The sequence below is a fragment of the candidate division TA06 bacterium genome, assembly GCA_004376575.1.
Classification (GTDB): Bacteria; Hydrothermota; DG-26; order E44-bin18; family E44-bin18; genus E44-bin18.
The window spans coordinates 1-40,535 of the sequence record SOJN01000127.1; the positions used below are offsets into that span (position 1 = coordinate 1).

A 40,535-nucleotide genomic window follows, 5' to 3' on the forward strand; every position below is an offset into this window, starting at 1 on the left:
ATTTGTCTCCGATCTCTCTCTGGATATTCAAAGCTTCCTCATAGCATTTCAGTGCTTCCGTGTAGTCGCCTCGATTCACATGGATATTTCCGATGCTGATTAGACTTACTGCCACCCCTCTTCTATCGCCGATCTCTCTTTTTGTACTCAATGACTCCTCATGGCATTTCAGTGCTTGCTCATAGTCTCCTCGGCTCCAATGGACAACCCCAATGCTGTGTAGAGTCTGTGCCATACCTCGTTTGCCTCCGATCTCTCTCTGGATATTCAAAGCTTCCTCATAGCATTTCAGTGCCTTCCCATAATTGCCCCTGTTCGCATGAATGATCCCGATGTTGTGCAGACTCAGTGTTGAGCCTGGCGTGTCTCCAATCTCTCTCTGGATCTTCAAGGCTTTTTCATAGCATCTCAACGCATCGTCATAATCCCCGTGGTTCCAGTGTATGATTCCGATGCTGTTCAGACTCATTGCCACATGCCGTCTGTTTCCGATCTCTCTCTGGATCTTGAGGGCTTCCCCCAAGCATTTCAATGCTTTTCCATAATTCCCGCGGTCCGAGTGTATCCTCCCAATATTGAACAAAGTTCCTGCTATTCCAGATCTGTCTCCGATTTCTCTTCGGATGGCTAAGGTGTCCTCATAATACTCCAACGCCTTCGCGTACTTCCCTTGGTCTGCAAAGACATTCCCGATGCTGTTCAAACTCGACCCCACGTCCCGTTTGTTTCCAATTTCCTTTTGGATATTCAAAGACCTCTTGTAGTAGTCCAGCGCTTCCGCATAATCACCCCGGTTGACGTGAACGATCCCGATGCTGCGGAGACTCAACGCCGCCCCTCTTTTTTCGCCGATCTCCTCCCGGATCTTCAGGGACTTCTTATAACACTCTAATGCCTCGTCGTAATCACCACGGTTCATGTGAACACTTCCGATGCTATGTAAGCTCTCCGCGAGTCCCTTTTGATCACGCGTTTTCCGGTAGATCCCATAGGACTTTTCCGCGTAGGCCATCATCTCATCGAAATTGTCCTGAAGATCATAAATCTTGCTTATTGTGGACAGCGCATCAGCTTCTTTCTTCTCTTCTCCCTTTGCTCGGGCCGAATCCTCCACAAACCGATACTCCTCCAGGGCTTTTTCATAGTCCCCCGTAATCTGATAGACATCTCCTAATCCTTCAGCGATGGCAATCCTCTCCTCCTCGGACTCCCGGTTCAACCTGGGCAGTATCTCTCTCGCCTTCCTATACAAGTGGATAGCTTCCTGGTTCGCATAGTCGTTCTTCGCCTGCCTGGCCGACCTGAGGGCGCTGTTCAGTCCCTTCTCCCACTTCTCCCCTCGCTCAAAGTGATACACTAGCCGGCCGTTTAGCTGTTGGAGCCTTCCAGCATATATGTTTTCCAGGGCTTCGCCCGCCTGCCCGTGCCACAACCGGCGCCTTACTTTCCCAATCCCTGAATATAGAACGTCGGCCATAAGGGCGTGGATGAAACGATACCGCTCTTCTCCTCTCTCGAAACTCTCGCGCACAATATGTGTCTTGACTCCTGCTTCGACTGCGTCAAGGATCTCTCTTTGCGACCGGTCCTGAATTGTCTGTAAGACTTCAAACTCGAACTCCTCCCCGATAAGAGCACCGCAAGCAAGTATTTCCTTGGTGCCCGGGTCGAGAGAATCAATCCGCCTCTGAAGTACTGCGTGAACCGATTGGGGAACCTCCTGGATCTTCGGCAAACCCTCTCTCACTTCTTCCTCAGTCAGGAATTTCAGCAGTTCCTCTGCAAAGAAAGGATTCCCCTCGGTCTTTTGATAAAGAAAATCCTGTAACTCTCGAGAGACCTTTATTCCGGGATAGAGCAGGCGAACCATGGCAGAAATGCTCTCAGCAGAAAGAGGTTCAAGGGCAATTTCTTCTGAGAGCCCCTCCCGCTGCAGAGAACCTGCAAATCGAAGGAGCCTGGATCCTTCTTGGCCGACAGCCTCCTCGGTTCGATAGGTACCGCATAGGAGGACCCCTGTTTTTTTCAGATTGCGGGCAAGGTACTGGAGAAGATCGAGGCTTGCTCCATCGGACCAATGGAGGTCCTCCACGATGAAGAGAAGGGAGTCTTTTGCTTGCTTGGTGAGGGTTACGAACAGTAACCGGACGGCCTCAAACAGGCGGAATGGGTCCGGAGCCCGATCCAGCTCGGAAGGCTGCAGCTCTGTCAGTCCCGGAAGAATGCGGGCAAGCTCCCTTTGGGAATAGCCAGGCAGGTTCTTAAGCAGCAAGGATCGCTCCTCTTTCTTCTCACTGAAGAAGCGGCTGAAGGCCTCCCGAAATGGGTAATAGTGGATGGCGCGGGTCTCCTCGTGACAACCGCCGACAAGTGCGGTTCCTCCTCTTCTTTCCAGAATCTGCTGCAGCTCCTTGACCAGTCTTGTCTTGCCTACCCCGGCTTCCCCGTGAATCAGAACCAACCTCCCTTTCTCCTGATGTGCCTCTTGAAGAAGGGACCGCAGCCGTGCTGATTCGCTGTCTCGACCGACGATGTACGGGGTTGAGACCAGAGGGCGTCCGATGGACTTTTTAGGAATGTCCTTCTCTCCACAGTGTCCGTTGCCGCCTCGTCGCTTCACGGTATAGAGGGCCTGGTCCGCCCAGCCCACGAGTGCTTCGAGATCTCTCCCCTTTTCTGCATAGAAGGTATAGCCCAAACTGCAGGTCACAGGCTGGATGGGTTCTCCCTTTTCGTCTGTCCAGGATGCTTGAGCGAGATTCTCTTTAATCCTCTCGGCCACGCGGATCACATCATCCTCTCTGATCTCAGGGAAGATCATCACAAATTCGTCTCCTGCGTAGCGACACAAGATATCAGAAGGTCGAATGGTCTTTTCGAGCAACGCCGCGACCTGGGAGAGAACTTGGTCTCCGGTAAGATGGCCATAGAAGTCATTAATAGGCTTGAAGTTGTCCAGGTCGATCATGGCTAAAGCGAAAGAGGAACCCTTTTTGTCTGCTCTTCGCTTCTCCTCGAGAAGTTTTTCACGGAAGTAGCGCCTGTTGTGGAGACCGGTCAGATCATCGACGTATTCGAGTCGTTCTTTTTGTTTGGGTCTTGCCATGGTCTCATCCAGAGAGTAAGAACCTCACAAGGCTCTTAGTTTCCAGTACGACGTCGACACGATGGCCACTTCTTTGGGGTTGAGAGAGCATTTTGCCCTGGAAATCAATCACCTAGATTACTACGAAATAGGATACATATCAAGACAAAAATGGGCCGTCCCTCATATCTGAGACCGTTGATCTGAGATCGAAGAACTTGCTAAGCTTTCGCCAGGATGTTATGGATATCGTTTTTCTTTTGACAACGTACCTCGTTTTTGCTAGCTTCTAAGCGAGCATTTGACCGGGATGAGGTTCCCGAGTCTCGCCGACCTATTGGGCTGGTTACCCGGAATAGAAAGGAGGTGTTCATCATGGCATACTTCGGCAATCCGGCTGACAAGATTGTCCATATCAATCAACCGTCAGACCAACGATGTGACAAGGCCAACGAGATAATAGAGAACAACGACCCACGAATAGACTTCGACAAGCTTTACAAAGCCAAAGGGTATAAGATATGCGAGCTCTGTAACATGGCACCCGCTAGCGTACCAGGTACCCCAAACTAGGACACAGAGGGTCGGCTCAGGCGACACGAGACGCATCAGGCCAACAGAGACCCTTGAATTCTTGAGCATGGTTGTTGCGTGTCCTTGTCTGGCGAGATCGCAGATGGAAAGTCGTAGGGGCGCAGCCTGCCCTTCGAAGCTTCAGCGAAGGAGGGTTTCCGCGCCCTAGATAAATCCTAAATCCGAAGCTCTAAGCACTTCACCCCGTTAGATAGATCTAATAAGAGGTGGGAGTAGTGTAGCAAACGGATATCTTGCACAGTGTATGAACTCGTTCTATGAAATCGCAGCTCATTATCTAACGGGGTAAACAATATCCAATAACCCAAATCCAAATGACCTAAACGTCCGTTTTGAGCATTTGGTATTTGAATTTTGGATTTGTTTGGGATTTGGATATTGGGATTTCGGATTTGTCCCAGTATAGGGGGTGGTTACCGGGTTTGGGGCGCAAGTTCTGCGTGGGATTCTGCTTCTTCTTCCCTCAGGCGCACGGAGACCACCTTCGTAACACCTGGCTCTTCCATGGTTATTCCATAGAGCGAGTTCGCAGCTTCCATGGTCCTCTTATTGTGCGTTATTAGCGCTATCTGGCTCTTGCGGCTCATTTTCGTCAATAACTTGATGAACCTGGATATGTTTACGTCATCCAGAGGCGCGTCTATCTCATCCAGAATATAGAAGGGTGACGGCCTGACGAGAAATATGGCAAACAGAAGGGAGATTGCAACAAGGGCCCTCTCTCCTGAGGAGAGGAGATCGATTCTTGTCAGTCTCTTACCCCCAGGGCTTGCTACGATTTGAATCTCAGATCGTAGGGGGTCTGAGTCTCCCTCCAGACAAAGGTCGGCCTGGCCGCCATCAAAAACTTCCGAGAAGATCTGTTTGAAGTGGCCTTGCACCTTCTGGTATGTATCCATAAACTTCGATCTCGCCATCTGGTCCATCTTCCTGAGGGTTTTCTTAAGCGAGTCCTTGGCCTCGGTAAGGTCGGCTTTCTGTGAAACAAGGTGTTTGAGTCTTGCATCTGCTTCTTCGAATTCCTTGAAGGCGAGCATGTTCACCGGCTCCAGAGCAGCTATCTTTGTACGGAGTGTCTCCAGCTGGTCTTCGTCCACCTGGACCTTTTCTGATTCGCGGACCTCGTCCAGGTCCAGGCCAAGTTCCTCTGAAGCCCTTTCCTTCAGGTTCTCTCCCCTTGTTTCGACCTCCATGAGGCGTATTCTGAGGTCTTGTATCTTCTCCTGATGACTTTTCAACTCCAGGGAGATTAGCTCTGTCTCGTTTTCGCTCTTCTCTATCCTTTTTTGCCGCTCTCTCTTCCTCGATTCAAGCTCAGAAATCTCAGATTGGAGCGCGGCCTTGTTCACATTTATTGCGGTGTTCAGGTTCTCGTTTTCGCCAAGCAGACTCTCCGTGTTTTCTATCTCTACAGCAATCTGTGATTTCTCTTCCTCGCGCTTTTTCAGTTGTTCCCGTAACATGCCCACAGAGCTTTCTTCTCTAGCTAAGTCATCCCTCAGCCTATCGTGCTGCATTCTCAGCTTGAGGAGTTCCATTCTCTCACTCTCCACCTCAGAGGAGGTCTTCCGGACGGCTTCCCGTTTTGAACTGAGTTCCTCTTCGATAGAAGATAGGTTCAGCTGGATAGACTCTCGCTCAGAAGTGATTCCTTCTATCTCCTTCTCAACCTCCCCTTTGCGCTTACCTGTTCTCTGGAGTTCGCGGTCACCATGTCGCCTTTCTTGATCCAGTTTTGCCAGGCTCTCTTCCAGATTCTTTATGGCATACTTTGTGGTGGACACCCATGAGTCGAGCTCAACCCTTTTTCTTATCTCCTTCTGATAGGCCTCGTCCAATCTGGCAAATTCGGCCTGCAGTTTTTGTGTGTGCACTTCTTTCTTGAGCAATTCGTGTTCCACATTGTTTCTGTACTTCTCCAGGGCCACCACATTTTTTTCGAGAGACTGGATGCGCCTCTTCCTGCCAAGGAGGGGTTGCTGGGAGGGGCTTCCTCCCCGGACAATTCCATTCGGTTCTATCACCTCGCCGGATTTGGTCAACAGGTAATACTCGGAGTATGCTCCGCTTTTGAATAGCTCGAATGCTGTGCGGAGATCCCTGCAGAGCAAGAAATTGTCCAGAAGAGCTTTTATGACCGGTTCATATGGCCTCTTACACTTGACAAAGTTTGACGCAAGCCCGATTACCGAGTTACTTGCAGGCATTTGTGAAGTGGACGTAGATCTCAGCAATGAAAGTGGAGCAAATACTGCCCTCCCCTTCTTGTTTTTCATCAAGAATTCAATAGAGTTGATGACGTCTGTCTCATCTTCAGTAATCAGTGTGGAGAGGCCTATTCCCAGCGCTCCCTCTATAGCCTGCACATACTCATCAGGCACCTCAATGCAGTCGGCAACTGTCGTTCTTATGCTGGTCTGTTTCTTCCTGCCCAGAATGGCTCTGGCACTTCTCTCATGGCCTTCCATTCGTTCCTCAAATACTTTGAGCAGGTCTAGTTCGCTTCTGGCGGTGAGCGCTTTCTGCCGGAGTTCGCGCTCCCTTTGTGCCAGAGCACCGCTTGAACTCTTCCAGTCCTCAATGGATCGTTTGAGCTGACCAAGTCTGGCCTCATAGGATTTCAAATTCTTGGAGAACCAGTCTACCTGGCTTATCCCCTGGTAAAGGTGCCAGGACAGCAGTCTCAATTCGTTCGCGAGGTCTCTTGATTCAGACGAAAGAGCGTCTGCTTTGCCAATGTGAACCTCTCTTTGAGCCTCCAGTACCAGGTATATCTTTCTTTTGTCATTCTCCGCTGCAAGCATCTTCGTGACCTTGTCCGCCAGGTCATCTCTTTTTAGAAGCATGGAGGAGACTTCTTTCTCTCCTACCCTCAAGGATTCGTCTTTTTGCTTCAGTTTCGTTTCAACCTCTCCAATGGTCCTGGCCAATTGTTGCAGTTCACGGACGGCAGCTTCGATTTGCTCTTCCACACCAGGGATTTGCTTTTCTATTTCGGACCTGTCTTTGCCCAGTCTATCGAGATTTTCCTCCAGGCTTTTCTTTCTCTCCCTGAACATAGCCAGGTCTCTTTCTATTCCTGTTGCCTCATCTCTTGTTTTGTCCAATCGTGACAGGAGAGCAGAATATACTGTCTCCTTTTCTTTCAGTTCTTCCTTTCTTCTCTGGAAATCCTCCTGGCGGGTTGCAAGGTCTTCCATTTTGTAGTCTCGCTCCCGTTCCAGTTTCACCTTCTGTGCTTCCAGGGATTCTCTCGCCTTTCTAAGCTCGTCGAATTTGGTCAGGAGATAGAACGTTTCCACCTCTTTCAGTTCCTGCTTCAGACGCTGATAACTTCTCGCCTTTCCTGCTTGCCTCTTCAGACTGCGGGAGGTTCTCTCGATCTCCAGGATTATGTCGTTCACTCTTAGTAGGTCATCCTCAGTTGCGGACAGTTTCCTTAAGGTGAGATTTCTTCTTGCCCGGTACTTCGCAATTCCAGCAGCCTCTTCAAAGAAGTTCCTTCGCAATTGCGGGTCGCTATCCAGTATTCTGTCCACCATGTCAATTGTGATAAGGGAGTAGGCCCTGCTGGACAGTCCGGTGTTCAGGAACAGGTCTACGATATCCTTGTGTCTACATGGTGTCCTGTTCAGTAAGTATTCGCTCTCTCCTGATCTGCTTGAGCGTCTAGTCACCTCAACTTCTTCAAAATCTAAGGGGAACTTTCCATCGTTCACGAAGGTGAGAGTCACTTCGGCAAGGCCAAGAGCTTTCCTGGTCTGGGTGCCTCCAAAGATTATCTCATCCATTCTATCGCAACGGAGCATATTCGGTCTCTGTTCACCCAAAGCCCACCTGATTGCGTCAACAATGTTCGTCTTTCCACACCCGTTGGGCCCTACAAGGGCGGTTATTCCCGTGTCAAGTCGTATACCCGTCTTCTTGGGAAAGGATTTGAAGCCGAACATTTCAACAGATTTTAGAAACACCTGGCCTCCTGGTTGCAGAGCTCAGCCTAGAGGTCTGTCCTGCTACGATTCGACAAAAGCAAAAGCTTCTATGATGTCTTCTGCCTGGACATGAAATAGAGTCCGATGGCGATGGCAAAGAATAGCATCGTATCTGTGAATCTCAGGAGTGCATTCGGCGTAATGTCAAGAGCTGCGTACCGCCCCGCGACCCTTAGTATCATTCCCGCAATGAGGGAAAGGGCGGCGATAATCATGAAGACTGGCATAAACTTCACCATATACCTCCCTGCTAGTTCTTGATAACCTCGGCACCCACCGGAATATTGAGTTGAAACTCCGAACTCTCGATTTTTGCGTTTAAGTTCTGTTCCTCGTACACCATTTCCAGACCGTTGCCGGTCTCTTCCTCGTGAATTTTCACAACGTAGGGTCTGGACCACCCTTTCAATGACTTGAACCTACGGTAGTAACATGTCAACAGGATCTTGCCGGCATCGTCGTAGATTTCTCTCTCCAGTATGGCATTGGTCCGGGGATTGACAATGAGTTTGTTTGTGTATCCAGACTTGCTGAAGATGACTGTTGCCACCTTGTCTTTGAAATCGCATTTGATTTCTTCGGCCCCAGGGCCTTCGGGGAGACTCACAGTTGCAGTAACCAGTTCCTTGAATTGATCTGCAGTCACGACATCTCCTAACCCTCCCACTCCAGGCATCGAAAGATGCGAGATAAACGCTAAGTTTGCACTCGGCAAAAGCGCCAAGACGCTATCGTCGAAGACTGACACGGACAAAAGCTGCAGACCGAATGGCCCGTAGATATCGATCTTCAGTTTTCCTGGATTCTTGTACCGAAGGGAGAAATTGCCGGAGTAGGTTTTCTTACCCGTGGATACTGCTACCCTCCCCCTTCCCCTCAAACTCTCCAACCGTTCATGGGAACGGCTAATCCCTTGAAGCAGATCCTCCTTTCTTCTCTTGATGGAAGGCGCAACCCGCGGCCCCCTCACACATCCCAAGAAAGCCAAGAGAAGAAAGGCGAGCGCAATCCTCTTCACCAAAACCCCAGCCCCCCTGGCTCGTCCTAATGTATAAAACTCAGATAGAAAATTTTAGTGCAGAAGTCTATAAGTGTCAAGGAGAAAAGTCTTTTTTCTCAAGTTAATTGGAAGTAAATTTCTTGACACGGAGCGTGCTCCACGGTAAGGTCTTTCGATTGGTCTTGACCCATCCTGCGAATTTAGAGGGAGGCGCTTTGAATGCCTCCAGGGAGAAGGCGGCTGCGCTGGCACTGCGCACAGCGAATGTTTGTCTGGCGGCCTTCGTCTTCTCCTCGACTGTCTCCATCACGTTCGAGCAGGCGAGCATCGTGCTGGCGTTTCTCGCCTGGACCCTCGCCCTTCTCCTCGGATACAGGCCTCACTATAAGAAGGGGATGCTGGAGCTGGCATTTCTCCTTTTGCTAGGGTCCCAGCTCATATCCTCACTCTTCTCCTCACACATATTAGAGAGTCTTCTGGGCGTGAGAGACCTTTTCTTTGTCTGTATCGTCTATCTTTTTGCGACCGTCACCAGGACTGAGAGGAGGATGAGAGAGTTTGTCTACCTCTTCATCTTTTCTGCGAGCCTCATGTCGCTTTATGGCCTTATTCAGAGTGCCATGGGGGTGTATAGAATAACGGCAGCCCAGTCGACGCCTCTCACCTTTAGTGGGATTCTCACAATCGCTTTTTCAGTGGGGTTCTCTTTTGTTCTGTTTGGTGCCAGTCGCAAAGAGAGAATAATCTTCGGTCCACTGCTTGCTCTCATATTCGCCGCACTGACCCTTTCCTACACGCGTAGCTCATGGATTGCAGTTTTCTGCGCCATTCTATTCATCGGAATACTGAGAAGCAAGTGGCTGGTTGTCGGCCTTCTTCTGTTCACCGCAATTGCCTTCCTCCTGGCTCCCCACCCTCTGAAGTCGAGGGCGATGTCGATCTTTGACCCGCGTAGGCCTTCCGCCCACATGAGAATAATCCTTCTCAAAACGAGTCCACAGGTAGTAAAAGACCATCCCATAATTGGTGTGGGTATGATGGACCTCTTGCCCATATATGACAAATACGTGTACCCACGTCTCCCAGAGAACCTCAAAAAGGAGCGACACGGCCATTTCCACAACAATTTCGCGCAGGTTGCGGTGCAAACGGGAATTTTAGGCTTGACAATCTATCTTTTTCTGATGTTTAATGTGGTAAGATCTGAATGGGGAGGGTATAGGGCGGCTGGGGATCGCTTCATGAAATCCATCTCACTGGGAAGCCTCGCCGCGTTTATTGGATTTTTCATCTTTGGTATGTTTGAGTACAATTTTGGTGACTCGGAAGTGATCATGTTACTCTGGTTCACTCTCGGCCTCAGCCTTGCGTGCAGGAGGTTGTCAGATTGTGCATAGTCCGGTGTTCCATAGCTGTCTTATGCCTGGGTACCTCACTCTTTGCAGCCGGAGCAGTACCTTTTTCTGTTGGTGAGAAGCTCATTTTTTCTGTGGAATACGGCCCCATTTCTGCAGGCACGGCTACCATGGAGGTTTTGGAAATCGTCGAGGTGAACGGGAGGGCTTGTTATCACATTGTTTCTACGGAGAAGACAAACGACTTCTTTTCAAGGTTCTTCAAGATTAGAGACAGGTATGACTCATACATCGACACTTTGACCCTGGCAACTGTGAAGTTTGAAAAACAAATAGAGGAGGGGAAGTACAAGGCGGAAGCACATGTGACCATCGACCTGGACAGCTTGGTGGCAATCTACTCGGATGGAGATACTGTAGAAGTGATTTCTGAAGCAAAGGATGCGATTGCTACCGTCTACTACGTGAGAACGCTTGACATAAGTGTTGGCGATACTTTTTACGTGAACAACCACACTGACAAAGAGAACTATGTGCTTGAGATTACAGTGCCCAGGGCTCTAAAGGTATATACAGCTCTGGGAACCTTTGACTGCATTGAGGTGCAGCCCAAATTGGAAGGGACCAAAGTATTTGAGGGGCGTAAGGGACTTACCGTCTGGCTCACGGATGATGAGTGGAAGATTCCTGTACTCATCAGGAGCAAGCTGATGATAGGCTCAATCCAGGCCATCATCAAAGACATTGAGTTCGGGAGCTAGCCTTGCTCGATTTCTCAAAAATAAAGACATATCCGATTTCGAAAAGAAAGAGTAAAGTGACTGTATCTCAGTTTGGCTCACCTTGCCAGCCTGATGTGGCCATGGGGGAGTTCTTCTCCTCGCTTCCTGACATACTCGCCGGCAACGACTTCAAGGCTGTTGTGTCTTCAATTGTGACTGCCAGGAAAGAAAAAAAGCTGGTTATGTTCATGCTGGGCGCTCATGTTATCAAGTGCGGTCTCTCCCCGATACTGATTGACCTTTTGAAAAGGGGAATAGTTGGCGGGTTTGCTATCAATGGGGGATGTTCGATACATGATTTTGAAATCGCAATGTGGGGCAAGACATCTGAAGACGTTGAAGCTGGATTGTCAGACGGCACCTTCGGTATGGCTGATGAGACAGGCAGGTTGATGAACGAGGCCTATGAGGAGGGTGCCGACCAAGGGTTGGGCATGGGGGAGGCGCTTGGGAGGAAACTGCTCTTTCTGAAGGCTCCCCATCGCGACCTGAGCATTCTGGCCGTCTGCGCAGATCTCAAGGCCCCTATCACCGTTCACGTTTGTCTTGGCGCAGACATAGTGCACCAGCATCCCACTGCAAATGGCGCTGCCATTGGCGAGACTACATACTATGACTTCAAGAAGTTCACCTCTTTGGTTGCAGGACTGGAAGGTGGCGTCATATGTAACTTCGGCTCATCGGTCGTTCTGCCCGAGGTCTTCCTGAAAGCTCTGACCATTGCCAGAAATCTTGGCCATTCCGCAAAGAACTTCACAGCTGCGAACTTCGATATGACCGAACAATACAGGCCGAGGATGAATGTTGTTTTGAGACCCACTGGTGGAGTAGGTGGATATTCCATAACTGGAAGGCACGAGATTATGATTCCCTTACTGGCTGCTGCGGTAAGGAGTCAGCTCCAGGATGGAGGCTAGGTGGTCTACGCTGTCATACTTGCCGGAGGGAGGGGAGAGCGCTTCTGGCCCATGAGCAGAAGAAGCAGGCCAAAGCAGCTCTTGCCAATAGTGGGCGAAAAGACCATGCTGGAAGAGACTGTTCACAGAATATCTCCTCTTGTACACAAGGAGAGAACGATCGTTGTTGCCACACGAGCACTCAGACAGAGCATAATTGACCTGCTTCCGAATTTGCCGAAGGCGAATCTCCTGTGTGAGCCAACGGCCAGAAACACTGCCTTAGCGATAGGCTACACAGCCGTGTTCTTGTCGAGAGAGCATCCAAAGGCAAAGATGGTTGTGTTGCCCGCAGACCATTATATAGAAGACAGAAGCAAGTTTCTGGAGGCGGTGAGGGTTGCACTTGAGGTTGCACAGAGCAAACTTCTGGTCAGTTTTGGAATTGTCCCTGATAGGCCGGAGACGGAGTATGGGTACATAAAGCTGGGTAAGAAGATTCACAGAAAGAGTGGGGTGGAGGTCTTTGCGGCGAGAGCGTTCACTGAGAAGCCAAATCGCAAAAGGGCCAGAGTTTTTCTGAACTCCGGCGATTTTCTCTGGAACAGTGGAATGTTTGTGTGGAGGGTGGATACAATCCTTGAGGCTATTGGAGAGCACATGCCGGAGCTTCATAAAAACCTGATGGACTATTCTCGTTCCTTGGGCAAGTCAGATGGTGCTGCAGCTCTCAGGCGTCTCTACAAACAGTCCGAAAACATTTCAATAGACTACGGCGTGATGGAAAGAGCTTTCAATGTTGCAGTCGTCAAGGCCTATTTCAAGTGGGATGATGTGGGTTCCTGGGCTGCTCTGTATAGGCTAATAGACAAGGACGAATCCGGGAATGTGGTGGTTGGTAACCATCTAGGTACTGATACGAAGGGGTCGATAATCGTATGTGACTCTGGACTGGTCGGCACTATAGGTGTATCTGACTTGATCATAATCAAAAGCTATGATGTGATTATGGTCGCAAGAAGGAGCAGGTATGCAGATGTGCGAAGATTGGTGGACGGCCTACACGAGAAGGCGGAGTTGAAGAAATATGCTTGATCTAACAAAGAAAGGGGGGATGTGAGGAAGATCTGACGCAAAGATAGCAAAGGGTCAACCAATGGGAGGTAGAAGATGAATCCGAAGCATCTTGTTCTGCTGATCATTTTTGTCATTGGCGCCTTGATGGTCACATCATGCGCCAAAAAACCGGAGGTTGGTGAACCCACGGAAGAGCTTCCGGTTCTGGTGGAAGAGGAACCCGTAGAGGAGTTCCCTGAATCGTTTGTTGTAGAGGAGGTTCCTCCGGAGGAGATTGAAGCCCCGACCGTGCCTGCGGAGACGTATGGATACAGGGTTCAGATCGGTGCGTTCATGTCACAGTCGAATGCAGAGTTGTTTGCGGCAGCGGCCAGAACAAATCTCACCGGAAATGTCTATGTGGAGCAGATTCCTCCATGGCACAAGGTGAGGGTTGGGGATTTGCTCAGCCGGGAAGAGGCTGAAATGTTGAAGGCAAAAGTCCTTCAGCTTGGCTACCCCGGTTCGTTCATAGTGGAGACGATGGTAAAGCTCGGCTTGTGACGCTTGTACTGGCAACGAGAAATACGGACAAGATCCGCGAAATAAGTTTCATCTTACGCGATCTACAGGTTGAACTTCGTTGCCTGGATGACTTTCCGGGAGCGCCTCAAGTCGAAGAGAACGGCGCTACATTTGAAGAAAACGCAGCGAAGAAGGCACGCTCGGCTTGTGCTCATAGTCAAGAGGCAGCCCTTGCCGAAGATTCAGGTCTCCGCGTTGATTGGTTGAAAGGCGCACCCGGCCTCCTCTCCTCCAGATTTGCGGGAGAGGATGTCAGCTATCAGGAAAACAATGCAAAGCTGCTGTCCGCCCTTGAAGGAGTGGCTCTAGAAAAGAGGACAGCAGCTTTTGTCTGTGTAGTTGCTGTATGCCTGCCCGGACGCCGCGTGAAAACTTTCAGGGGGACCTGCAAAGGGGTAATATCTCTGGAACCGAGGGGGTCTTCCGGATTCGGATATGATCCCCTCTTTCTGGTTCCCGAGTATGGCAAGACCTTTGCTGAGATCGGCGAAGCGATCAAGAACAGAATCAGCCACAGGGCAATAGCCCTCAATAAGGCAAAGGTCTACTTCACGAGACTTCTTGCCTCAGAGCCGTAAGAGAGTTTCTCGCTTTTTTGCGGCGACGTCTCTCACCAGGGGAGAAAGCTCCAACTTCCAGAGGTCTCGGCGCTTCGGCCCGGGATACTGACAGCTTGATTGCCGCCCGTAGGGGCTCATAGACCCCTGCTCCGTCCAGCGCAGAGGTGGCGAAATACGGTGCATCACCGATGATGAGTATTTCTGCCAACCTGGCTGGCTCGACGACTTCGGAAAGGTCAATCTTGTTGAACTGGTAGACGACTGGCAGTGGGGCCTCAGAGCCGTCAATTGTGCCCTGTTCATCTGCTCTAAAGCTGTAAAGAGAGGCCAGATTTGAACTCAGTCTTTCTATCAGACAGTCCGCCACAAATATGACGCAGTCTGCGCCCCTCAGTATGACACGTCTGACTTTGTCCGCATCTTTGCAGCCTGGAGCTGTACAGACCTGAATCCTCGTGTTAAATGCACGGACCCGGCCAATTCGAAGAGTGAAGAAGTCCATGGCAACGCCGGGGGCAAACTTGGTAGAGAGACGCCTTAGAGGTCCTCTCATGTCCGCCTTTGTCATCCGGTGGATTGCCTGTACTGTTGTTTTCTTTCCACTCCCTTCTGGGCCAACATAAACTATTTTGTGTACTATTTCTGCGTTTGTTACGCTAACAACTGGCATCTTATCCTTTGTAAAAGGTTCCTTCGGAAACTGTCTGTTACACCTTCCCTTGTGGGTGCAACGCAAGATGCATGCCCCGGGTGGCCAAATGAAGTAAAGGATTGGGATATGGTGGGTTATGGGTCCCGTCAGTGCAACAGTCTAGGGCTTAGAAATGGCACGGCTCAGGACATGTGGCACCCAAAGATGACAGATGCACGGCTGATAAACATGTGAAGAAAGCTAAAGGGAGCGTGAACCAGACTTGTAATGAAGTGAGCAGTGCGTGGAAGGACAAGCCCGGCTCAGCTCCCACTTCGTCATAGTATGGTTAGGGACAGGACCATGGACAATAGGGTGTTCACCCCATTTTGGTATGCCCACTACCTTACCGCCTTCAGTTTGAGCCCGGTTTCTCTATGAGACCTGTGGCGATAGCGTACTTGGTCAGGCCGGCCGCGCTGTGTATGTCCAACTTCTCCATTATGTTGGTCCTGTGGGCCTGCACCGTCTTAAGGCTGATGTTCAGTTTGGCGGCAATCCGCTTGTTAGTGTACTCTTCTGCGATGAGCTGGAGTATCTGTTTTTCCCTGGGCGTCAAGGGGTCAGGCTTAAGAGCCTGCTGCGCATCCTCGCCCGTCCTGATGTAGTCTCTGAGGAGATGGTCTTGAATTGTCGGGCTGAAAAAGGAGTTTCCCTTGGCCACGACGTTGATAGCGACAAGGAGATCCTCCACGATGTCATCTTTCAGCACGTAACCCCGCGCACCCGCCCTCAGTGCGGGGAAGATGTACTGTTGCTCCTTGTGTACCGAGAGGACAACCACCTTGGTTTTCGGACTGGTCTTGATTATTTGCCTTGTGGCTTCAACGCCGTTCATGTCGGGCATGGATATGTCCATGAGTACGACGTCAGGTTTCAACACTTCGCACTGAGATACTGTTTCGAAGCCGGTACTTGCTTCGCCAACTACTTCAATTCCGGCCTCCTTCTCGAGAAGAGCGCGGATCGCTTTCCTCACTATGGTGTGGTCTTCTGCCAGAAATGTTCTAACCTTTTTCATTTGGTTCCTCCAGTGGAATTTGAACCTCAAGGGAGGTTCCTTTGCCAGGGCCCGATTCGAGTTTGAATTCTCCTCCCAACCATCGTACTCTCTGTCTGAGCGTTCGGAGCCCCAGTCCTGCCGGGTTCTTATATTCCTTTGCAAGATCGAAGCCGATTCCGTCATCTCTAATGGCCATCTTGACATTGGAATCTGACACAGAAAGAGCTACCGTTGCTTTGGATGCCCGTGAGTGGCGTGCAAGATTATTGAGTGCCTCTTGCGCAATTCTAAAGAGTGGGGTCTCGATAGAGGCCGGAAGCCTCTTCTTAAAGCCTTTCACCCTAAGCCTGACATCGATACCCGACAGTTGGCTGGTCTTACGGGCAAGCCACCTTACTGCACTCACAAAGCCCAACTCGTCGAGTAAGGATGGGTGCAGTCCATGAGAGATATTTCGAACCTCATCCAGTGTACGCGACAGGAGTGCAACGGTCTCTTCAAGGACCTCGCCTGTCTCAGGTTGTGATTGGGCAACCTGTTCGGTGATCAGTTCGAGTTTCATCTTTGCGGTAGCCAGAAGCTGTCCTGTGCTGTCATGCAGTTCAGCCGATATTCTTTTTCTCTCATCCTCCTCAGCAGACGTGAGTTTCTTAGAAAGTTCGACAAGTTCATTCTGTCTTGTGGCGATCTCGCGATGCAACATGGCTTTGAGCAGTGCAGAACTGACAATTCCGGCTAAGGACATTCCGAGGTCGAGGTCAGATTTCTTGAACTGCTTTAGCTGCCTGGAAGCCATTTCAAATACACCGAAGACTGTGCCCTTGAATAGGAGCGGAAGGCTCATGAAAGACAGATAGCCGGCACGGAGTGTCTCAGGATAAGGGGGAAATTTCCCTTTCAGTTTCCTGAGGTCTTCTACTACAACTGGCTTGCCAGTGCTTATTACCCTGGCAGTCAGGCTCTCCCCCAGTTTCCGTTTATTCAACCTGGCAACCAGTTCAGTTTCCATCCCCCTGTGGGCCAACAGGTGGAGATAGCCCGTATTCTTGTCCAAGCTGGCTGTCAAACCTGCGTCTGCGCCAAAGGCTTTCATCGTTCTTTCGAGTGCTTCGGAGAGGATTTCCCCAAGTTCGAGGGTCTTCCCCAGCGAGGCGCTCAGGTCAAGAAGAAGTCTAAGCTCATTCTCCGCCTTGATTCTCTCTGTCATGTCTCTGCCGACACTGACGATTCCGAATGTGTTTCCCTGTTTATCTCTCAGGGCAGTACTCTTCCACTCCACCTCCTTCCTTTCGCCCTTCTTGGTTGGCATAGTTCGCTGCAACTTGCGTGAGCCGTGGGAGTCGATCACCTTCCTTCGATATGCCTCGACGTCCTTCCTCTCACTGGGCGATAACGTGGCGTAGGGATAACCTTTGGTCAGAATCTCTCTTCGAGAGTACCCGCTCAGTTTTTCGCATGCCTTGTTGACTAAAACCAACCGCCCCTGCTTGTCGGTCATGACCACCGGGTCGTCTATTGTGTCTATGATAGTCTTGAAGATTGCCTGCGACTCTTTGACCTTCTGTTCGGCCTGTCTCAATTCTGTGATATCGGCTGCCACACCAAGGGCACCACAGTAGCTGCCGTCATCTGAATACTGCGCGGTCAAAGAGAGTAGAGCGTTGAATTCCGATCCATCTTTCCTCACGCCAGTCACCTCTCCCGTCCATGCCCCACGCTTCTTGAGAATCCGTCTGATTGCTGCGGCATCAACATCCGATCGCCCCTTGGTCATGTTGTCCATAAGTTGACCCACTGCTTCTTTCCTCGATAAGCCTGTGAGCTTCTCCGCTCCCTTGTTGAAGTAGACTATCTTTCCATCTGCATCGGCACGGATGATGGCATCGTTGCAGTTTTCGATGACCTGCGCGAGTTCTTCTGCCCTTTTTTTTGCTCTCCTCGTTTCTGTCATGTCAAAAGCAATGGCTGCTGTTCCGAGGAAGTGGCCTGCGTCATCTGTAATTCTCGATACCGATCCTGTGACCGCAAGCTGCCTCTTTTTGTAACTCGTGCTGCTTTTCTTGGCCAGCTTTGAAAATGCCTTGGACAGGGCATCCTCTGAAATGGGAGCGGTTTCAGAGTCCTTCAGTGCCAGAACACCAGGAAGTCTTTCGCCGATGGCTTTTTTTCTGCTGATTCCGCTCATGTTTTCAGCACCCTTGCTCCAGAGCACTATCTTTCCCTTGGCCTCCGCAGCGAAGATAGCGACACTCGGGTTTTGAAGGATACCTTCATGAAACGATATTCTACGCACAAGTTCTTCAGTTGCGGAGGTCTGTCTCAACTGCGAATCCAGCGCCAGGTTGTTGAGATAGTCAAAGGCCTGAATCGTTCTTGCAACTCCGACTTCGAGGGCTCTCTGGTCAAGGTGCGGAGACCTCACCAGGACACCCGTGATCTCTTTTATCACTGAGCTAAGAAAAGCAAGACCAGACCTGAGGGGCGTGCCTTTCCTGCCGGCATTCTTGAGTTGAACCATGGCCATGTCTTTCAGATGGCTCACCCTGCCGGTCCTGAGGAAATCTGAGAAGGATTGAAGAAGTTCGTCGCTTACACGTCGGGCTTCCTTACGTGTCCATCTGCTTTTGGGGAATAGGTTGGCTATCTTTCGGACGAGTTCCGTTCTCTGTTTTTCTATGGCGTCCGCCGCAGACAAACTTCTTCGTCTGGTTTTCCTTTTCTTAGTAGGCATAGAGTCTCCCGTAGGGCCTTGTAGAATAGGGAAAGAGTTTTGTGAATTTTTTGGACAGGACAGTGTCCAAGTCGTATCCAAAATGAAAACAGAATTCTTTCAAGGTGTCAAGCAGGTTATTCATCTCGTCAGGCCCGGGTTCATCAACACCTGCCTCTTTCCCGATCTTGTTTCTGTCCACCTCTCCCCTTATGTAGATGACACCTCCGTGAATTCCCGTGGCGCAGTAGTCGCCGACGATGGGCCCATCTTCTATCCCAAGGCCCAGAAGAATAAGCGTGCCGCCAGCCATGTACTCGCCGAAGAAATCGCCGGCATATCCTCCTGCAACAACTATGGGTATCTTGCCTTCATAACTCTTCATGTGTATGCCGGTTCTGTATCCTACATTTGACTTTATGAAGATCTTTCCACCGCGCATGCCGTAGCCCACTATATCTCCGGCCTCGCCATGTATTATGATTTTGCCAGAGTTCATTGTGTTTCCTACACCATCTTGCGTATTGCCCTTTACTATGAGTGTTGGTCCGTCCATGAATACTGCCAGATCGTTGCCAGGTGTACCGTGTATGGTGATGGTCGCCTCGCCTCTCAAGCCGTCTCCAATGTATCTCTGCCCGTTAACCCCGAAGATATCGACCTCTTTTGCGCCGTTAGAAACGGCTTCTCTTATCATTTCGTTCAGTTTTCTGTAGTGGACTCTGCTAGCCTCTATTCTCATAGTAATCACCCATGCCTATGCCTGCGGGTTTTACGCCCAACACCTCGAGGATAGTGCGGTCGAGGCCAATGCCTCTCAGCCTCTCTTTGTTCCCCCTGAGGGATTCCACCGCATTTATTCCCAACGCACCCAGAACCTCTTTTATCTCTGTGGCCCACGCCTCAAGAAGATTACATATCCTTTCTGCACCCCACTCCGGATCGAGCCTCCCGACAAGCTCTGGTTTCTGTGTAGCTATTCCCCAGGAGCAGTTTCCAGTATAACACTTTTGACAGACATGGCAACCCAATGCGATCAGAGCTGCAGTACCAATGGCACAGGCATCTGCTCCGAGGGCAATCGCTTTGCATACATCTGCTGCGCACCTTATGCTCCCCGCGGCCACAATTGAGGCCTTGTTTCTTATCCCTTCCTCTCTCAGCCTTTCGTCAACCACTGCAATAGCGACCTCTATTGGTATGCCCACGTGGTCACGCACAATGTTTGGTGCAGCCCCAGTTCCGCCTCTGAACCCATCAAGATACACGAGGTCCGCACCCGCTCTCACTATGCCGGATGCTATTGCGGCTACGTTATGAACTGCGGCAATCTTGACACAGACAGGTTTATATCCAGTCGCCTCTTTGAGGGCATAGATGAGCATGCGCAAGTCCTCAATGGAGTAGATGTCGTGCTGGGGAGCAGGGGAGAGGGCATCTGTTCCCACGGGTATCATTCTCGTCTGTGATATATTCTCAGGTATTTTCTCCCCGGGAAGGTGACCACCGATCCCGGGTTTCGCTCCCTGTCCTATTTTGATCTGCGTTCCTATTCCCACATTCAGGTACTCGGGTGAGACGCCGAAGCGTCCGGAAGCGCACTGGAGTATTATGTGATCGCCGTAAGGATAGAGATCCCTCGGCAGACCTCCCTCTCCGGTGTACATCAGGGTATTCAACTTGGCTGCTGACATGCATATTGCCTTCATTGTATTGAAACTTATTGAGCCGTAGGACATAGGAGCGAATACAATGGGCAATTCTATCTTGATGTTCTTCTCGATATTGGTCTTGAGAAGATCAGTACCTTGCTCGTTCCTTTTTATTTCCAGAACATCCGGTTTTCTTCCTAAATAGGTTCTCAGTTCCATTGGCTCCCTGAGGGGGTCTATTGAGGGGTTCGTCACCTGGCATGCGTCAAGAACAAGGTGGTCAAAAAGTATCCTGTATGGGAGGTCGTTACCCATACCGGTCAACAACATTCCTCCCGTCTCAGACTGTTTGAACACATCTCTTATGTGTCTGGGTGTCCAGTTGGCATGGTTCCTGAAGCTCAGGGGATTTTCTACCACAGTTATGGCCAATTCGGGACAGAAGGTGACGCACCGGTGGCAGGCGACGCATTTGGAGTGATTGGGAAGTATCTTGTCATTAGCAAAAGAAAACGTGCCAAACCCGCAGTATTCCAGACATCTTTTGCACTGGTCACATCTGTCTTCATCTATCCTAACGAGGAATTCGGGCTGTAGGACTGTGCCGTTCAATTCTCCTCCAGCTCACCCACCACAAGCTCGCCAGCTCTCGGGTGCCACACGTTCTGTACACTGGGAGAGATTTCTCTGATACCTGCCTCTTCACTTGAAATGTAGAGCCAGTCTCCGTCTCTTGCAGCGACCATTGGCCTCAGTTTTACTCGATCAGACAAACCCATCAGGCCACCGTTATGTCCTATTATCACCGCGAAAGGGCCGTTCACAAGAGCGCTTCCGTAGACCATTCTGAGAGCGGTTCTTATCTGCCTCTGATCTTCTTCTTCCAGATCGATGTTTTTCCAAAATGGTGAGGCCAGTACGTCTGAAACATATTCTAGTGGGATACGGTGCCTTCTTATGAGAAGGTCAAAAAGGTATGCCACCACCTCAGAATCAGTTTGCATGGTGCAATTGTACCCGTGCATTTTCAAGTACCGTTTGTTTATGCCATAGGATGATATCTCGCCATTGTGAACAACTGCCCAGTCCAGGATGGTGAACGGGTGCGCACCTCCCCACCAGCCGGGGGTGTTCGTGGGAAATCGGGAATGCCCTATCCACGTGTGTGCCTTGTACTCTTCTATTTTGAAGAATTCGCTGATATCCTCGGGATAACCTATTCCCTTGAATACTCCCATATCCTTCCCTGAGGAGACGACGAATGCTCCCTCAATGCCTGTATTGATGTGCATCACCTTTTTTATTACGAAATCCTCTTCGGAGTCGCCGTCGGTGGGGAGGAACTTCTCTTGGGGTAGAACGAAGTATCGCCAGAAGACGGGTGGATCTATGATTGATTCTGTTTTTCTGGTTGGAATCGGTTCCTTCGAAGAGATATGGAAGTAATCGTTTATGTAGTCTTCAGTGTTTTTCTTTGCGTCTTTGCTGTCATACATGAGATGAAGTGCGAAATAGTCCTTTCGGTCAGGGTATATCCCATATGCTGCAAAGCCTGCTCCCAGCCCGTTTCCCCTCTCTCTCAAGTTGCGCATGGACTTTGTTATGGCCTGACCATCTACCTTAACCCTTTTCTTGTTCATCATGCTGGATAGGCCACACCCTGAAACATTTCTTTCATCCAGGTCCATCATCTTTGCTTTCCTCGAGTTCCTTTATCAGTTGAAGAAGCTCCTTGTTTCCGCTTTTCCTGGAGGGGGGAAGTCCAAGCCGTTTTCTGGATATCTCCACGATCTCCGCCAGCGCTCCTTCTTTCTTGAATGAATCTTGCGCGGCTCTTATTCCTCGTGGGCCAAGGCCCTTTGAGATGGCAAGTTCTTTCAGTTTACTGAAGATCTGGACCATCCCAATCTTATGGGGGCAAAGTTCATAACAGGTGTGGCACTCCAGACAGCGCCAGATGTCCCTGGAACGGAGCACCTCGTCAAGCCTCCCCTCAAGCACCTCCCCGATTATTCTATTCGGATCATAGGAGTCAAGGGCCTTTGCACTAGGGCAGTCTTCAACGCAGGCCTTGCACTCGTAGCACTTCTCCAAGAACCAGACGTCGAAATGCTTGGCAGCTGACTCCAGTGCCTTATTCTTGGCCTCCCACTCTTCGAGGAACCTTGTAGGTTTGACCGCATGTTTCTTTACGCCGACCTCCTCGGGAGACATTCCAAAAGCCAGGCAGAGGAGTTCTGTGTAGTATAAGATGGGGATGTCAAAGTGATCTCCAGAGGCCTTGAGCAAGGTTTGTCTTGCATCGTATTGTATGAAGCACGAGGGACAGCATACACACATGGCATCCACATTCAGATCTCGAAGCTCAGCGAGCTTCTTCTTTGCCGCAAGCAAAGCCTCCTTCTCATCGCTCATCTCACTCAGCATCCCCCCGCAGCACATCATCTTTGTCTCGTAGTCGATCGATTGTGCACCGGTGGCCTCAATCAGGCTATCAAATTTTGTGGGACGGATAGGGTCATCGAACCTTATCTGTGTGCTCGGCCTCAAAAGGTCGCATCCGTAGTGTACCGCCAATCTCATCCGGGAAAACGGTTTCTTGACCTTCCTATTGATCGCATCCGGCGTAACCTCATCGAATAGCACTTCAATTATGTGTTTTGCTTTGGTCGTTCCGTTGTAGCTGAGATTGAACCTGGCAAGCTTCTCATTCATCTCTTTTCTTAGACTGGTGTTGGAGGCCATGATTGAGGAGGCTCTTCTTAGAGTGGAGTAACAGCCGTTGCAGCCGGTGAGGATATCAAAGCCATTCTTCTCAGCAACGGCGAGGTTCCGAACGGCTGTGGTCAACCAGATTCTGTTTCCCAGGCTTTCTATTGCTATGCTGGGCGGGCAGCATGTAAAACCGTCAATATCGTGATAGCGCACTTCCAGGCTGTCCAGGGCCAGCCTCATGGACTTCTCCAGAAATGGGAAACGGGCTGGAATCTGGCAGCCCCAAAAAAAAGCGTAATCGGGCAATTTCCTCCTCTGACTGCGTAGAACGCAAAAGACTATTATACAAAGGTTTGGGCCCTTGTCAACTATCCACAAAAAACGACTGTACCAACCACTGAAACCACAAGATTACACGAGATTCTGAAACCCGAAATTCGAAAATAGAAAATCGAAAACGAAATAGGGCCACGCCATCGGAGAGGGCGTGAGGTATATTTCGTCCTGAGCGAAGTCCGAAGGACGGAGTCGAAGGATCTACCCCAAAGCACTGAGAACCGAATCAGATGCTAAATCTTGTGATAATCTGTGGTTCAGAGTTCTTGGGTGTTAGGAGCTGAGAGCTGAGGGTTGATGGCTACTAAAATGGAAATGGACGCTTGCCCTTGGGAAGTTCCTTCACCATCTTTCTGAAGGCGTCAACCTGCTTCAGGAGCGTGTTTACATCCTCCACGCGCACACCAGCTCCCATTGCTATCCTTCTTCTTCTGCTGCCGTTCAACAGCTTTGGGCTGTTTCTCTCCTCTTTGGTCATGGAGTTAATGATCGCCTCAGCTCTACCTATGGCCTTTTCGTCCACTGGTAGTGTCTTCATGTGGGAGAAGCCTGGGACCATCTCAAGAATCTGTTCGAGGGATCCCATTTTCTTGATTTGACTTAGGCTGGCAAGAAAATCGTCCAGAGTGAACCCTTCTGTCAGTCTCTTCTCGAGTTCCTTTGCTTCTTCCTCGCTTATTGCAGCGTGGGCCTTTTCCAAGAGAGATTCTAAGTCACCTGCGCCAAGTATCCTTGATGCGAACCTTTCCGGGTGGAATTCTTCAATATCCTGAAACCTTTCACCAACCCCCACGAAACTCAACCCTACCCCTGTGGCAGACCTTATGGACAAGGCAGCACCTCCTCTGGCGTCGCCGTCCATCTTGGTCAGGACCACGCTGTCAATCCCAAGTTTTGAAGAGAACTCTTTAGCGACGTTTACCGCATCGGCTCCCATCATCCCATCTGCCACGAGAATCGTCTCGCTCGGAGAGACCGCCTTTTTTATGTCCTTCAGTTCTCCCATCATGGGTTCGTCTATGTGAAGCCGCCCGGCAGTGTCAAGTATGACTGTGTCATGGGAAGATGTGAGGGCAAATTTGTGGGCAGAGGTGCAAATGGCCACAGGTGTTTCTTCCTGTGATTGGAAGAAATCAACCTTCGCAGATTTGGCCATAGACTTCAATTGCTCTATCGCAGCAGGCCTCTTCACATCGCAGCCCACCAGCAGTGGATTCCTCCCTTTCTTCTTGAGTCTGTCTGCGAGCTTCACTGCGGTGGTAGTCTTTCCCGACCCTTGAAGGCCAACCAGCATTATGAAGGATGGGGCGGGTCCGAACTTCAGCTCCTTCCTCTTCTTTCCCAGAAGGTTGACCATCTCTTCGTACACGATCTTCATCACCTGTTCACCTGGCGTAAGGCTCTTCAGGACAGTTTCTCCAAGAGCTTTCTCCTCTACTCTCTTTATGAAGTCTTTTGCCACCTTATAGTTGACATCGGCTTCGAGAAGAGCTCTCCTTATCTCCCTGGCTGACTCTTTCACCTGTTTCTCAGAAAGCCTTCCGTATCCTCGTAGCTTTCTGAATATCGTTTCTAGCGCTCCAGTGAGATTTTCGAACATTTTCAGCTCCAGACTCTACTCGCCGGGTTCCTTTTCTGGCTCATCACTTTCACTGTCTGAAGATTTTGTTCTCCTTCTTGCAGTGAATGAGACCAGAATGCTGATGACGTAGAGAAGCATCAAAGGTACGGAGAGGAAGAGTTGACTGACAACGTCGACAGAAGGGGTTACCACAGCGGAGGCAACAAAGATGCCAAGGATCGCCTCCCGCCACCTCCTTATGAGTGTTCCATGGGTGAGTAGCCCCAGTTTGGTGAGAAAAAATATGATTACGGGCATCTCAAACACTATGCCGCATGCAACCAGAAGCCATATGACGAATGTGAAGTACTTCTGGACTCCTATCATGTCTTTCAGCGCTGGCCCACCAAAAGAGAGAAGGACCTTCAGGCCAACCGGCATGACTACGAAGTAGGCGAACGCTACGCCACCGAGAAAGAGAATTGTAGAGAATATGACAGTGGGTACGGTGTATCCCTTTTCGGTCCTGGTTAGAGCAGGAACCACAAAAGCCCAGATTTGATAGATGACTACAGGAGAAGCCATTCCAACACCGATGGCCAGCGCAAGCTTCATTCTTACGATGAGCGCCTCAGTGGGGCCGAAGAAGTAGAGCATACCCACAGGCTTGGAAAGGAGTTGAAGCACGAGGGGTCCAAGAACCCATCCCGCAATGGAACAGACGATTACTGCAATTCCGCATTTTATTATGCGGCCCCTCAGTTCATCCAGATGCTGCAGGAGAGGCATCCGCCCCTCTTCTATTTTCTGTTCCACCGTAGATACCTCGGCGCTTTACATTTTGACAAGGCCGGAGAACCCGAAAAAGGCAAGGGAAAGTAGGCCGGCGACGATAAGAGCTATGGGGACGCCCTTTAAGCACCTGGGTACGTCTGCGAAGACGAGTCGCTGTCTTATCCCTGCCATCAGGAGGAGGGCGAGAGTGAACCCCAGACCAGCACCCAGTCCGAATATGATCGCTCTTAAGAGATCATAACTCTTTAAGACGTTCAAGAGTGCCAATCCGAGTATGGCACAGTTTGTGGTTATGAGCGGCAGGTATATCCCTAAGCCCTTATACAGGGTTGGAACGGCTTTCTGGAGAACGGTCTCCACAAGCTGCACTAAAGATGCGATGATGAGTATGAAGGCGATAAGTTGAAGAAACTCCAGACCGAGCGGTACCAGCACAAAGGTGTAGACAATGTTGGTTCCCACTGAAGCAAGAGTCATTACAAAGATGACCGACATGCCCATGCCGAAAGCAGTCTCCAATCTCTTGGAGACACCAAGGAAGGGGCAGATACCAAGGAATCTAGCCAGTACGAAGTTGTTTACAAGAGCTGCTCCAACGAATATGATGAAAAGCTCCATGCGGCCTAGCTTTCCTCCTGCTTCGTCAGTTTGTTCATTACGCCCAGCATCAACCCCAAAGCGATAAATGCGCCGGGCGGGAGAAGCATGATTATTGCGACCTCATACGATGAAGGAAGAATCTGGAATCCGAATATTGTGCCCACGCCGAGAAGCTCCCTGATAGCACCCAGGGCAACAAGAGAGATGGTGAATCCCAAGCCCATTCCCAGTCCATCCACGAAGGACTTGAGAACACTGTTTCTGGATGCGAAAGCTTCAGCCCTGCCCAGTATGATGCAGTTAACCACGATGAGTGGCACGAACAGGCCGAGAACCTTATGGATAGGATGAAAGAAGCCAGCCATGCCCAGATCAATCATAGTCACGAAGCTTGCGATAACCACGATGAAGACAGGAATTCTGACTTTCCTGGGAATCACCTTTCTTATTGATGATATGACCAAGTTTGAACCGACTAAGACAAATGTGGTGGCAAGTCCCATGGCCACGCCATTCATGGCTGCCGTAGTCACTGCCAGCGTAGGGCAGAGGCCCAGGACTAGTCGGAAGAGCGGGTTTTCCTTGACAAATCCTTTTGTGAATTCCTTCCACAGGCTCATCATTCCGCTCCTGCCAGGATCTCGCTCCTGTGTTCTTCAAGAATCTTCAGGCCTCGACTCACTGCTATTGTGATCGCTCTGGGGGATATGGTGGCTCCGGTTATGGCCTGTATGTCGCCCCCATCGTTGACTACGGCAAGGTTTCCGGCCATCAGCTTGGAATTTCCCAGGGACTTACCCCTGAACTGCGTCTTGAATGAATCTTTTTCTATCAGTGCCCCCAGCCCTGGTGTCTCGGCATGTTCCAGAACTTCTATCCCGGATATCTCGGAGTCCAAACTTGTGCCAAGCATCACATGAATGAAGCTCTGGAATCCCACGGCGACTACGACGAAGGCGACACCCGTTATGTCCTGGCCCATCTTAGCGTAGTAAAATGTAAACTCCTCGGTCTTACCATTGTCCAGGGTAAGGCTTAGACTTTTGGCGGTGGTAGCCGGGTCGTTATCATACTGAGGCAGAGTTGTTTGCAGAGCTCTCAAAAGCTCGAGCCTTTTCTGTTCTGCTATGGGTTCCTTTGTCACCATGTAGACTGAACCGAGGGCGATCGCAGCGACCAGACATGTAATGGACAGAGTGGCGATCAGTTTGACCAGTGAAATATCCATGAATCTAATTCCTCTGCTTTGCAGATCCGAACTTTTTGGGCGAGGTCCAGTGGTCGATGAGCGGAGTGGTCGCGTTCATCAAGAGTATCGAATAGGAGACACCCTCAGGGTATCCACCAAATGCTCTTATGATCACTGTGATGATCCCGCATCCGACGCCAAAAAAGAGACGCCCCCTCCGAGTTACGGGAGAGGTTACCATATCTGTTGCCATGTAGAATGCACCCAGGATCAACCCTCCGGCCATCACCTGAAAAAGAACATTCCCGGTGAAAAAACCTTTTGCTCCTCCGAATATCCATCCAAGTACAGCCACTGTTCCAACATAGGTAATGGGAATTCTCCAGTCGATAATCTTCTTCGCAAAGAGTAAGATAGCACCAAGCAGAAGGAGAGCAACTGATACTTCACCAATGCACCCTCCTACGTTTCCCCAGAACAGGTTTGCCAAGCCCTGAGAGCTGTACAGTTGGGAAACGCCAAGTTTCACCTGGGCAATCTGCTGAGGAAGTGAGGTGGGATCTGCAAAAACCCTGTGCGCCTCCTTGAGCACACTCAAAGGGGTTGCGGAACTCACCGCGTCAATGCCTGAAAGCGTTCCAAATTTCGGCGCCAGCCACTTTGTGGTCATGTGAACTGGCCATGATGCCATGATGACGGCTCTGCCCAGAAGCGCGGGGTTCCAGATGTTGTATCCCAATCCACCAAAGATCTGTTTTACGCCTATGGCGCTGGCCGATCCGACCACCACAAGCCAGTAGGGGACCCCCGGAGGCACATTGTAGGCCAGCAGTATTCCGGTGATTATTGCACTGCCATCGTATACGGTTATTGGCCTTCCCCGCACTTTCTGAAAGAGAGCCTCAACCAGGACGGCTGTAAGAATGCTGGTGAGCGTAAGCCAGAGTGTCCTGATCCCAAAGACATAAACTGACCAGATCATCGCCGGGACAAGCGCCACAACCACCCAGTACATCACCACCTGCACGTCCGTCTGGCTTCTTATGTGTGGGGAAACGGACAGAAGAAGTTTTGGGGCCGCTTCCACGGTGCTGGTTGATTTTTCAGTCTCTTTGTTCATGCGCTCTTCTTCTTTCTTCGCTCTTCAAAGATTCTGGCTTTTCCGCTCTTCATGTAGTGCACAAGGTTTCTTCTGGAGGGGCAGACATATGAGCACGTGCCGCACTCCTTGCAGTCCATAATGCCAGTTCTCTCTGCGTCCTCAAGCATTCCTAATCTGGCGAAGTCCCCGATTGTTGTTGGCAGGAGCTTCATAGGGCAAGCATCTACACATCTGGCACATCTGATGCACGGCTCTTCTACGAACTGTTTCGCGTCCTTCTCATCCAGCACCACTATTCCCGACGTTCCTTTCACTACAGGAACCTGGTCCGTGAAGACAGCAATCCCCATCATGGGCCCTCCCATGATGATCTTCCGTGGGACAGTCTTCAGGCCGCCGCAGGCTTCAAAAAGAGTGGAGAAAGGCGTTCCTATTCTAGCGAGCACATTCTTGGGCTCTCCTATTGCGGAGCCTGTGACTGTTACCACCCTTTGAATCAGCGGCCTCCCAAATCTGATCGCCTCGAATATGGCCAGGGCAGTTCCAACGTTCTGGACCAGGACTCCTATGTCCATAGGCAGTCCTCCTGAAGGGATCTCCCTGTGGACTATAGCGTCTATTATGTAGTGCTCCTGGCCCTGAGGGTATTTGACTTCGAGAGGGGCCACCTCGAACGGGTTCTCGGATTTGGGTATGGACTCAAACGCACTGACAGCGTCAGGTTTGTTGGCTTCAATACCTATGAATCCCCGCTTACAGCCCAGAGCCTTGAGTATTAACTTGCCCCCTTCAACAATGTCTTTTGTCCTCTCCAACATGAGCCTGTGGTCGGAAGTCAGATAGGGTTCGCACTCTGCACCATTCAGTATGCACGTGTCAATCGGCTTCTCCTTGGGTGGTGAAAGTTTAACATGGGTGGGAAACGCCGCTCCTCCGAGCCCGACTATTCCCGCCTCTTTCACCATTTCAACGAGCTGTTGAGGTTCATGGTCGCGGTAGCTGTCCGTGGATTTCACCGACTCATCCCAGGCGTCCTCGCCATCTCCTTCTATGATCACTGCTTGTGCATAGGCACCGGTGACGGGGTGGATGCATTCGCCCACCTCCTTGACTTTCCCGGATATTGAAGAGTGGATAGTTGCTGAAATGAACCCCCTCGCCTCACCAATCTTGGTTCCCACCTTGACAGGATCGCCCTTTTTGACCAACGGTTCTGAAGGGGCTCCGGTGTGCTGATGGAGAGGTATGGTAACCAGATCTGGCGGAGGGAGCACTTCTATCTTCTTGTTTTCCGTATACTTACATTCTGGAGGGTGGGTGCCTCCACTGAATGTCCGCTTCCGCATCTAGACTCCGTGGGACTGAGAAGATGAAAATTTGCAAGGATTATATAGGCCACAACGGTTCTGTCAACCAAAAACAACTTGCGGTTGGTACCCCCGTCAAACGGGGGCTCGTGAAACGAGCCGGGCAGGCCCCGTGTATCTCACTTCGCGAGAAACGGGGCAAGCAGGTGTTACATTTTGGGGGTTGGTGCCAGGCGTGACAGTTTGACATCTTGACCAAAAGCACACGGGGTTCAGATCCGAAAGCCTGTACCGTCAGGGGAAGGGTTGGAAATTTGGCTTTTGCAATTTAGAATTCACAATCATTTCTTGGTAGCGAGTACGACCATTCTCGGCGTATCTATCCAGTAGTCCCGTCCATCTATGTGGCCGTAGACTGATTTTAGCATCATACGCGACTTTTCAATCATCTTACCCAGCTCGGTCAGAGTGTAGAATCTCATGGAGTGACTTCTCTCTATCCTCTGCTTGCCGCCAAGTATGACAGTCTTTACTGAGATTCTGCTGGTCAATGGATCGAAACTCCTTAGATCGAGGGCGAACTGGTGGCTACCCACCTTTTCCCAGCCTTTTTCTCGGAATGAAGCTATTACCCGTTCCCTGTTTATGGTGTCTATAAGAAATTTGCCACCGGGCCTGAGGGATGCATGTACACCATCAAGGACCTTCTGGTCTTCCGACTCTGTTTCAAAATATCCAAAGGCAGTGAACATATTGATTACCGCATCAAATTCAGACTCAAATGGAATCTCCCGCATGTCTCCTATGACCAAATTAACGTTCACCTTTTCCCTTTCACAGTCTCTCCTTGCCCTTTCCAGTAGGACAGCCGACAGGTCGTAGCCAGTCACATCGAATCCTCTTTTCATCAGGCCTATGGAATGCCTCCCATACCCGCAGCAGAGATCGAGAACTTTTGAGCCTTTTCTGAGTTTGAGGATTTTGATTATGCCTTCGACCTCAGCTGCAGTCTTCTTGGCATCTACAGGCCCGTAGATGTCCACATAGTCTTTGTCGAAAAAGTCACGCCACCATTCAGACATGGTCTCCTCCCGAGGACATAAGCAGCCAGCAATATAGCAGAATTGGGAGAAATGTCAAAAGCTGAAATAAGGTCTGGCTGGAGTGAAGGAGAGTGGAGACCCCATCGTTACAGGCCGGGGTCTTCTAATCGACGCACAACGCTCTGGTCATCAGATCCAGATGGTCGGACAACAGCCTGGTTATGAGGAAATTCTTCCTCACATGCTCCCTTCCTTTTTCTCCTACCTCCCTGCCCAACTCAGGATTCCGCAATATGTTCACGATGCTATCTGCAAAACCCTCTGTGTCGTGAGGATCAACCAGGAATCCATTCTCCTTATTCACCTGAAGAGGTATGCCTCCCACATTTGAGGCCACAACTGGTGTCCTTTTCCAGAGGGCCTCAGTTACTGTCAGACCAAACCCCTCTCTTATCGATTTTTGCACGATGACTGAAGAGGTTCGCTGCAACGCATTTACAAGAATGTTGTTTTCAGAGGTTATGAGAATCACATCCCCTGTGTCTACCAGGCGGTTTGCCCTCTTCTTCACTTTCTCAAAAATGGCAGGTGCCTCAGGATCGTCCGTGGCCACGCTTCCGCACAGCACCAATCTGCAATCAACCTTTTCCTTCACGCGTTTGAATACCTTCACCACGCCTTCAGGGTCTTTCCACTTGTCGAACCTTGATATCTGGGTTATGAGCGGCTTGTCTCTACTTATGCCAAATTTCTTGAGGTATTTAGAGATGTCTTTTTCAGAAAGCTCAATGTTCTTTGGAGAAAGGGGGTCAATCACAGGGTAGATGATTCTCTGCTCGACTGGAAGGTCTTTTCTTAGATATTTTTTGTTGGATACGACAGCCATATCATAACTCAGGATAAATGTCTTAAGGAACTGCCAGATCTCCTCATCGGGGTTTGATATGTCTACGTGACACCTCCAGATCCATGGTTGACCTTTTCGGTAGAATCTTATGAGAGGAAGGGGCTGGGGATCGTGTATGATTATGCATGAATGGTCTATGTGTGTGTATGAAGAAAAATCCTCATTTGCCTGAATGTACAGGCGCTTCTTTATTCTGCTCAGGTTAATCTTCTCTCCTTGAAGCCCATTGTGGAACTTCTTGGTTATGGTGAAGAAATCGGGATTGCCGTGGAGTATTCTCCAACCGGCCCATACCCCTATGTCGTTTAGAAGTGGCACAAGGCTGTTCAAGATCTCTGCTACGCCGCCGCCAGTATAGGTAGAATTGATGTGCAGGATGTGTTTCCCGAGCAGCTTTCTCGCTTTCCTGCGTATTTCGCTGGTCACTTCATCTCCCACGATATCCCTGTAATCGTGCAGATGTCGCATTATCTAGACGCCCCGACTGATCTGCTCAAGCAATTGCTGAGGTTAGCCGCCATAGAGTCCTCCTGTTTAGAGTTATCTGCAATTTCTGTACCCAATTCTACAGAATTTTGTACATGACACTGGAGCTTGACCAACAACATCTTTTGCCAGGGATTGTTGCGGATCCTACCGGAAGGATGGGGGTAGAACATGTATCGGATTGTATGGGCTAACTGAGCCTCCCATCGAGCGAGAATGCGGGTTAAGTCTCAGGTGGTCCGTCGGTTATCAATTCTCCCAGCAGCAGCAAGACGTCACCTGGGGAGTCCAGGTTGTATTTAGCGACAGAAGGGGTGAAGCCAACTTTGATGGAATAGGCATCATCTGGCAAGGCAGCGAAAATGTCCTCATCTGTCAAATCGTCGCCAATTGCCATAATGAACTCCCACTCCTCCTTGGGAATCCACTGTGATGCGGCTCGCTCCTTACTTATGCCTGCGGTTTTGATGTCGACCACCTTGTTCCCTCTCAGAATCTGAAGATTGAGATTTTTGGTCAAGCTTAGAAGATTGTCTATCAGTTCTCCCGCTCTTGTTTCCCCTATTCCTGGATCGGCTCTCCGATAGTGCCAGGCGATAGAAAACTCCTTCTCCTCAATAAAAGCGCCAGGAGTCCTATCCACGTGCAGCTCAAGGAGCGGGCGTATTTTTTCTTTCCATTCATCGGTCAAAGGCTCTATCGTTTTCCACCCTTCCTTTTTTTTCTTAACCCAGGCGCCGTGTTCAGAAACCAATCCAAGATCCAGCGTTCCGAACCAATTCTGTAAGGATGCTCTATCACGACCGCTTATGATGACCACTTCATTTTTTTCGTCCTCGGCAAGTTTTTCCAGCAACGCCAGGAGGCCGTGGTCAGGCGCTGCTTCTTCGGGTCTCTCCCGAAAAGGAATGAGGGTTCCGTCATAATCCAACAGGAGAAGACGTCTCTTGCTTCTTTGGTAGTCGCTTCTCAACTTGGCCGTCATCACAACAGACAGTCTCCTGGCTTGCAGCTCTTTCTGAAGCTCTTTGGTGTCAACCAATCTGCCCAAAAAGTCCTTTGCCCACCGTACAATGTTGTAACGCTGAAGCCTTTCCTGCATTATCCTGTTCCGATCTGTCTGTTCCGACTCAGGCATAGTTAAGGCCTGTTCTAACGCGCCAGCGATTTCTACCTCGTTGTTGGCATTTATTATGATTGCCTCTCCCAACTCTTTTGACGCACCAGCCATTTCACTAAGAATCAGGACACCTTTTCCATCCCTCCTGGTCGCTACATACTCTTTTGCTATCAGGTTCATCCCATCTCTCAACGGTGTTACCAGACAGACATCGGCAATACTGTACAGAGAGGCAAGGCTGGCGAAAGGCAAAGAGCGGTACATGTACCAGATCGGAGTCCAATCAATAGTCCCATATTCACCATTGATTCTGCCCACGAGTTCGTCAACCTGCTTTTTCAGCTGTTTGTATGTGTCTACCTGTGTTCGAGATGGGACCGCAACAAGAACCAGTGTTATCTTACCCCTGTAGTCCGGGTTTCTTCCAAGAAAGACACTGAAGGCTTCCAGACGCTGAGTGATTCCTTTGGTGTAGTCCAGCCGGTCAATGGAAAGGATTACTCTCTGCTTTCCCAGTCTTTTGAGGTACTTGGCCATTTCTCTCTTCACATTTCGATCCTGGAAGGCCTTTGAGAACCGAGCATAGTCAATTCCCATGGGGAATGAGTCTACCCTGACTGTGCGTTCACCGACTGAAATCTGACCGTAGCTGTGTTCGTAGCCTGAGAGACGGCGCACACTGCTGAGAAAATGGTTTACATAGTCATAGGTGTGGAAGCCTATCAAATCTGCCCCGAGGAGGCCATCAAGGATTTCCTTCCGCTGTGGAAGCAGACGGAATAACTCAGATGAAGGAAAGGGTATGTGGAAGAAGACGCCTATTGTGGCATCAGGGATTCTTTCCCTCAGCAGTCTGGGGAGTAACATCAGATGGTAGTCGTGTACCCAGATAATATCACCCTTCTCCTGAACCTCTGCAACCGCATCGCAGAAGACCTTGTTCGCTTCCTCGTACTCTTCCCATAGACTTTTGTCGTAGATTGCGTGCTGGGTAAAATAGTGAAAGAGAGGCCAGATGGTCCTGTTGCTGTAGCCACGGTAGTACTTCTCGATAGTGCTATGGTTGAGGAAGACTGGATAGCAGTTATACTGAGATATGAGTTTGTTTTCTATGCTCTTTCTTTCTTCTTTTATCTTTTCGGCGGGTATCCCCGGCCAGCCCACCCAGATACTGTGGTGTGATTTGTGGAATGTGGAGAGGCCGGTAGCAACCCCGCCAACACTATCGTTGTACTGGACTATACCCTTCCTCTTCTCCACACTGACTGGCAGTCTGTTCGAAACAATCAGCAATCTTTGCATGGTATGCGGCCCGTGTTTTTTGTTACGAACTGAAGCTCAGTATCCAGAGTCGGAAGGGTGTGCTCTAATGGTCTGCCATCAGGGTAGAGCAAAAACCCTAGACTGTCAAGAAGAAACCTCCGCACGGAAGTGTCGGTACTATCACGCCTTATCTCCTGGCACATCGATCTCCCCCGGGATTATCCCACGTGCGACAAGTCGCTTCCTTCCGCCGAAAAAGGGGAACATTGTGGAGCCGTATTCGTCCTAAGAAAAGGGCGGCAGCAGATGTTCCCCGTAAGACCCTTGCCAGAGCATCTGGCAAGTAATGAAGATAAGCTGCCGCTCTTCTTTGGGAGAAAAAAACGTGCGGACACTTCTCAGATCAAAGCAACATCCGACGAGGCGAGCCAACAGGTTTATTATAGGGCCGCTGGAGGTGGTTTTGATCGGCCAGAACCTCGAAGAACTGCGGCTAGCGGCACTTTATCCCACCAAGAGACCGGCAAGGGTTTCCTCAAAGCATCCTCAGCCGAATCCCAATTACAAGTAGGATCGGAGTTGTAACTTCAGGATTCTTTAGCCCTTTTGGGGAGAAGTCTTACCAGGCTGAACCTGCGTGAATCATATCGCATTATCTGTACTAACATAAGGAGCCAGATGATGTCTCTTATAAGAATCCCAAGACCTACTTTTTCACCACCTTCAGACCTGAAGCATCCGCATGAGATATCTATTCCCCGGACAAGTGCCTGGGTTATCGCAACTATGAATATGGCCAGCATCACGGCTATCAGGAAGGAGTTGCTTCTTGAGAACACTCCCAATATAAGCATGGTCCCGGTGAACAACTCGAGCCAGGGCATGATAATGGCCATTATGTTGACGAGCTCAATTGGCAAAGCCTTGTAGTAAGAAATGGATTTTGCAAAAAGCTCGGGCTCCGCAATCTTGTAGATACTTGCGTATATGAATACCACCCCCACAATAAGTCTGAACAGGAGTGCTGTGATGTCACTTTTGATCAGTGTGGCGATCGGTCTCACTCTTCCTCCTGCTCTGGAGGCCCTTCTTCTGTGGGATAGCCTGCATTCTTCCATTCGGGCCAGCCACCCAGGAAAATATCCACTCGTTTGTAGCCCATCTCTAGGAGCCTCTGGGACACGATCATGCTCTCATCGCAGTCTTCGCCCTGACAGTACACAATCAGGTGCATTTCAGGACTGAGCAGTTCAGAAATGGAGAAGTAGACCTCGTCGAATCCGAACTCCGGAAGACTGAAAGCACCGCTGATGTGCCCCTTCTCATATTCGGACCTGGGTCGCGCGTCCAGAAAGAATGCCTCTCCGGATTCATAGGCTCTGAATGTTTCCTCCAGTCCCAGAACTTTTGACGCGACATGGGTGTCTGAGGGCTGCTGCGCAGGCTGTATGACAAGCGTATCCCCAACTCTCACCTTGTGGCGTATGAGGGGAATTCCCTTGGGATACACTGAGTTGTAGATGAATCCCACCAGGGCGCTGAAGAGGAATATGGCTACTGCGATTACAAAACTCTTTCTATCCATGCATCCTATATTAAACTGCTAGAGGCGCAAAATCAAGTCCTACCGGCAGAAATGGTGACCCCGCGAAACGGGGGACGTGATACGCCCCGGACAGGCCCCGTGTGTCTCGCTTCGCGAGAAACGGGGCACGCAGAATGACATCAGCTCTTTGTCATCCTGAACGATAGTGAGGGATCTGCTTGTGCCAGATTGCTTCGCGCCCATCGGGCGCTCGCAATGAAATCTTTTTTGTCGCTCGTGGTTTTCTCAGCGAAGGAGGAGGAGTTTCTTGGCGGCTGTGTAATCTCCCGGTTTAAGCATGTAAAAGTAGACTCCGCTGGGCACCGGGCTTCCGTTGCCGTCTCTGCCGTCCCAGCGGGCCACGTGGTTGCCAGCCTCCATCGAACCGTCTACTAGAGTCCTAACAAGGCTCCCAGAAGTATCGTAGATTCTCAGTGTCGTGTGGGCGGGTTCCGTCAATTGGTAATTGATGATTGTGAATTCCCGGCAGGGGTTAGGTCTGCTTTGAAGAAGCACGGTTGTAGACCTGGACCTTGTTTCCTCCATCATCTGGTTCTGTTTCTTGTGCTTCTTCATGGCTTTCTGCGCATGCTGCCAGGCGTGTTTGTAGTGGTCGATGGCCTTGTCGTACTTCGCCTTGTCCTTGTCCTTTTCAGCCTTGGCCATCTCTTTCTCAGCTTTTTCTATCTCTTTCTCCTTGCCGCCGGCTTCTTTCGCATCCTCGATTGCCACTCTGGCCAAAATGCTGTCTGCTTCAACGAGCATCCCTATCAACCTCTCACAGAGCTCACCAGGAAACGCGCCTCCGCCGTAACTTATCTTGTCCACATCCTTGACCTCGAAATCTCCAAACACCATACCTTCATCAAGAGGCCTGGAGCAGGAGGTGTGTATCTCTTGATTCAGGAAATCGTCAACCCAGATCTCTGTATTTGCACCGAGCTTCTCGTCAGCTGCATCGATTTCGAATGTATCCCCTGGTGACACTAGCTCAGGACCAAAGCATGTTCTCTTTTTGCTTATGGCTTCAACCAGAACTTCGTTTATGCCATGGTAAATAAGAGAGAACGAAGCTACCCCTTTGCACTTGTCTCCTTTGCACAGCTTCTTCATGTACTTTACCGCTTTCTTCTCTTCGCAGAAAACCTTCTTACCATGCTTGGGGTCAAGATGAGTGTCGTCAATCCACCGTTTCTCTTCCAGGCTCTTCTCGATATGGCCGATAATTTTGTCTATTCTCTTATCAAGCTTCTTGTCGCCAGTCGGCTTGAGTCCTTCCAACTCGGCCATGACATCCGTCTTGTTCCCTCGGGGGGCTCTGGTAGCAATAGGCCCTAGGTCGTAGGCTACGACGTAGTCAGGCATCTCCTGACACAGTTCGAACAAAATGGCGCGGCTTGTATCCCAGTCAGTCGAGAATGCCAGTCCACCAGCCAGGGCCCAATATCCTCCCTCAAAATAGACCCCGGTATACTGCCCCTTGACAGGATCAAACTGGTAAATGCGATTGTACCAGCCCTGCCCCCAGGCAGAGACCCACAGCCAGGGATTGCCAGACGAAGCATCATCCCATGCCAGGCCCTGGGTCATGTATGAGTTGGGATACGAAGCAACAACAGCTCCTGTCGTGTCCGTCTTGACGATTGCTAGATTCTGGAGGCTTACCCATAAGTATTGCCCATCCCAGGCAAGTCCCTGGCCAACATCGTGTGGCCCCCGAAATTCGTACAACACCTTTCCAAACTTGTCGAAAGCAGTTATCATCGAGTCGTCGCTTCCAAAGAAATAGTCATGATCGGGCCTATAGGCGAGATCATGCCATCCCCAGCCACCCGGTTCTGAGTTATTACTCTTCTGCGCGAATTCCCTTACATATTTCCCATTCCTGTCAAAGACATATATCATGTTCGAATCACCCCAGGCATTGTCCCCGGTCACAAAGAAATAGTTCCCGTCGAATTCAACGCCGTACAATCCCTGTTCTCCAGCGTAATAGAAAGCCCATATCGAATCGCCAAGACTGCTCAACGGCTTTCTTTCTGGGTTTCCCTCTTCCTTCATTCCATACAATTGGCCATATGGCTCAGCCTCTTGAACGCCCCCTACAGCCTGTGCAAGTAGAGCAACTCCCAATAAGACGAACCCACAAAAGGCAAACCACTTCATCTGTTCCTCCTGGTAACCGTCATGGAGCCCCCATTGCTACTAACCGAATCATGAACCACCAGGCTCCGCGGGAACAACGCTTTCGAACTTAACTCTCTGATGACTCAAAAGGTCTTCAGTCCAGACAACATAGAAACGCTCGCATGGAGCCCTGATTACTTTATCAGCGTGAAAACAGCCCTTGGGGGTACACGGACGGTGCTAGTGGTGTTCCGCTCAGGTTCTGGGGGTCAGTCGGGCCATTAGGATAGTATTTGCTGTAGAATATCTCATACAAGCCCGGGCCTGGCGACTCTTCAGCCCAGAGGATGTTGAGATCGTCCAGAGATGGAAACTCCGAAGAGACACCAGGGGTTTCCGAGATGAGGTAGCTGTACCATGTCGCTCCCATATACATACCAAGAACTATCTCAGGCGGTGAGCCCTGCTCCCAGACTGCATATATCCCGCCACCCCATTCATCCACGCTTGGATGCTGGGCGCCGCTGGCCACCACCTGTGAAGAAGACCACCCGCCACCATCCCTATAGGAGTGCTCGACCTTCGGCCCAGCAGCATTCTGCCACAGGACATGGGGCGTGCCAGCACCGTCAAACGCGAGGTTGGAAATCTCAACGAATGAAACCCGTTCACGTTCACAATCTCCTCTGGAATACCTAGAGACGAGTTCCAGTAATTGATCCTGGTCATTGGTGGGGGGCCCTCGCTGTACTGCTCCCATACAACGTGGGGTGGATAATACCCCTGCGGACCCGTCTCGTCATAGATGGCGACAGCTGGAGTGAAGATAACGTCAATTCTGTCGGGGACGCTAACGATGATGTCTTTCTGCCACTGGCCGGACTCGTCTTTCCAGTAGTGAACAAGATGCTCGTTGGACGGATCTCCAACATGCTCCAGCAGCACTATATGTGGGACTCTATTCGGGTCTACGGCTAGACTTGGATAATAAGCTGCTTCAAAACTTGTGAAATCCCAGGTAATTCCTCTATCTGTAGAGTATGCGTAAGTCACTGAATGCATTGGGGTACCGGGCAGGTCGTTGTGCGGAAGAGTTATATTCTGGTAGACGACGTGAATACAAGCTGCGGAATCAACGGCGATTTTCCTTCCATTGTTCCAGGCTGTCGCAATATCTGAGGAGTTGGATTGCAAAGTCAAGGTGACCTCTTGGGGGACGCTGCAGTTTCTGTCTGATATCGAAAGGATTGATGCGGCGGGGTCATCAAATCCCATTGCTGATGCCATGACTGCGTGGGTCCCCTCAGCGGTCTTGAGCTCAAAATACCCGTTTTCGTCTGAGAGCGCACCGCGGTCCGCCTCCAGGGAGTAGACCCATGCTCCGTCTATAGGTGACTGATCCGCCGCGGATCGAACAACACCGCCCTGGCAAGCGGGTAACGCACCATCGAACTGCAATACGAAAACCCCTGAGTCGACATCGCAGGCAGAAATATGACCGTCGTAGAAAGGCCAGAGATCGAAGACGCCATATTGTGGGGGGAGATCGGGTTTGAGGTAAGTGTCATAATACCCAATCTCTATAGGGTCATCCGGGAAACTCACATCAAAGATCCTCAGTCCTCTGTTGTAATTAGCAACATACCCCAAATTTTGTCTGATGTAACAGTAGTGGGCCGTCACCGCTGTGCTTGGAACATACTTGGCAGCCTGCGGATAATTACACAGGCCCGGGGTCCCAAGCCCTTGAATATCATAAACGGTGATGTCTCCAATTGGCCGGTTGCATCCCCATTCAAAGAAGTGTTCGTCGGAAGTGAAGACATAGCGAAGGTCCTCTGTTGCCCAGGCATCGTGGGTCATCGCGTTCGGATATTCGCAGCGCCCGAGTTCCAGGGGTGGCCGGTGCGTCATCTGGTCGAACAAGGGATCGGTATCCACCACATAGAGACCCCCTCCCGGATTTGTGACTAGCAGCCTGTTTCCATGCACTGTAACGTCATGCCCCCTCGCGATGTCAGGTCCCGGCGGAAACCCTGGGTTCATGCCAGGATACCATATGGTGTCCGGCTCGTCTATTACAATTGGAAAATCTGGTCCATCAAGGGGTGCATCAAGAATCTCTCTGATATTGAAAATATACACCGTGTCGTTGCAGAGTCCCTGCCATGCATAGCCGATGCACGTGTTCGAGACTGCAAACACCCACACGGGCTCACCCGGGATTGATATCCTGCTTGTGTCCACAAACGCGCTGTAGAACGACCCCCCCCAGTATGCGGGACCCCAAACCTTCAATCTTGCCCTTCAAAACAGGATCGTTCCAATCGTGTACGTCAAATATGTAAACGCTGGCATCGCGCTCTGGCTTTCCCGTGGTTTTGTTTGGCATGATAAGATGAATGCGGTCATTTCCGCTTGAAGGGCGGGACATACAA

33 protein-coding genes are annotated in these 40,535 nt (G+C 50.4%); 7 read left to right on the plus strand and 26 right to left on the minus strand.

Annotated elements, in window-relative coordinates; translation table 11 throughout:
* On the minus strand, positions 1-3,106 hold a 3,106-nt coding region (locus tag E3J62_10455), incomplete at its 3' end, for a tetratricopeptide repeat protein (GenBank protein ID TET44367.1).
* Between the two features lie 354 nt (positions 3,107-3,460).
* On the opposite strand from E3J62_10455, the gene E3J62_10460 reads away from it, so the two are divergent.
* A complete protein-coding gene (locus tag E3J62_10460; GenBank protein ID TET44368.1) occupies positions 3,461-3,658 on the plus strand; it encodes a hypothetical protein in 198 nt (65 codons plus the stop codon).
* A gap of 434 nt (positions 3,659-4,092) precedes the next feature.
* On the opposite strand, the gene smc is transcribed toward E3J62_10460, so the two are convergent.
* The 3 genes from smc to E3J62_10475 form a co-directional block, all read right to left on the minus strand.
* Positions 4,093-7,650, minus strand: coding sequence for a chromosome segregation protein SMC (gene smc / locus E3J62_10465; GenBank protein ID TET44369.1), 3,558 nt, complete (start codon positions 7,648-7,650; stop codon positions 4,093-4,095).
* Between the two features lie 68 nt (positions 7,651-7,718).
* Positions 7,719-7,910, minus strand: coding sequence for a hypothetical protein (locus E3J62_10470; protein TET44370.1), 192 nt, complete (start codon positions 7,908-7,910; stop codon positions 7,719-7,721).
* 11 nt (positions 7,911-7,921) lie between these two features.
* Positions 7,922-8,692, minus strand: a complete 771-nt coding sequence (locus tag E3J62_10475) for a DUF4292 domain-containing protein (GenBank protein ID TET44371.1) — start codon at positions 8,690-8,692, stop codon at positions 7,922-7,924.
* 194 nt (positions 8,693-8,886) lie between these two features.
* Between E3J62_10475 and E3J62_10480 the strand changes: the two genes are divergently transcribed.
* From E3J62_10480 to E3J62_10505, 6 genes are all read left to right on the plus strand, one after another.
* Positions 8,887-10,068, plus strand: coding sequence for an O-antigen ligase family protein (locus E3J62_10480; protein TET44372.1), 1,182 nt, complete (start codon positions 8,887-8,889; stop codon positions 10,066-10,068).
* Positions 10,014-10,787, plus strand: coding sequence for a DUF3108 domain-containing protein (locus E3J62_10485; protein ID TET44373.1), 774 nt, complete (start codon positions 10,014-10,016; stop codon positions 10,785-10,787). Before E3J62_10480 ends, E3J62_10485 begins: the two co-directional genes overlap by 55 nt.
* Before the next feature lie 2 nt (positions 10,788-10,789).
* On the plus strand, positions 10,790-11,725 hold the full coding sequence (locus E3J62_10490) for a hypothetical protein (GenBank protein TET44374.1): 936 nt from the start codon (positions 10,790-10,792) through the stop codon (positions 11,723-11,725).
* Complete coding sequence (locus E3J62_10495; GenBank protein ID TET44375.1) at positions 11,726-12,799, plus strand: mannose-1-phosphate guanylyltransferase; 1,074 nt, start codon at positions 11,726-11,728, stop codon at positions 12,797-12,799. It begins immediately after the preceding gene.
* 75 nt (positions 12,800-12,874) lie between these two features.
* Complete coding sequence (locus E3J62_10500) at positions 12,875-13,324, plus strand: SPOR domain-containing protein (protein TET44376.1); 450 nt, start codon at positions 12,875-12,877, stop codon at positions 13,322-13,324.
* A complete protein-coding gene (locus E3J62_10505) occupies positions 13,321-13,923 on the plus strand; it encodes an XTP/dITP diphosphatase (GenBank protein TET44377.1) in 603 nt (200 codons plus the stop codon). Before E3J62_10500 ends, E3J62_10505 begins: the two co-directional genes overlap by 4 nt.
* Here E3J62_10505 and E3J62_10510 read toward each other — a convergent pair.
* The 22 genes from E3J62_10510 to E3J62_10615 all read right to left on the minus strand — a co-directional run bounded on the left by E3J62_10510 (position 13,895) and on the right by E3J62_10615 (position 40,395).
* Complete coding sequence (locus tag E3J62_10510) at positions 13,895-14,575, minus strand: hypothetical protein (protein TET44378.1); 681 nt, start codon at positions 14,573-14,575, stop codon at positions 13,895-13,897. The genes E3J62_10505 and E3J62_10510 overlap by 29 nt on opposite strands.
* Before the next feature lie 376 nt (positions 14,576-14,951).
* Positions 14,952-15,617, minus strand: coding sequence for a response regulator transcription factor (locus tag E3J62_10515; protein ID TET44379.1), 666 nt, complete (start codon positions 15,615-15,617; stop codon positions 14,952-14,954).
* Entirely contained in the window at positions 15,604-18,330 is a 2,727-nt protein-coding gene (locus E3J62_10520; GenBank protein ID TET44380.1) for a PAS domain S-box protein, read from the minus strand. The genes E3J62_10515 and E3J62_10520 overlap by 14 nt, the downstream gene beginning before the upstream one ends.
* Positions 18,320-19,051 carry a hypothetical protein gene (locus E3J62_10525; GenBank protein TET44381.1) on the minus strand — a complete coding sequence of 244 codons (732 nt, stop codon included), beginning with the start codon at positions 19,049-19,051 and terminating at the stop codon, positions 18,320-18,322. Before E3J62_10525 ends, E3J62_10520 begins: the two co-directional genes overlap by 11 nt.
* The gene (locus tag E3J62_10530) at positions 19,035-20,573 is read right to left on the minus strand and encodes an FMN-binding glutamate synthase family protein (GenBank protein TET44382.1); all 1,539 of its coding nucleotides are present in this window, start codon (positions 20,571-20,573) and stop codon (positions 19,035-19,037) included. The genes E3J62_10525 and E3J62_10530 overlap by 17 nt, the downstream gene beginning before the upstream one ends.
* Complete coding sequence (locus E3J62_10535) at positions 20,570-21,652, minus strand: hypothetical protein (GenBank protein ID TET44383.1); 1,083 nt, start codon at positions 21,650-21,652, stop codon at positions 20,570-20,572. The genes E3J62_10530 and E3J62_10535 overlap by 4 nt, the downstream gene beginning before the upstream one ends.
* Entirely contained in the window at positions 21,636-23,054 is a 1,419-nt protein-coding gene (locus tag E3J62_10540) for a hypothetical protein (GenBank protein TET44384.1), read from the minus strand. Before E3J62_10540 ends, E3J62_10535 begins: the two co-directional genes overlap by 17 nt.
* Before the next feature lie 262 nt (positions 23,055-23,316).
* Positions 23,317-24,612 (minus strand): signal recognition particle protein, encoded by a 1,296-nt coding sequence (locus E3J62_10545; protein TET44385.1) that lies wholly within the window; start codon positions 24,610-24,612, stop codon positions 23,317-23,319.
* Between the two features lie 15 nt (positions 24,613-24,627).
* On the minus strand, positions 24,628-25,362 hold the full coding sequence (gene tatC, locus E3J62_10550; protein ID TET44386.1) for a twin-arginine translocase subunit TatC: 735 nt from the start codon (positions 25,360-25,362) through the stop codon (positions 24,628-24,630).
* A gap of 45 nt (positions 25,363-25,407) precedes the next feature.
* Positions 25,408-25,986: an electron transport complex subunit RsxA gene (rsxA, locus tag E3J62_10555; protein ID TET44387.1), complete on the minus strand. Its 579-nt coding sequence runs from the start codon at positions 25,984-25,986 to the stop codon at positions 25,408-25,410.
* Positions 25,987-25,991: 5 nt separating this feature from the next.
* Complete coding sequence (locus E3J62_10560) at positions 25,992-26,588, minus strand: electron transport complex subunit E (protein TET44388.1); 597 nt, start codon at positions 26,586-26,588, stop codon at positions 25,992-25,994.
* The gene (locus E3J62_10565; GenBank protein TET44389.1) at positions 26,588-27,196 is read right to left on the minus strand and encodes an RnfABCDGE type electron transport complex subunit G; all 609 of its coding nucleotides are present in this window, start codon (positions 27,194-27,196) and stop codon (positions 26,588-26,590) included. The genes E3J62_10560 and E3J62_10565 overlap by 1 nt, the downstream gene beginning before the upstream one ends.
* Before the next feature lie 4 nt (positions 27,197-27,200).
* Positions 27,201-28,277: an RnfABCDGE type electron transport complex subunit D gene (locus E3J62_10570; GenBank protein ID TET44390.1), complete on the minus strand. Its 1,077-nt coding sequence runs from the start codon at positions 28,275-28,277 to the stop codon at positions 27,201-27,203.
* Positions 28,274-29,605, minus strand: coding sequence for an electron transport complex subunit RsxC (rsxC, locus tag E3J62_10575; protein TET44391.1), 1,332 nt, complete (start codon positions 29,603-29,605; stop codon positions 28,274-28,276). The genes E3J62_10570 and rsxC overlap by 4 nt, the downstream gene beginning before the upstream one ends.
* Before the next feature lie 302 nt (positions 29,606-29,907).
* Positions 29,908-30,648 carry a class I SAM-dependent methyltransferase gene (locus E3J62_10580; protein ID TET44392.1) on the minus strand — a complete coding sequence of 247 codons (741 nt, stop codon included), beginning with the start codon at positions 30,646-30,648 and terminating at the stop codon, positions 29,908-29,910.
* 124 nt (positions 30,649-30,772) lie between these two features.
* The gene (locus E3J62_10585; protein TET44393.1) at positions 30,773-31,984 is read right to left on the minus strand and encodes a glycosyltransferase; all 1,212 of its coding nucleotides are present in this window, start codon (positions 31,982-31,984) and stop codon (positions 30,773-30,775) included.
* Positions 31,985-32,225: 241 nt separating this feature from the next.
* Positions 32,226-34,424: a bifunctional alpha,alpha-trehalose-phosphate synthase (UDP-forming)/trehalose-phosphatase gene (locus E3J62_10590; protein ID TET44394.1), complete on the minus strand. Its 2,199-nt coding sequence runs from the start codon at positions 34,422-34,424 to the stop codon at positions 32,226-32,228.
* A 548-nt stretch (positions 34,425-34,972) separates the two neighbouring features.
* On the minus strand, positions 34,973-35,503 hold the full coding sequence (locus E3J62_10595; GenBank protein ID TET44395.1) for a DoxX family membrane protein: 531 nt from the start codon (positions 35,501-35,503) through the stop codon (positions 34,973-34,975).
* The gene (locus tag E3J62_10600) at positions 35,446-35,970 is read right to left on the minus strand and encodes a rhodanese-like domain-containing protein (GenBank protein TET44396.1); all 525 of its coding nucleotides are present in this window, start codon (positions 35,968-35,970) and stop codon (positions 35,446-35,448) included. The genes E3J62_10595 and E3J62_10600 overlap by 58 nt, the downstream gene beginning before the upstream one ends.
* 246 nt (positions 35,971-36,216) lie before the next feature.
* On the minus strand, positions 36,217-38,136 hold the full coding sequence (locus E3J62_10605) for a T9SS type A sorting domain-containing protein (GenBank protein TET44397.1): 1,920 nt from the start codon (positions 38,134-38,136) through the stop codon (positions 36,217-36,219).
* A gap of 163 nt (positions 38,137-38,299) precedes the next feature.
* Entirely contained in the window at positions 38,300-38,602 is a 303-nt protein-coding gene (locus E3J62_10610) for a hypothetical protein (GenBank protein ID TET44398.1), read from the minus strand.
* Positions 38,542-40,395, minus strand: a complete 1,854-nt coding sequence (locus tag E3J62_10615; GenBank protein ID TET44399.1) for a hypothetical protein — start codon at positions 40,393-40,395, stop codon at positions 38,542-38,544. Before E3J62_10615 ends, E3J62_10610 begins: the two co-directional genes overlap by 61 nt.
* Between the last annotated feature and the right edge of the window lie 140 nt (positions 40,396-40,535).

Bases quoted from the DNA above. Each gene is read 5' to 3' on its own strand.
- E3J62_10510 (TET44378.1), bottom strand. From the start codon at position 14,575: ATGCCAGTTGTTAGCGTAACAAACGCAGAAATAGTACACAAAATAGTT.
- E3J62_10585 (TET44393.1), bottom strand. From the start codon at position 31,984: ATGCGACATCTGCACGATTACAGGGATATCGTGGGAGATGAAGTGACC.
- rsxA (TET44387.1), bottom strand. From the start codon at position 25,986: ATGGAGCTTTTCATCATATTCGTTGGAGCAGCTCTTGTAAACAACTTC.
- E3J62_10595 (TET44395.1), bottom strand. From the start codon at position 35,503: ATGGAAGAATGCAGGCTATCCCACAGAAGAAGGGCCTCCAGAGCAGGA.
- E3J62_10545 (TET44385.1), bottom strand. From the start codon at position 24,612: ATGTTCGAAAATCTCACTGGAGCGCTAGAAACGATATTCAGAAAGCTA.
- E3J62_10500 (TET44376.1), top strand. From the start codon at position 12,875: ATGAATCCGAAGCATCTTGTTCTGCTGATCATTTTTGTCATTGGCGCC.
- tatC (TET44386.1), bottom strand. From the start codon at position 25,362: ATGCCTCTCCTGCAGCATCTGGATGAACTGAGGGGCCGCATAATAAAA.
- E3J62_10525 (TET44381.1), bottom strand. From the start codon at position 19,051: ATGAGAATAGAGGCTAGCAGAGTCCACTACAGAAAACTGAACGAAATG.
- E3J62_10535 (TET44383.1), bottom strand. From the start codon at position 21,652: ATGATGGACCTGGATGAAAGAAATGTTTCAGGGTGTGGCCTATCCAGC.
- E3J62_10560 (TET44388.1), bottom strand. From the start codon at position 26,588: ATGAGCCTGTGGAAGGAATTCACAAAAGGATTTGTCAAGGAAAACCCG.
- E3J62_10470 (TET44370.1), bottom strand. From the start codon at position 7,910: ATGGTGAAGTTTATGCCAGTCTTCATGATTATCGCCGCCCTTTCCCTC.
- rsxC (TET44391.1), bottom strand. From the start codon at position 29,605: ATGCGGAAGCGGACATTCAGTGGAGGCACCCACCCTCCAGAATGTAAG.
- E3J62_10570 (TET44390.1), bottom strand. From the start codon at position 28,277: ATGAACAAAGAGACTGAAAAATCAACCAGCACCGTGGAAGCGGCCCCA.
- E3J62_10460 (TET44368.1), top strand. From the start codon at position 3,461: ATGGCATACTTCGGCAATCCGGCTGACAAGATTGTCCATATCAATCAA.
- E3J62_10580 (TET44392.1), bottom strand. From the start codon at position 30,648: ATGTCTGAATGGTGGCGTGACTTTTTCGACAAAGACTATGTGGACATC.
- E3J62_10600 (TET44396.1), bottom strand. From the start codon at position 35,970: ATGGATAGAAAGAGTTTTGTAATCGCAGTAGCCATATTCCTCTTCAGC.
- E3J62_10605 (TET44397.1), bottom strand. From the start codon at position 38,136: ATGAAGTGGTTTGCCTTTTGTGGGTTCGTCTTATTGGGAGTTGCTCTA.
- E3J62_10590 (TET44394.1), bottom strand. From the start codon at position 34,424: ATGCAAAGATTGCTGATTGTTTCGAACAGACTGCCAGTCAGTGTGGAG.
- E3J62_10515 (TET44379.1), bottom strand. From the start codon at position 15,617: ATGAAAAAGGTTAGAACATTTCTGGCAGAAGACCACACCATAGTGAGG.
- E3J62_10520 (TET44380.1), bottom strand. From the start codon at position 18,330: ATGCCTACTAAGAAAAGGAAAACCAGACGAAGAAGTTTGTCTGCGGCG.
- E3J62_10565 (TET44389.1), bottom strand. From the start codon at position 27,196: ATGGATATTTCACTGGTCAAACTGATCGCCACTCTGTCCATTACATGT.